Annotated in this window: 39 protein-coding genes and 1 tRNA gene (1 of these 40 cut by a window edge); 22 read left to right on the top strand and 18 right to left on the bottom strand. The window is 42.3% G+C overall.

The genetic code is table 11. From position 1 onward, the window contains the following. Positions 1-393 precede the first annotated feature (393 nt). The 7 genes from P2W82_RS13510 (at position 394) to tamL (ending at position 14,594) form a co-directional block, all read left to right on the top strand. Positions 394-780, top strand: a complete 387-nt coding sequence (locus P2W82_RS13510; RefSeq protein ID WP_336516425.1) for a response regulator — start codon at positions 394-396, stop codon at positions 778-780. Between the two features lie 216 nt (positions 781-996). Further along, positions 997-3,816 (top strand): PAS domain S-box protein, encoded by a 2,820-nt coding sequence (locus P2W82_RS13505; RefSeq protein WP_336516424.1) that lies wholly within the window; start codon positions 997-999, stop codon positions 3,814-3,816. Positions 3,817-3,877: 61 nt separating this feature from the next. After that, entirely contained in the window at positions 3,878-5,320 is a 1,443-nt protein-coding gene (locus P2W82_RS13500; RefSeq protein WP_336516423.1) for a hybrid sensor histidine kinase/response regulator, read from the top strand. A 16-nt stretch (positions 5,321-5,336) separates the two neighbouring features. Further along, positions 5,337-5,966, top strand: coding sequence for a response regulator transcription factor (locus P2W82_RS13495; RefSeq protein WP_336516422.1), 630 nt, complete (start codon positions 5,337-5,339; stop codon positions 5,964-5,966). Between the two features lie 374 nt (positions 5,967-6,340). Next, the gene (locus P2W82_RS13490) at positions 6,341-6,715 is read left to right on the top strand and encodes a hypothetical protein (protein WP_336516421.1); all 375 of its coding nucleotides are present in this window, start codon (positions 6,341-6,343) and stop codon (positions 6,713-6,715) included. Positions 6,716-7,293: 578 nt separating this feature from the next. After that, positions 7,294-12,291 carry a translocation/assembly module TamB domain-containing protein gene (locus tag P2W82_RS13485; RefSeq protein ID WP_336516420.1) on the top strand — a complete coding sequence of 1,666 codons (4,998 nt, stop codon included), beginning with the start codon at positions 7,294-7,296 and terminating at the stop codon, positions 12,289-12,291. Beyond that, the gene (tamL, locus tag P2W82_RS13480; RefSeq protein WP_336516419.1) at positions 12,288-14,594 is read left to right on the top strand and encodes a translocation and assembly module lipoprotein TamL; all 2,307 of its coding nucleotides are present in this window, start codon (positions 12,288-12,290) and stop codon (positions 14,592-14,594) included. The genes P2W82_RS13485 and tamL overlap by 4 nt, the downstream gene beginning before the upstream one ends. Positions 14,595-14,690: 96 nt before the next feature. Here the strand turns inward: tamL and P2W82_RS13475 are convergent, their stop codons facing one another. Then, positions 14,691-15,023, bottom strand: a complete 333-nt coding sequence (locus tag P2W82_RS13475; RefSeq protein WP_336516418.1) for a hypothetical protein — start codon at positions 15,021-15,023, stop codon at positions 14,691-14,693. 344 nt (positions 15,024-15,367) lie between these two features. On the opposite strand from P2W82_RS13475, the gene P2W82_RS13470 reads away from it, so the two are divergent. From P2W82_RS13470 to P2W82_RS13455, 4 genes are all read left to right on the top strand, one after another. After that, positions 15,368-15,817 (top strand): hypothetical protein, encoded by a 450-nt coding sequence (locus P2W82_RS13470; RefSeq protein ID WP_336516417.1) that lies wholly within the window; start codon positions 15,368-15,370, stop codon positions 15,815-15,817. Positions 15,818-16,554: 737 nt separating this feature from the next. Next, complete coding sequence (locus P2W82_RS13465; protein WP_336516416.1) at positions 16,555-17,913, top strand: glycosyltransferase; 1,359 nt, start codon at positions 16,555-16,557, stop codon at positions 17,911-17,913. A 475-nt stretch (positions 17,914-18,388) separates the two neighbouring features. Next, positions 18,389-18,952, top strand: a complete 564-nt coding sequence (locus P2W82_RS13460; RefSeq protein WP_336516415.1) for an ORF6N domain-containing protein — start codon at positions 18,389-18,391, stop codon at positions 18,950-18,952. Positions 18,953-19,035: 83 nt separating this feature from the next. Then, positions 19,036-19,299, top strand: coding sequence for a DUF4342 domain-containing protein (locus P2W82_RS13455; protein WP_336516414.1), 264 nt, complete (start codon positions 19,036-19,038; stop codon positions 19,297-19,299). 513 nt (positions 19,300-19,812) lie between these two features. On the opposite strand, the gene P2W82_RS13450 is transcribed toward P2W82_RS13455, so the two are convergent. After that, positions 19,813-21,825, bottom strand: coding sequence for a beta-L-arabinofuranosidase domain-containing protein (locus P2W82_RS13450; RefSeq protein ID WP_336516413.1), 2,013 nt, complete (start codon positions 21,823-21,825; stop codon positions 19,813-19,815). A gap of 53 nt (positions 21,826-21,878) precedes the next feature. Then, positions 21,879-22,130 carry a hypothetical protein gene (locus P2W82_RS13445; protein ID WP_336516412.1) on the bottom strand — a complete coding sequence of 84 codons (252 nt, stop codon included), beginning with the start codon at positions 22,128-22,130 and terminating at the stop codon, positions 21,879-21,881. 178 nt (positions 22,131-22,308) lie between these two features. On the opposite strand from P2W82_RS13445, the gene P2W82_RS13440 reads away from it, so the two are divergent. Next, entirely contained in the window at positions 22,309-23,796 is a 1,488-nt protein-coding gene (locus tag P2W82_RS13440; protein ID WP_336516411.1) for a DUF1254 domain-containing protein, read from the top strand. Positions 23,797-23,875: 79 nt separating this feature from the next. Then, positions 23,876-25,327, top strand: coding sequence for a DUF1254 domain-containing protein (locus P2W82_RS13435; protein ID WP_336516410.1), 1,452 nt, complete (start codon positions 23,876-23,878; stop codon positions 25,325-25,327). 82 nt (positions 25,328-25,409) lie between these two features. Here the strand turns inward: P2W82_RS13435 and P2W82_RS13430 are convergent, their stop codons facing one another. Both P2W82_RS13430 and P2W82_RS13425 read right to left on the bottom strand, forming a co-directional pair. Then, positions 25,410-25,712, bottom strand: coding sequence for a polyhydroxyalkanoic acid system family protein (locus P2W82_RS13430; RefSeq protein ID WP_336516409.1), 303 nt, complete (start codon positions 25,710-25,712; stop codon positions 25,410-25,412). Positions 25,713-25,768: 56 nt separating this feature from the next. Then, complete coding sequence (locus P2W82_RS13425; protein WP_336516408.1) at positions 25,769-26,512, bottom strand: YoaK family protein; 744 nt, start codon at positions 26,510-26,512, stop codon at positions 25,769-25,771. A 33-nt stretch (positions 26,513-26,545) separates the two neighbouring features. Here P2W82_RS13425 and P2W82_RS13420 point away from each other — a divergent pair, with 33 nt between their 5' ends. Both P2W82_RS13420 and chrA read left to right on the top strand, forming a co-directional pair. After that, the gene (locus P2W82_RS13420; protein ID WP_336516407.1) at positions 26,546-26,758 is read left to right on the top strand and encodes a hypothetical protein; all 213 of its coding nucleotides are present in this window, start codon (positions 26,546-26,548) and stop codon (positions 26,756-26,758) included. A gap of 329 nt (positions 26,759-27,087) precedes the next feature. Continuing rightward, positions 27,088-28,233, top strand: coding sequence for a chromate efflux transporter (gene chrA / locus P2W82_RS13415; RefSeq protein ID WP_336516406.1), 1,146 nt, complete (start codon positions 27,088-27,090; stop codon positions 28,231-28,233). A 223-nt stretch (positions 28,234-28,456) separates the two neighbouring features. Here the strand turns inward: chrA and P2W82_RS13410 are convergent. After that, positions 28,457-28,530, bottom strand: a tRNA-Pro gene (locus P2W82_RS13410). Between the two features lie 67 nt (positions 28,531-28,597). Beyond that, positions 28,598-30,151 (bottom strand): M20/M25/M40 family metallo-hydrolase, encoded by a 1,554-nt coding sequence (locus P2W82_RS13405; protein WP_336516405.1) that lies wholly within the window; start codon positions 30,149-30,151, stop codon positions 28,598-28,600. Between the two features lie 123 nt (positions 30,152-30,274). Here P2W82_RS13405 and P2W82_RS13400 point away from each other — a divergent pair, with 123 nt between their 5' ends. The 5 genes from P2W82_RS13400 to P2W82_RS13380 all read left to right on the top strand — a co-directional run bounded on the left by P2W82_RS13400 (position 30,275) and on the right by P2W82_RS13380 (position 34,251). Then, positions 30,275-31,729, top strand: coding sequence for a sensor histidine kinase (locus P2W82_RS13400; RefSeq protein WP_336516404.1), 1,455 nt, complete (start codon positions 30,275-30,277; stop codon positions 31,727-31,729). Then, a complete protein-coding gene (locus tag P2W82_RS13395) occupies positions 31,726-32,421 on the top strand; it encodes a response regulator transcription factor (protein WP_336516403.1) in 696 nt (231 codons plus the stop codon). Before P2W82_RS13400 ends, P2W82_RS13395 begins: the two co-directional genes overlap by 4 nt. Positions 32,422-32,875: 454 nt before the next feature. After that, complete coding sequence (locus tag P2W82_RS13390) at positions 32,876-33,259, top strand: hypothetical protein (protein ID WP_336516402.1); 384 nt, start codon at positions 32,876-32,878, stop codon at positions 33,257-33,259. Positions 33,260-33,361: 102 nt separating this feature from the next. Continuing rightward, complete coding sequence (locus P2W82_RS13385) at positions 33,362-33,652, top strand: Rdx family protein (protein ID WP_336516401.1); 291 nt, start codon at positions 33,362-33,364, stop codon at positions 33,650-33,652. A gap of 14 nt (positions 33,653-33,666) precedes the next feature. Beyond that, positions 33,667-34,251 carry a molybdenum cofactor guanylyltransferase gene (locus tag P2W82_RS13380; RefSeq protein WP_336516400.1) on the top strand — a complete coding sequence of 195 codons (585 nt, stop codon included), beginning with the start codon at positions 33,667-33,669 and terminating at the stop codon, positions 34,249-34,251. Here P2W82_RS13380 and P2W82_RS13375 read toward each other — a convergent pair. The 7 genes from P2W82_RS13375 to nirB form a co-directional block, all read right to left on the bottom strand. Then, the gene (locus P2W82_RS13375; RefSeq protein WP_336516399.1) at positions 34,237-35,730 is read right to left on the bottom strand and encodes a rubredoxin; all 1,494 of its coding nucleotides are present in this window, start codon (positions 35,728-35,730) and stop codon (positions 34,237-34,239) included. The two genes, P2W82_RS13380 and P2W82_RS13375, sit on opposite strands and share 15 nt — an antisense overlap. Further along, positions 35,720-36,262 carry a nitrate reductase associated protein gene (locus tag P2W82_RS13370; RefSeq protein ID WP_336516398.1) on the bottom strand — a complete coding sequence of 181 codons (543 nt, stop codon included), beginning with the start codon at positions 36,260-36,262 and terminating at the stop codon, positions 35,720-35,722. The genes P2W82_RS13375 and P2W82_RS13370 overlap by 11 nt, the downstream gene beginning before the upstream one ends. Positions 36,263-36,298: 36 nt before the next feature. Further along, on the bottom strand, positions 36,299-39,841 hold the full coding sequence (locus P2W82_RS13365) for a molybdopterin-dependent oxidoreductase (RefSeq protein ID WP_336516397.1): 3,543 nt from the start codon (positions 39,839-39,841) through the stop codon (positions 36,299-36,301). A gap of 42 nt (positions 39,842-39,883) precedes the next feature. Next, positions 39,884-41,215 (bottom strand): NarK family nitrate/nitrite MFS transporter, encoded by a 1,332-nt coding sequence (locus P2W82_RS13360; protein WP_336516396.1) that lies wholly within the window; start codon positions 41,213-41,215, stop codon positions 39,884-39,886. Between the two features lie 30 nt (positions 41,216-41,245). Next, positions 41,246-41,653 carry a hypothetical protein gene (locus P2W82_RS13355; RefSeq protein WP_336516395.1) on the bottom strand — a complete coding sequence of 136 codons (408 nt, stop codon included), beginning with the start codon at positions 41,651-41,653 and terminating at the stop codon, positions 41,246-41,248. Positions 41,654-41,750: 97 nt separating this feature from the next. Beyond that, positions 41,751-42,107 carry a nitrite reductase small subunit NirD gene (nirD, locus tag P2W82_RS13350; RefSeq protein ID WP_336516394.1) on the bottom strand — a complete coding sequence of 119 codons (357 nt, stop codon included), beginning with the start codon at positions 42,105-42,107 and terminating at the stop codon, positions 41,751-41,753. 158 nt (positions 42,108-42,265) lie between these two features. Further along, positions 42,266-44,797: a nitrite reductase large subunit NirB gene (gene nirB, locus P2W82_RS13345; protein WP_336516393.1), complete on the bottom strand. Its 2,532-nt coding sequence runs from the start codon at positions 44,795-44,797 to the stop codon at positions 42,266-42,268. Positions 44,798-44,981: 184 nt separating this feature from the next. Here nirB and cobA point away from each other — a divergent pair, with 184 nt between their 5' ends. Both cobA and P2W82_RS13335 read left to right on the top strand, forming a co-directional pair. Further along, positions 44,982-45,755 carry a uroporphyrinogen-III C-methyltransferase gene (gene cobA / locus P2W82_RS13340; RefSeq protein ID WP_336516392.1) on the top strand — a complete coding sequence of 258 codons (774 nt, stop codon included), beginning with the start codon at positions 44,982-44,984 and terminating at the stop codon, positions 45,753-45,755. A gap of 42 nt (positions 45,756-45,797) precedes the next feature. Then, complete coding sequence (locus tag P2W82_RS13335; protein WP_336516391.1) at positions 45,798-46,487, top strand: Crp/Fnr family transcriptional regulator; 690 nt, start codon at positions 45,798-45,800, stop codon at positions 46,485-46,487. Positions 46,488-46,554: 67 nt separating this feature from the next. On the opposite strand, the gene P2W82_RS13330 is transcribed toward P2W82_RS13335, so the two are convergent. From P2W82_RS13330 to P2W82_RS13315, 4 genes are all read right to left on the bottom strand, one after another. Then, positions 46,555-48,057, bottom strand: coding sequence for a DUF4394 domain-containing protein (locus P2W82_RS13330; protein ID WP_336516390.1), 1,503 nt, complete (start codon positions 48,055-48,057; stop codon positions 46,555-46,557). A gap of 151 nt (positions 48,058-48,208) precedes the next feature. Beyond that, positions 48,209-49,189, bottom strand: coding sequence for a glycoside hydrolase family 43 protein (locus P2W82_RS13325; RefSeq protein ID WP_336516389.1), 981 nt, complete (start codon positions 49,187-49,189; stop codon positions 48,209-48,211). Positions 49,190-49,538: 349 nt separating this feature from the next. Continuing rightward, on the bottom strand, positions 49,539-50,822 hold the full coding sequence (locus tag P2W82_RS13320) for an amidohydrolase family protein (RefSeq protein ID WP_336516388.1): 1,284 nt from the start codon (positions 50,820-50,822) through the stop codon (positions 49,539-49,541). A 53-nt stretch (positions 50,823-50,875) separates the two neighbouring features. Next, positions 50,876-51,340: the 3' portion of a hypothetical protein gene (locus tag P2W82_RS13315; protein ID WP_336516387.1), read on the bottom strand. The gene runs 123 nt beyond the window's last position; 465 of the gene's 588 nt are visible here — the last part of the coding sequence; its start codon lies off the right edge, out of view — the gene reads right to left on this strand; the stop codon is at positions 50,876-50,878.

Here is a 51,340-nt window from a genome sequence, read left to right as displayed (position 1 = left end):
TCATCGAAATCCTTGATGGGTAATTGAAAAAACTTATACGCCAACCTAAAAAAATAAAAAGAGGCCGACTCATTGTTTTGAGACGGCCTCTTTTTTTTGTGCGCTGCATGTTGCAGGGGTTTAATCAGAACCTAAGCCTAATACGGTTAATGCCTTATAAAAATTGTAAATGAATTCTAAGCAGTTGGTTTTGCGCTAAATTAAAGCGCGCTGGTGCTTATCGCAATAGATAGCGGTACAATTTCACTGTAACATTTCTGCCGGCACAATGTAGCAATCTTACTACAATTCTGTATGTAACTATTAGCGCAAGTTTCTTGTCCTATTTTCAACTACAAAAAACTAAAAAGGCTGACTACATACAGCCTGCAAGTCCGAAAATAAATTTGCTGAATGCTCCCCAGAGAATTCAGTGTAATCCTTATTGACGAATCGGAAGTAATTGGATCAAGACTGAATTCAATGTTCGCGGGACTTTCAGGTTACCGGCTTGCTGCACATGCACATACTATCAGCGAAGGATACCTGCTTTGCAAAAAATTCAATCCCGATGTCGTTTTACTGGATTCATGGTTGCCTGATGGTACCGGGATGAGTATGCTCAAAGAACTGAAAGAAAAATTTCCTTCCCAAAAGATCATTATACTTTCTAATTCCGGGAACCAGTATTACAAAGAAAAATGCCTGGAACTTGGCGCTGATTGGGTCATGGACAAAAGCACTGAACTTCCGGAACTGGTCGAAATTTTCTCCAATTTAACCGGCAAGACGGAACGATAATCTGTTAATTACAGGATTAAAAAGTTACTCTTAAAACGAATAATGCCTTACATTTAATGCTCGTTGCTTTTTTTGGGTCATTCGCTCTGATTATCGCCCTTCCCGACCTTATTGAAAGATTACCAAAACCCAATCCCGGAAAGGTCATTTTAATTTTACCGTTATTCTGATTGATTCATAAACCGGAATAGTATCCGGGATAATGAAAATTCCAATATGCCTGTTGCAGAACAACTGCTTTACCAGCAAAATCTGAAACGTTGGTCCCGGTATCTCATCGGAACCATCATACTTATCTGCGCAATCGTACTTTCAGGATGGCTACTCGACTTCCCCGTTAAATTTTCGCCGGAACTGATGATTTTGCCGATGAACCCGCTCTCGGCAATCTGCTTTTTACTGGCTGCTGTATCGCTGACGCTTTGCAGTCGTGAAGTCAAGACCAGGCTTTGTTTTATTACAATCAATACAACTGCTTTTTTTGTCTTGATCATCGGGCTTCTTCGTTTATCCGACACCGTTTTCGAAGATTCATTTAATGTAGACGCATTATTATTGAAGGATCATCCTGCAATTGAAAAGTTGCCGAATTCACGGGGAAGAATGACGCCCAATACTGCTTTGAATTTCGTGCTCGCTGGTTTTGCATTGCTGTTGTTTGACCCCAGGAGGAAGAAACTGGCAATGCTCTACAGTTATACAGCGATTATAATTGGGCTGATGACTCTTTTTTTCCTGGTGGCTTATTTCTATAATATCCGCCAGATCAACGCCAACCTAAGTTTTCTGCCGATGTCATTGTCGACCGCTTTATGTTTTATTCTACTGGCTATCGCACTTCTTTTTGCACAGCCGGATAATGCATTGATTCGCACCTTCAGCAGCAGAACTCCCGGGGGATCGTTCGCAAGAATGATCATTCCGTTAACGCTGGTCATTCCCGTAATACTGGGCTACTTCCTCCTGTTATTTTCAGAAAAATATGCCATCAATCCAGGCTTTGAAATCACGCTTTTTGTAGTTAGCATGATAGTGTTTTTTTTCTTTCTTTATTGGTACAGCTCTGGTATTCTTAACAGGATTGATCACGCCAAACTGCAGGATGAATTACGCATTAAACAATTGAATGAAGAGCTGGAGAAGAAAGTACAGGAACGCACAGCCGAGCTGTCGGATTATAAATACGCAATCGATGCATCAGCCATTATTGTGATCACCGATGCGAATGGAATTATTCAACACGTAAACGATAATTACACACGCATTTCAGGTTTCGAAAAAGATGAAGTACTGGGCAAAGGTCATAGTCTTGTAAACCCGGCCATACACCCGGTAGCAGTTATAGATGATTTGTGGAATACGCTTGCGCGGGGCAAGGTATGGCGCGGCGAACTACGGCATTTTAACCGAAATGGAGAACCTTATTGGGAAGAAACGACGATCGTCCCCTTCCTGGATGAAAATCATAAGCCGTTTCAGTACCTGCACATCAATACGGATATTACAGAAAAGAAAAAAGCAAGCGAAGAGATCATTCTGCTTAATGAACACCTGCTTCAAAAGGAAAAAAAATTAAACGGGCTGATAGAAAACTCTAATGAACTCATCAGTATTGTCGATGAGCAATTCAGCATTATATATCGCAGTCCGAATTATGAAAGGATTACGGGTTATAAAAGAGAAGACTCACAGCTGGATATCGCAATGGCTATGATTCATCCTGATGATCTTCCGGACATGCGTGACCTCGCTTCAACGCTGATACAGAATCCTGGCGTTTCTATCCCGCTGAATCTGCGTATGCGACATAAGGACGGTTATTTTATGTGGATGGAGGGAACCGCGCAGAATTTTTTACAGGATGAGGCAATCAAAGGAATGGTGTTTAACATCCGTGATATTTCTGAACGGAAAGCAGCAGAAGAAAGGATCATGCGCAGCGAAAAAATATACCGGACGATCGCGGCAAATATTCCAAAAACGACGATCATCATATTCAGTGAAACCCGGCACTATCTTTTGATCGAGGGAAATTTTGCCCATCAACTGGGTTATCACAGGGAAAATATGATCGGCAAATATTATGGTGATGTGCTGGAAGGAGTTCATTATACAAGAGTGAAAACCGATCTCGACAGGGTATTCAATGATGAAAAATTCAGTCGCGAAATAGGTTTTGGCAGGGATCATTTTGTTGCGAGCTATGTACCGTTGAAAGATGAAGCGGGGCATATTTACGCAGCCATGACCGTAATTTCCGATGTCACAGAAATTGCAACCGCACAAAAAGAAGTGGCAGATGTGAATGCAGCATTGGAGAAAAGGGTCGAGGAACGGACTCAACAGCTGGAGCAGATCAACAAAGAACTGGAAGCATTTACTTATTCAGTATCACATGATCTCCGATCTCCAATCAGAATCATCGATGGATTTGCGGATTTTCTTGGACAGGATTATGGTGAAAAATTTGATGAATCCGCAAAACGCAAGCTTTTTGCGATTCAACGAAATGCAAAAAAAATGAACGGATTGATCGATGATCTGCTCAAATTGTCTGGAATTGGTAAAAAAACGATCCGGTTAGAACATACCGATATGAATATATTGATAAAGACAGTGCTCGAAGATTATCCTGATCATATTCAGCAGTTGGTAAAAATCGACCTGAATGGGCTGAATTTCATCATTTGCGATACTAATCTCATACAACAGGTATGGCAAAACCTGATTTCAAATGCTATAAAATACACATCAAAAAAAGACGCACCTGAAATCATCATCGGGGCCGAAGAAAAGGAGGGCAAAATTATATACAGTATTCAGGATAATGGCGCGGGATTTGATCCCGCTTATGCTGGTAAACTATTCACTGTATTCCAGAGATTGCATAATGCTTCCGAATTTGAAGGTACAGGAATAGGTCTCGCTCTTGTTCAACGGATAATCAGCAGGCATAGTGGTCAGGTTTGGGCAGATGGTCAGATTGATCAGGGTGCGACATTTTATTTTACATTAAATCAACCGATTCACCAATAAGTGACCTGGAAAACACCGGATGAATTAAATTTATCGCTGCTGTAAAATGGTAAAAAGTCGCTTGCACATATTAGTCCTGGAAGATGAACCGGATGATGTTGAGTTGCTGAAGTATACACTCGAAAGAAACGGCATGCAACCGGAATATGAAGTGGTGTCTGATAAAGCTGCTTATGAAAAAGCAATATCAGCAAACAGTTATGACGTGGTGCTGGCGGACAATTCTGTACCTATGTTTAACAGCATGGACGCGCTCCTGATGCTGCGTGCAAGAAAACTGAATACTCCATTTATACTCGTTACAGGCGCTGTATCAGAAGAATACGCAGTAGATATACTACAACATGGTGCGGATGATTACATACTGAAAGGAAGTCTGAAAAGATTACCTGCATCGATTCATCGTGTGCTCGAAAAAAGAGAGGCGCTGGAAGAAAGAGAAAAAGCACTGGAAGCATTGCGCAGAAGCGAGCTTAGGTTCAGAGCATTGATTGAATACAATGCCGATGCAATTCTTATCCGCGACAAGGATTTCAGGATCACTTATGCAAGTCCTTCTGCAAAAAAATTGCTTGGATTTGATCCCGAAGATGATATTAATCCTGATTTTGATCCCAGCTACCACCCGGACGACCGGCCGATGGTAGAGAGAAAGAAAATTGAAATCCTGGCAAACCCCGGTAAACCCGTGCCCATCACTTTCAGGAAACTGAATAAGCAGGGGCAATATGTGTGGGTTGATGGTGTGATGACAAACATGTTGCACAGTGAAAGTGTACAAGGCATTGTATCTAACTTCAGGGATATATCTAAACGAATTCAGGCAGAAATAGAACTGCAGCAGGCCAACCAGGAATTGCATCATCTGTCAAATCACCTTCAGCATATCAGGGAAGAAGAACGCATGCAGATCGCACGTGATATACACGATGAACTGGGTCAGCAACTGACCGGTTTAAAAATGGATGCATCCTGGCTGAGTAAGATACTGCCTGGCGAAAATGAAAAAGTGCGCACGAAGATTGAAGATATGATCAAGCTGATCGATGAAGCTGTCCGATCTGTCAGAAGAATTTCATCAGACTTACGCCCGAGCATGCTCGATGACCTCGGTTTGATCGCAGCATTGGAGTGGCATAGCCTCGAAACTGAAAAACGATATGGCATTCCTGTTCATTTTGAAACCACCTGTAATGATACAAGACTCAATGTAGAAAAGTCTACAGGTGTATTCAGGATTTACCAGGAAGCGATCAATAATATTATCAAACATGCAAATGCGGGATCAATCAATAGTTGTTTGAAAAGAGAAGGAAACAGGTTGATTCTTGAAATCAAAGATGATGGTGTTGGTATCCAGGAAGATGAAATCCGTTCAAAGAAAACGTTCGGTCTGCTTGGAATCAGGGAACGTGTATTTATTTTAGGAGGAAAATATAATATTGAAAGTGCGCCTGGAAAAGGAACTTCAGTGCAGATAGATATTCCGGAAACGGCAAGTTGAACAAATAGCAGTACTAATGAAGATTTTAATTACCGACGATCATGCCGTTATCCGACGAGGACTAAAGCAGATTTTGCTTGAAGAATTTCCTTCTGCTGCAATTGAAGAAGCAACAGACGCGGAAACTGCAATTAAAAAATCGCTGTCGGAAAACTACGATGTAATCATTTCTGATTTATCGATGCCTGGTCGAAGTGGACTCGACCTTCTTTCGCATATCAGGCAACATTCATCAAGAACGCCGGTGCTTATATTGAGTATGCACCCGGAAGAACAATATGCAATTCGTGCATTAAAAGCCGGCGCAGCTGGTTATCTCAGCAAAGAATCAGCACCGGAAGAATTGGTAAAAGCAGTTAACAGGGTTTTGCAGGGAAGAAAATATATTTCTACATCCATCGCGGATAAATTATTCGATGAACTGGATCAGCCAAATAATGACAAGCCGGCACATGAACAACTCTCTCATCGTGAATTCGATGTCTTTAAACTTATCGCCGGCGGAAAATCGGTATCAGAAATTTCCGAGCAACTCACGTTGAGCATTTCAACGGTGAGCACATATCGTGCGAGGATACTTACGAAGATGAGGATGAAATCAAATGCCGAACTGACGAGGTATGCGTTGGAGTATAAATTGATTTAGTTCATAGTTCATAGTTCTGAAATTCAAACTGCGTTGATCAATAGTTGTCAGATTTTGATTATTCATTTTATTAGCCGGGTCTTTTGCAGAGGCAACGCATACGTGGTCTTTACCATCGGCAGATATAATTCAAGATGATTTCCTCTCCTGTATCCTGTATTCCGTATCCTGTATCCTGCCAATTCCCCACTTTTTAATCAGATACAGTTCTTAAAAAAACCTATACAATTACGTTCACACAAAAGCCCTGCAGTTCAACCTTAGCTAATGACCTTCGTACTTGTTCTTGTAGTCGTGCAACTACAAAGAATTAGAATGAAATTCTATTTTTCAAAAATGCAGTTCGGCATTTCTTTGTGTCGATAAAGATTCAAATGAACCACAGACAACCTAAAATAATTTTACTGGACGCTGTAAAGTCGTTCGATAATTATGTAAAGATTTTAGGTGATGCCGAGCAGGTAGTTCAATTGTTTAGTCGAAATGCTTTGCAGGTAGCTATCCAGCGTTTCAGTTTTATTCACCTTGAATCAGCACCTCCTGTACCAGTTCCCGAAACCGGGATGAATTCCCCCTTTAGAGTCCGCTACCCTAACGATACCCTTCCTAAGAAAGTGATCATGATGACGCATGAAACCGATGGACAGACCGGTGATCGCTTTTCGCTTCTTGGCGGCAAATATTTTCTTGAAAAACTCAGGCCATCATTACAAAGCACCGAATATGTTTATGGTTTTTATCTGAACTGAATAATTGCAAACCAACTGCAACTACTGACTGACACCTGACCCCTACCAACCAACGACCCTACCTTTTGAAAGAACAACGTTACCCTTTCGCACCCTATGAAACAGTCCATGCCCTGTATCCTCAGCGATTGCAAGCCATTATACCGTTTCGCAGCAAAACCAACTGCCCCTTTTGAAATTCCCTAATGCCTCAGGGCAATTTATGCCGTCTGTATTCGACAAATGTAGGTGTTGAATGCAGGCGGCTTTTTTATCAGTGAGGAGGCAGGAGCCCGCCTGCCGGCAGGCAGGTTGAGAGGCAGGAGTTAACAGCCAATCCTGGAAGTTGTTGTTCGTCAGATGTCAGAAAAGTCGCAATTAAGCTGATTGATATAGTGCCTTCATTATTATCTGACCTGACAGCCACATAGTTTGATTTCTTTCCGTTTTTCAGTTTTCAGTTTTCGGCTTCAGCTTTCCTTAAAACGACATTCCATTTTGCAAACCACATTGCATCGATCTGCTGCCTGTTGCCCTGCCTCTCCGGCAGGCAGGCCGCTGCCTGCTGCCTATTTTTCCCTAATTTCATCCCCGGTGCTATGGGGCGGTTTTCCGGTTCAATTGTAAAGAAAGTCATTACCTGGACATTGGGAGTGATAGGATCCGTCCTGTTACTGATCCTGATTTTGATGTTGCTCCTGCAAACTCCATGGGGACAGAACATCGTTCGTGTACAAGCAGTGAAGTACCTCGAAAAAAAGCTTCAGACCAAAGTTGAAATTGCCAAAGTCCGCATCCGATGGCTCACCCATTTTCACGCTGAAGGCATTTTCCTGGAGGATCAGCAACAACGAAAGTTGCTCCACATCGGTCAACTCGACGTTTCCTATTCCCTTATCGATCTGTTTGCAAGCAAGCTTAGCATCCCGGATATTAACATCAATAAAATAGAAATTCAGCTTCTCAGATCAGCAAAGGATTCTGTTTTCAATTTCCATTTTATCCCGTTAGCCTTTGCCGGAAGTCCGGAAGCTGCAAAAACGAAAGTTTCCAAACCATTCATAATTGACCCTGGCAAAATCACCATTTCAGGCCTTAAGTTTCTGATGGATGATCGATACGGTGGAAGCCTTTACAATGCAAGCTGGAACAATCTCAGTACAGAGATCCACGACTTCAATCCTGATTCGCTTCATTTTAAGGTGTCTTATCTGCTCACTGATTCAATCGATTGTAAAATCAATTTACATGCAGGCACCAACGTAAAAAACGAACCAGTTGAAGAGGACACAGGTGCATCACATCTCAGGATTGAAGCAGATAGTTTTCAACTGTCAAATACCGTTTTTCTGCTTGAGAATACACAAACAAAAATGAAAATCTCCAGCATTGCTGCGCTTCTTGGTGGAAGTAATATCAGGTATGATCAATCTGCATTCGATATAAAAGCAAAATTCCTTACGCTTCAACAACACAAAACCGAAGTCGAACTGCAAACCAAAAAATCTTCTGAAGAAAAAACTTCAAAAACGAACAGTAGGTATACAGATAAACCATTCACCTGGGAGGCAGAACAGCTGTTTCTTGACAATAACCAGGTTGTATTTAACGATGACGCCCACCCGAAAATGAAAAGAAACGACGTCGACTTTCGTCACCTGGACATTTCGCACCTGGCTATGACCGCATCGAATGCTAAATATGATGGGTTAAAATATGAAGCAGATATTCATCAGCTGCAGTTTCGGGAGAAATCGGGTTTTGAATTGCTTCGCCTGCAAACATCAGTCCGGTACAGTGACACGGGTGTTTCATTACAGAATCTACATGCAGAAACAAATGAAAACCTTGTTCGAGGACACATTACCGTGAAGTATAATTCTACTGCTGATATCACTGCGTATCCACAGTTCACAACAATCGATGCTGAGTTATCAGACACGCGGATCAGATTAAGAGAGCTTCTGTATTTCAGCCCGTCCCTCGCGAATAACAAGTCCTTCCGACCTTTGACGAATAAAACATTCTTCATCAACACCACTGTTCACGGCACATTAAACAATCTGAAAATCCCCACCCTTTCAGTAAAAGAAAACAAGACAAGTTTTGTCGCAAGTGCAGAAGTACTCCACCTACCAGACACAAAAAAAATGATCATCAATCTGCAGCTTAAAAGTTTCAGCAGTACAAGGGCAGATTTGCTAAGTTTTCTGCCTCCAAATGCTATTCCTGATTCATTACTTCATTACATACCAGCGACTTTTTCAGTGAATGGCACCTACAAGGGTACTATGAAAAACATGTACACCAATCTCTACCTGAAAACTTCGTCCGGAAATCTTGCTTTCAAAGGCACGCTTCAAAACATCAGTGACAAAACAAAGGCGGTTTACGATATGGCCGTATCTGCCGGCAGTTTGCAGCTTGGTAAAATTCTTAGAGACTCCAGCTTTGGAAATGCAACTGCAACTGTAAAAATAAAAGGCCGCGGACTTGATCTCCATAAAGCTGCCGCGAAAGTCTTTGCCACAGTAGATTCGTTTACATATAAAGGTTACACTTACTCTGCCATTCAATTGACAGGTAGTTTAGAAAATGAATTACTGGAAGCTCATGTTACCAGTAAAGACCCGGAGATGCAACTGACGGCGGATACCTGGTACAGCCTGGAAAAAAATCACGGAAAAATAAAGACTGACACAAAAATTGAATACCTCAATTTATATAAGCTTCGGTTGTATGATGATACTTTGATTATCAAAGGAACTAATATCGTTGCAGATATTCCGCAATTTGACTCAGCTGCAATTAACGGACAGGCACTAGTAACCACTATTAATATTCAATATAAAGACCAGCATATTTCATTGGATACTATTCTGCTTGATGCAAAATATGATAGCCTGCAGCACATGAATTTACACATGCCTGTTGGCGATATTTCGGTGGTAGGGAAATATGCACTATCGGCGATTGTGCCAGCAACAAAAACAATACTTAACAGGTACTTTTATACGCAAAGCGTGGATACCGCATTCACTAAATCCCTTACGGCAGATATCCGCGCCGACATTGATATTCCGGATAGCCTGGGTTTTCTTGTTCCAGGTTTTAAATCAATGTCTCCACTCAGTTTACGAGCAAAGGTTAACACGGATAGTTCCATTGTTGAAATCAATGCCAGCATAGCGAAGCTGGTTTTTGGTGATTATGATATCGATTCTCTTAAAATACTTGCTTTAAATAAAATTGATCGTGATCAGACAAGGACGTTGGCATATGAACTCTCTGTCGGCCGTGTAGACGGGCCAACGATAAAATTGTTTCCAAGCAGTTTAAAAGGCACAGCGAGACAAGGCATAGTCGATGGAGTAGTGAGTCTTTACGACGACAACAAAGACCCAAGATATATTTTGCCGTTCCATATTGTGAACGATCCAAATCTGCCATTTCTGCAACTCAGAGACTCTCTTGTTATTGACCGGAAGAATTGGTCAGTTAATAAAGACAACCTGATTTATTTCAGTAAGAATGCATTGAAAGGAAGTAACCTTCGTCTCAGCCGTAACGATGAAATGATTTCTATTCTATCAGACAGCAGTGATATCACCGGGTTGCCTCTTACTTTCAGTCTGAAAAATTTTAAAATTGAACATATCATTCATATCCTTACCCGGGATACTGCTCTGATCGCAGGAAATGCCAATGGTGAAATTTTAATTCATAACCTGGGGCCATTTGTCGCGACGGGTAACCTGCAAATAGATGAATTGAAATTAAAAGAAGTGAATACCGGAACACTCACAGTGCATGTAACGGAGGCCTCGGAAGAGCAATTGGTGGCGGCTGCAGAACTTAAAGGTGACAACAATCAGGTTGTATTGGATGGAAAATTCAATCCGCAAACCGGCGACATCGCTGCTCACCTGGATATGAAAAAGTTTGATCTGCGTAACGCTGAAATGTTTACAGAGAAATGGCTCGGAATGTTACAGGGTACGTTGAAAGGAAATATTGATTTCGGAGGCACATTGAAAGAACCGAAAATCAATGGCAATATTCATGCAGACAGTATTAAAACCATTTATCGTGAATATGGCACTGAATTAAATATTCCCGTAGCAGATTTCGTTGTTGATGGCGAGGGAATAAAGTTCAAAGAAATTGTTTTCACGGATAGTTCAGGAAATAAGGGCAGGATCACAGGTAATTTCAGTACTTCGAATTTTATCAACTACGCCTATAACGCAAATATTACCACTAATAATTTTCTCGTGATCGGGCCGCGTCGATATCCTAATCAAACAATTTACGGGCCTACTTCGGCTAACGCTAATATCAATATAAAAGGAACGGAAAAGATGATGGATCTCGGCGGCTCAGTAACTGTTGCTGAAAAGTCTCAGTTCACTTATGTCTATATTCCACAGGATAAAATATCGCGTGGCGATGGATTGATTGAATTCTTTGATCCGAATGCAAAACCGGACTCTGCGGCTGAATTAGCACTGTTAAAACAGATTCAGCAGAAAATGGAAATTTCGATGAATGTATATGTTACCGTTACTCCATCTTCCACTGTTACAATTGTTCTCGATGAATTATCCGGCGATCATCTGAAAATTGCGGGCACAGCGGGATTGAATTATACGATGAGACCGGGTGGAGAAATGAGTCTTGTAGGAAACTATACTGTCGAAAGCGGTGATTATGATCTCTCGATAGCTTCAGTTATCCGGAAAAAATTCTCCATAGAAAAAGGCAGTACAATAACATGGAACGGGGATCCGCTGAAGGGGAATATGAATATCACTGCGTTGTACACAACAAAAACAACGGCAAGGGAACTGGTACAGGACATACAATCTGTACCTGGCATTGATAAACAACAGTTCAATATCCAGGTTTACCTCATCCTCACAAAAGAATTGCTCAATCCGGATATTCAGTTCCGGCTTGATATGGCGGAGAATGAACAAAACGCTTTTGATGGAATTGTGTATAGTCGTTTGAAGCAGGTGAATACCATTCCTTCGGAACTCAATAAACAGGTTATGGGGCTGCTGGCTATTAATCATTTTATTGCTGATAATCCATTCAACAGTTTGACCGCAGGCGGAGGACCGAGTTTTGAGACGCAGGCATTCACCACTGCCGGAAGATTGCTTACTGACCAGCTGAATCAATTGCTCGGCAAAGCAATAAAAGGTGTCGATATCAATTTCGAGCTTGATGTGAACGAAGATTATACTTCCGGCCAGGCACAGAGAAATACAAACCTGAAAATCGGACTGACACAATCGCTGGCTAATAATCGGTTGTCCGTTTACGTGGGGAATTTCTTTGCACTCGAAGGTCAGAATCAATATGAAAATGTATTGTCAGGCCTGGCCGGTGATATTAAGCTGGAATACTTACTATCCAGGGATGGCCGCTATCGGATCAAAGGCTATCGTCTCACGGAAAATGAACTAACCTTCCAGGGTTCAATTATCAAAACGGGTGTCACTTTCGAAATTGTGCTTGAATTTAACAAGCTGAAAAATGCATTCCGGAAAAGAGGAAGGAGAACCCAAACTGCTGCACCTGCTCCATGAATGCACTGATTAAAAATATAAGCAGGATTTCGGTGCAGGCAGTGATTCTTGCCATAACAATTACATTTTCTTCATGTAAGCTTACGCGTTATGTGCCTGCTGGCGATAAACTTTTCACTGGTTCTGAATTTGTTTCAGATAGTATCAAACTGAATAAAAAATTCAGGCAGGAACTTGAAAAAATTGCACGACCCAAACCCAATGCAAGTTTCCTGGGCATCCGCTATCGCCTGATGCTTTACAATGCGATCAAGCCGCCAAAAAAGCAGAAAGGCCTTTTGTATAAGATGAAATACAAATGGGGCGAGGCACCTGTTTTACTGAGCCAGACGAGACCGAGGCTTACTGAACAACGATCCGGCGATTATCTTTTCAGTATCGGTTATCTTCGCCCTGAAGTAACCGGACAGGTAATCGAAAAGGACTCGCTGCATGCATCACTCAGGTTTAAAGTCAATCCGGGTGTTCGTTACACCATCCGTAATATTGTTTATCCCGAAGATTCCACCGGTGTTCATGCGTGGCTGAAAAGATCCAAAGCGAAATCATTATTACGCCCAGGACAGTTCATGGTCCTGAATAATCTCAGCCAGGAACGTGAACGTATAGACGATCTTTTGAAAAATAACGGCTACTATTTTTTCACACCGGATATGTTGCTGTTCAGGGTAGATAGTCTGCATGATGGCAAAGCGGATCTTTACCTGACGGTCAAAAACACTGCACCCAGACAGGCATTAAAACCCTGGTGGCTGGGTGAGATAACGATCTACGGCAATTACCGCCAACGCAGGGATTCTGTGATACAGCAGCAGCAAGGGAAAAAAGGCAGATACTACACCGTTGTTGATGCGCAGGAGCGATATCGTACTTCGGTTTTTGAAGACGCAATCGTCATCAAGGAAAATCAGATTTACAGGAAAGACCTGCATACGCTCACCATCGAGCGGCTGATGAATCTGCAGACATTTAGTTTTGTGCGGACGGGTTATTTTCCTGTTGATGACAGCATCAAGCCAAAGCTGAACACGAGATTGTATATTACTCCGGCGCGAAAACAAAGTCTCCGTTTCGAGATTGCGGGAAATACTAAATCAAATAATTTCATAGGTTCGGAACTTACAGTCAATTACAAAAATGTCAACCTCCTGAAAGGTGCGGAGATACTGGAAGCACGTATTTCCGGTGGCTTCGATGTACAGGTGGGCGGAAAAGATCAGCTCTCATCCACTGCATATACAGTGACCGGCGAGATAAAATATTCGGTCCCGCGTTTTATACCGAGACTCGGATTTAAAACCGGCCGTAATCCCTATTTGCCAAGAACTGTTTTTAATCCTCTGATAAATTATATAAAAAGGCCTGATCTGTATACCCTTCGTTCCCTTGGATTTTCCGCAGGCTATAACTGGAAGCAGGGCAAGATGATAGAACATACGTTACGCCTGATCAATCTTAATTCGATATATCCGACTGACATCACTCCTAAATTTGACAGCATGCTGCAGGAGGACGTCACATTGAAAGCAGCATTTGAGAAACAACTGATCATCGGCTCCCGTTATTTGTTTCAGTATAATAATACCTTCCTTGCCAATCGAAAATTTACTTATGCCGCTGATGTCAATTTCAGTTCGTCGGGAAACCTGGCCAACCTTTTTATCAGGGCAAATCCGGATACTCCGCAGGCAAAAAAAATCGCAAACATTCCCGTCTCGCAATTTTTGCGAATGCAGGTTGATTTGCGGGGGTATTGGAAACTGAGTTCTCTGTTTCTATGGGCTAACCGGGTGATCGGCGGTTATGCATGGGCGTATGGGAACAGCATCACCGTCCCCTATTCCGAACAGTTTTTTATAGGCGGCAGTAGTAGTATCCGTGCCTTCCGTACAAGAACGCTCGGGCCCGGAAGCTATCATACGGATCAAACCGTTTACCAGGCCAATGAATCCGGCGAGATAAAGTTTGAGATGAATTCCGAATTACGATATAACATGAGTAAGTATCTCAAAATTGCTTTTTTTGTTGATGCGGGAAACATCTGGTTACGGAAAGATGCGCCTGATAAACCTGGAAGCGGACTCAATGCCGGCGACTTTTTCACTGAGTTTGCTGTAGGCTCCGGAATCGGTTTCCGTATCGACGCTTCTGTACTTGTATTGCGTTTCGATTTTGCAATGCCATTGCGAAAACCATGGTATCCCGAAGGAAACAGGTGGGTATTTAAGGAAATTAATTTCGGAAGTAAAGAATGGCGGAAGGAGAATTTGTTGCTGAATATTGGGATAGGTTACCCATTTTGAAGTAGCAGTAAGGAGGCAGTAGGCAGAAGTTTTAGTAGTTAGAAATTAGTGACCGGCATCAAGCGCCAGCTTGATATTTTTTTCCTGACAGTTATCTTACTTCTTAGTCTCCTTTATCATTGCTGTTTTCTCTTTCCGTCCCTGCATTACTCGTTTTCCGCTTTCAGTTTTCACTTTTTCTTCTTTCAAATTGTTGGAAATAGTCACTTTTTGCCCGTGATCAACAGAAATCATTTCCTCAGTTTGCTTTTTCTTCCGTGTGAAAATTTGCACAATCGATTTGATTATAAAAAAACTCAGGAAAGGAACGATCAGTAGTAAATCAACCCTTATGACATCCGATCCCGATGACCAGGGCCTCATCAGGAAATATTCATACAAAAAATAGATAATCAATAAGATCACGGTCGCCTTCTGCGTGCGGGTCATGGTGTGTGTTTTGGCGTAATCAGTATTATCCAGGGCCGAAGATAATATTTTACGATCACTGGTAACGTTAGGAAAAAACAAAAAAGCAACCAGATTCAGGGTGATCAAAACTACCCTGGCAAATCCGGCGCAGAGTATGAACCGGATGAAGTCAATTTCGATAAAAATTTTATACACAGCACTTGAATAATTGAAATTTTCTGGTGTAAGGAATTCATTTACATTTATCGCCGGAAATAATTCTGCAGATACCGTAATGGCATGAATTCAAATCTCCCTCAACTTAAATCCCTGAATGGATCAGCACTGATCACCCATTCCTATTATTTTCAAAAAAATGCACCATGAAAAAATTGATTGTGACTTTTATTGTTTTTGCAGGACTGTTCATTATTAATACGGACCTGCATGCGCAGGTTATCAATGTACCTTCAAAAGCCCAGAAAGATTTTAACCAAAGATATCCTGAAGCAAAAAATGCTGTATGGAGCAATAACGTGGCGAATTACACAGCGAAATTTGATATCGGTGAAAACAACTACAAGGCCTTTTATACCATGAATGGCAAATGGGATTATACAGAACAATATTCTGATATCACGAAATTTCCGGAAGCTGTACAAACCTCCTACAAGAACAGCAGGATTGCCGACTGGACCTACGAATCAGCTACAATAATAACCAATAAAAAAGGACAGGAACTGTATCGTATTGAAGCCAAAAAAAGCATTGAAAAAATCTATCTCTTTTTTGATAAAAACGGGAAAGAGATAAAATCAGCTCCGAGTCTTTAAAAGTACCTGAATAATATTTGTATAAAGCGATCCGATGAAATATTCAGATCGCTTTTTATTTTCAGGTTGTCCATGGAATGTAATGGTTTGGCGACGACAGGCGGCGTTTTTCGCCTGCCTGCCCTGCCTACCGGACAGGCAGGCGGCAAAGGCAGGTTTTTCGTTCATCGTTGTTCGTTGGGCTGTGATTTGCAGAAATGCAGAATTGAGAATCCGGGGTATATACCTGATGTAAATGCCAACCAGATGCAAATGTTTTCAAGCTTTGACTTTTACATCCATGCATACAGTGGCATCAGCATTCTTTCGTATTCCAATATCTACCAGGATTTGCACAACAATGAGTGACTTTGCCTGGATATGGGTAATTTAGTTTTCCAGTTGTACTTTACTCATCCTGAACCTGGAGAGTTCGACAAAAAATTAAACGGATTCTTTCCGCGCAACATTCTGTAACAGAAATATCAGCCGAAGATAAAAGACTCATTTCTTATCCCCTGCCCAGCAGTATTCAATAAAAGGCTGACATTTCCCGCGTAAAGGCTTTGCAATATAGAACTACCAAGTACACAGAGAGTTTCTCAATAAATCCGTCACAGTTCACTCATTAACCCGTTATATCAACACAGGTTTGGTCACGAGGTCACCAGATTCGGTGAGTCTTTACTGTTTGCAGGATGATCAAATTTGTAATATCGTTTAAGCACAGCCTTTTTTCTAATAAAAAGAACATTACCATGTACACTTCACTCAAAAGCAAAAAAATCCTTTTTGCCAATGTCGCTGCTGACGGACATTTTTATCCGCTGACCGGCCTTGCCGCTTACCTGAAAGAACTGGGATGTGATGTCAGGTGGTACACTTCCAAACACTATAAACCCAAACTCGATGCGCTTGGAATTCATAATTATCCGCTGGTGAAAGCCATGGATTTTAATGAAGGAAGTCCATCTGAAATATTTCCCGAAAGAGATAACATAAAATCACCGATAGGTAAACTCAAATTTGATCTGATCAATGCTTTCATTTTAAGAGCGCCGGAATATTATGAAGATATTTTGGCCATCAGGAAAGAATTTGCTTTCGAACTTTTTGTTTCGGATTGCATGTATCTGGGTTCGCCGTTTGTAAAGGAACTGATGCATGTTCCTGTGATAAGTATCGGAGTAGTTCCAATGCTTGAAAATTCAAAAGATACTGCGCCTCCGGGTATGGGTAAAGAACCTTCACATCATATTTTTGGAAAGCTTCGTCAACGTATCATGCGTTTAGTCGCTGACAAATTTATTTTCTCCGGACCAAACAAAGTGCTGTACAAAGTTTTTGATGAATATGGCATTCCCTACAAAAGAGAAACTTTATTTGATCTGATGGTGCACAAACCCGACTTATACCTGCAAAGCGGAACACCGGGTTTTGAATATCAAAGAAGTGACTTAAGTCATAATGTAAAATTTATTGGAAGTCTTTTACCACAGGCTACATCCAAAGCTGCCCCATGGTATGATCCGCGTCTAAAGAAATTCAGCAAGGTTATCCTCGTGACCCAGGGCACAGTGGAAAAGGATATCAAAAAACTCATCATCCCGACATTGGAAGCATTTAAAGGAACGGAGGTACTGGTGATTGTCACTACCGGCGGATCAGAAACGGAGATGCTTCGTAATAAATACAGCCATGAGAATATCATCATCGAAGATTATATTTCATTTTATGATGTGATGCCTTACGCAGATGTGTATGTAACCAATGGCGGTTATGGTGGAGTAATGCTCGGCATTGAACATCAGTTGCCGATGGTTGTGGCCGGTGTACACGAGGGCAAAAATGAAATTGCTGCACGGATTGGATATTTCAAACTGGGAGTTAATCTGAACACCGAAACGCCAAAACCTTCAGATATTAAAAAGGCAGTCGATAAAGTGTTTACTGATCCGGTATATTTTGATAGCGTGCGGGTTTTGTCCCAGGAGTTCAAACAGTACAATCCGAAAACGTTGTTTGCGGCCTATGCGCTGGAGTTGCTGAACAAAGCTGAGCAGGTGCCCGGTACCGTTACTGGGAAGGAACATTTTGAACACCGGAAGTCGGCGTGAGGTATTAATATATCGGGCTAAAGCCCGCTTTTCGTTGGTGGCATGTTCCCTCCAGCTGAAGCTGGAGGGAACCGGACATCAAGAGTGTTGATGGATATTCGTATGTAACAGGCTTTATAATTTCTGCGTTGATGACTCAATTCCTTTGATGAGGTTTTTCTTCAGCGGAAGGTCGAACTGAAACCAGAGGGAATTGAACATATCGGTTTTGAAGAATACTCAATTGCAACTGACTTCGAAATTCCTGTTTGATGACCTATGTGATGTTATAAAGTCTTGTCTTCGGCTGAAGTGTGAGGAAATTGAATGTCATCTGCTTTCTTGACTATTCAATTGCCCTGGCTTCCGCGAGGGGTAAGCAGACAGATTTGAAGGCCGGTTTAAGCCAGATTATTTTTCAAAAGATTTTTCCCTTCCGAATCCCGTGTTTTTCACCTGATTTTCTATGGTCTGCATTTTATTTTTGCGACTATCTATGCGCATCATCACAAGTATACAAAACCGGATATATGAAGTCAGGGGATTGAGGGTTATGCTGGACCGGGACCTTGCCTGGCTCTATGAATCTGAAACCAAAGTACTTAATCTCGCTGTAAAAAGAAATATCAGGCGCTTCCCTCCCGATTTTATGTTTCAGCTTTCGAAGGAAGAATATGAGTCTTTAAGGTTTCAATTTGAAACCTTAGAGGAACAGGATAGCCTAAGTCCGAAAACTTTGAATACCAGGGGCGGTCGCGGACAACACAGTAAATACATGCCATATGTTTTTACCGAACATGGAATAGCCATGCTGAGCGGAGTATTGAACAGCGAAAAGGCTATTGCAATGAACATTGAAATTATCAGGACTTTTATTGAATTGCGACAATTGGCTTCGCTTCAAAACGATTGGAAAAAGCAGATCTCTGAAATCAAACAAAGCATTGTCCATCACGATGCACAGTTGAACCAGATTTATGAAGCACTGGAAAACCTGCTGGATGAAACAGCAGCGCAACGAAGATGGAATGAAAGAGAGAGAATTGGTTTCAGAAAATAACCCATGTAATCTGATCTGGCACTTGCGGAGCAAGCCTCAATGGGAAAACGATTTGTATTTTTGTATCAAACGAAAATAAAATCATGGCAAATTTCACGAAAGAATCGTTCAACCTTGATGGTGAAAGTCTATTGAAAAAAGTAAAAGAACTGATCAATGAAGGCAACATCAGAAAAATCACCATACACGACAAAGAGGGAAAAGAGCTGATGAGTTTTCCCTTAACTCTTGGTGTAGTAGGCGCCGTATTTGCACCTGTATTTGCAGCGGTTGGCGCATTGGCAGCGTTGATCGGTGAATGTACGATTACGGTGGAAAGAGAAGAGGAAGAAAAGGAGAAAGAGTAACAATAGCAGGATACAGGATACAGGAAGAAAAATCTTTTGGTTGCGATGTTGGTGTTCCCCGGGACCTATCAGCAGAGAATGAATTAAATGAATCCAAAGGAACACCAACAACAGGGCGATTGTTCTGAATATTATTGTTCCTTGCCTATTATGGGTTTACAGAATACTTAGTACACAGTACAGGAAGAAAAGGGCATTCTTTCGTTGTTTGTGTTCCGCGGGACTTATCTGATGAAAATACATTGCAATCGTTCCAGGCAAGACCAACAACATGGCTGTCAAGATGATTTGCTGTGTTTCCCGGGACATACAATGAGACTAGAATTAGAAGGAATCCAGGGAACACCAACAACCTCTGCGGCCACCAAGCTTTGTTGATGCTCGCCTTCTCTATCGATTTTTATGAAGCCATTCGAAGTCGGGCGAAACGCAATTAAAGAATAACGATTTTCAGCTGGTGTTCACCGAATGCCCCGCCCCTCTTTCGCGATACGATAGAGCGAAGGAGATGGCCTATTTTCTCACTTCCGGAAATTGTGAAATCCTCAATCGTGTACAACCATAAGGTACCAACACAATATCTTCGGTTGCAGAGTTCAATTCAAGATCATAAGAAACACTGAACGGAATAGGACCCGCCATTTCATTATACAATTGCCAGGAAGGAATTTTTTTGCCTTTTGTTCTGATGACGACCGGGGCATTCATAACATTCCAGGGATAATTCGCAACAAAAGATGTTGGCTTTTCAACTTTGAAATTTTTTTCCACCTCATCCTCTTTCATCAATGGCAATCCATAATTCCATGCGGTAGTTGGTCGTATCTCATAAAACTCGTTTCCAAAATCAACAGGATCTGATTCATTCTTCACTTTGGAATAGGCTTCTCCGATTTTTAATGCGTAGACAATCGGACCGCGTTCGATTGATTTTGAGTTTTCATACCAGTTGTTTCTGAATATATGCATTGGTAGCTCTAACTCAACAACATCACCATTTTTCCAATCACGATCGATTTTCACTACCTGGTTTCCATCCACTTTCTTCCACAATTGTCCGTTGATTTTTATATCCGCTTTCTTACACCATGCTGGTATGCGCAAATGAAATGGAAAGTGCACGACCTTTTTTTTCTGATCGATAGTCAATATAAATCTGATCTTCTCCTCAAACGGATAAGCCGTCTGTTCCTTCACTGCTATCTGAACATTTCCTGCTACAAGTGCCTTCATTTCATTTGGTGCATATAGCAAAGCAGCGATTCCGCTGTCTGCGCTATTGTACCATAAATTCTGTGTGAACTTCGGCCAGCCCTGGTGCATATTCGATGTACAACAAGGATACCCGGTCAGCAATCCATAACAGAGGTCAGTGCCTTTGTGATTGATATCGAAATTCCTGATGTGCCGTGTGATCATCACCTGGTTAGCCTGTTGGAAATACTGACGCGTCAGGTAATCTTCTGTAGTTTGTGTCGGAAGCGCGTTGAATGCTATTCTCTCTGTGTGATCTGCAAAACCTACATCACCCGTAATTTCCAGCATGCTTTCTAATGAAAACATGAGTTCTACAGCTGAACAAAGTTCGGCACCCTGTGTAGGATTGTTTCCGTGCAAAGCTTCATCGGCACCATACATTCCATTGGCAGTTCCATTATATTTCATCAGGTCTTTCAACCCCTGCTTCACTGCATTTATATATTTCTGAGCAGGATGGCTTTGATAATATATAATTGGTGCTTTAAAACCCTGCGCAAGATTTACTCCGTGAATACTTGCTGTTGTTGACAATAATCCTGTATTCAGAAATGCATCTGTGTAATCAAATGTTTGTTGGTGAATGATTTCACCAAGTTCAAGTAAAAAACTATCGTGTGTAATATTATACAACCAGTAAACGACCATCAGGTTATCGGCGCCACGATAGCGTGCCCAGAAAGTCCAGTTATCCAATGGCGTTTTCGGCAGCTCTTTCAACTGGTACTGAAAATATTTTGTCATGAGGGCGATCACCCGTTGATCTTTCGTTGCCATGTAGTATTGCTTCAATACTTTCAACATTACCATTTTGGGCCACCAGTCTCTGCTGTTGTCACGTTGTATTCCCGCTTCCTGCGGATAATCTTTCGATGGCCCGAAATATCCATCAGGTTGTTGACTCTGTATTGACCATTCCACCCAGGGTTTTGTTTTTGCGATCAATTCTTTGTCGTCGAGAATGTATGCGAGTGGCAGAAGACCATCCAGCCAGTACGGTCCCCGCTCCCATTGATCACCATCTCCACCGAGCCAGCCATTGCGTTTATTCATCACCAAAGGATATAACTCATCCAGTTTACCTGTGGCACCGTTTTTTTGCCTCACCAGCATCTCCTTTAACCATCCTGAAGGTTTAATGGCACCCAACGGTAATTCTGAATAGGGATTTTTGCGAAGCTGCTGGGGTGTCGATATTTTCAATTGTTCCTGACCGTTAGTGAAAACAGAAACAGAAGACAGAAACAGAAACAGGAGGAAACTTTTCATTTGCAAACAATATCGATTCATCATGGTCGAATTTAATCAAATATAAACTGCTTTTAAGCATCTATATCAGTAAACGTGCGAGTCGTTTTCTGCACAACGATGCGGGGAATTTTTGAAGGGTCTACAGCTGCCGGCAACAGCATGTACATCCATAAATCAACAAAATCTATTACACAGGAATAATAACGATAGATGTACATTTGTTTTGCCTGTTCATCTGATATTATCTTCTGATTAGACGCTCTCTTTATTTTACCAAATTCCTTAAGACAAGGTGCCGGATCCAATACCCTTTGCTTATTCATCCCAACCCAAAGAAAGATTCGCAAGTATAGCTTTGAAATAAAGAGTTCTGAAGTGAAATGTTGGGATTGATTATCGGTATTTATAGTTTCATTATCCCAATCATTTTCCTGAAGTAAACAACAGCAGCAAGGTCTGCATTGGTTCACTCTTTCAATTATCAAAAGTCAAATCTCCAAAATGAAATATTTTCTCATTCTTTCAATTGCGATTTTTTTGCTTGTTGCATGTTCGCAGAACAGGGAAAATGCAGCAGTAGTTGCAGACTCAGCAAAGTCAAATTCTGCTGCAGCACCTGAGGGAACCGTTATACCCGCTGGAGCTGATACAAGTGTTAAAATTACCGAAGCCTATGCCCGCCTCGTAGCAAAAGATGCTTATTTCTGGGCGTGGCCATTGGTGAATATGTACAACAGGAGGATGGCATTTAAAGATGTGAAAGAACTTGCGCTCGCAGGGCCGCTCATCATGGCGCCTCTTAATCGCTTCGCGATGCTTACAGATTATGTAATCCCTACCGAAAGAGCAATTGCCTGTCCGAACCAGGACGTGGTTTATGGGATCGGATGTCTTGCACTTGATCAGACACCAGTAGTAATTCAGGTGCCTGATTTCGGTGACCGATTCTGGGTCTACCAGATCGTTGATCTTCGAACAGATGGCTTTGCACAACTGGGAAAAATGTATGATGCAAAACCAGGATTCTATTTACTTGCAGGTCCCGACTGGAATGGCAATATTCCGCAGGGAATAACCAAAGTCTTTCGATCTTCGACAAATACCGGATTGGTTGGGCCACGGGTATTTATGGATGATACGCCTGAAGATCGCAAAGCCATCCAGGAGGTGCTGAAATCAGTAGTCATGTATCCGCTGGAAGAGTTTGATGGCAAAATGAAAACCATCGCATGGGCGGATATTAAAAAACTTCCTGGAGGAGATGGCGGAAAAGAAGAAGCCGTTTGGGTAAAACCAGAGACATTTTTTGATGAATTACCTACCGTACTCAACGATGCCAGACCTCTGCCTGGTGAAGAAGCGAGATACAGCCAGGTACTTGCTGTGATTTCCGCTGCAAGAAAAAATCCGGATTTGAAAAAGGCTTTGATATCAGCGGCAACAGAAGCTGATCAGCAGGTGATTAAACCATTGATGGAATTCCGTAACTGGGGCATTCAATTGCCACACCATTGGTCTTCAGTAAAAAATGGTGCATCCTGGGGAACGGATTACTTTACCCGCACAGCAGTAGCTAAATCAAATATCCTGGTAAACAATCCGAACGAAACAAGGTATTTCTACCAGGATCTTGATTCATCAGGAAAAAGACTAAATAACGGTAACCGGTACACGTTAACATTTGCGAAAGACGCACTTCCTCCCGTCAACGGTTTCTGGTCATTGACACTTTATAACCAGCATCATTTTTTTGAAATCAATAAACTGAACAGGTACTCGCTCGGTACAAAAAACAAATCAATGAAAAAAAATGACGACGGTTCACTAACCATTTATGTACAGGCCAATCCACCAGCGGAGGAATGGCAGAGCAACTGGCTGCCTGCCGTGGAGAAAGGAGATTTTTCTTTATACCTGCGAACGTATTGGCCTAAAGAAACTGTAGTTAATGGAACATGGTCACCACCCGCTGTTGTCAGGATAAAATAATCATGGTGTATCCTCTAATCAGGTTCCAATTATTCATCAGATATCAATAAGCAAATCCTGTAAATACAAAATAACCAATATGAAAAAGATGATCGGTGTGTTCGCCATTTTTTTTTTAATTAGTTGCACACAAAAACAGCAGGAGTCTTCTGCCAGTTCCGATCTTCCGGCAGCAAGCGTAACCGATAATACATTCAAGCCTGCTAACATCAAAGAACAAATGATATATAACCGCGCAGTCGACGCTGCCATCTGGGGCATCCCCGCGGTGAATTATCAACTCATGTTTGATGCCCTTGCAAAATTAAAAGGCGACTATAACCAGATCGTTATCTGGCCCGGATTATTGGACTGGAAAAACCAGACACTCACACCCAATCCTGATGTAATCTACCTGATGCCTTTTTTCAATACAAAAGATGCTGGCCCTGTTGTACTCGAAATTCCTCCTGCTGACAGCGGTGTTATCAACGGAAGCATCATGACTTACTGGCAAAATGCAATCGAAGATGTGGGACCAGGCGGTGTCGACAAAGGCAAGGGTGGAAAATATCTTTTTCTTCCACCAGGTTATGATAAAAAGAAAGTTCCGGCCGGATATATTCCCATGCCTTCCAATACAATCCGTAGATATGCACTTTTACGTTCGGTATTGAAAAGTGGAAGCGCTGCCGATGTGGCTACTGCGGTAGCCTATGCGAGGAGAATTAAAATATATCCGTTGAGTGAGGCATCAAAAAAACCGGCAATTACTTTCATTGATGCCAGCAACGAAATTTATGACTCCAACATTCCATATGATAATAGCTTTTACCAGGTTCTTGACAGAATAGTACAATCAGAGCCCTGGCTGGAGCGCGATAAAGCTATGATCGATCCCTTGAAAACAATCGGAATCGAGCGCGGAAAACCATTCAATCCTGATGCACGTACCAAAGAGATATTTGACATCGCAGTAAAAGAGGCGAGAAAATGGCTGGAGTATAATTATGATGCGATTGCACCTTTCTATCCCGGTACGCACTGGTTTTTTCCTGCGACGGAAGAAAATATTAAAAGTGTAAAAGGAGATTTTGAAGTACCGGATTCTTACCCAATCGATAACAGGGGTGTTTGTTATATGATTGCATTCTTCAGTGCAAAACACCTGGGTGAATCGCAGTATTACCTGATGGAGACTGTCGACAAAGACGGAAACGCTTTGGATGGTAACACAACATACAAAGTCAAAGTTCCTGCCAATGTACCCGTCAAACAATACTGGTCGATGACAGTGTACAACCGCGATACGCACACATTCATCCGGGATGCAAAATGGGCGGGACGTTCATCGCAAACGCCTGGACTAAAAACAAATGCTGACGGATCTGTCGATCTGTTTTTTGGTCCAACGCCTCCAGCAAGCGGCGAATCCAACTGGGTACCAACAGACCCTAAAGGAAAATTTGAAATACTTGCACGATTTTATGGGCCGACAAAAAATTTATATGATCAAAGCTGGAAACTGACTGACCTGGAGAAAGTCAAATAAAGAACAGAAACAGAAAACAGAAACAGCGAACATCAGATTTGTATTCACACTTTTTACTGTTTCCCCTCACTGTTGCTGCTCACTATCTAAGAAGTTTCTGTGCTTCCTTCGCGATCATCTCTTCAATAGTGCTTTTGAAAAACGATACCGCGAAAGGAAGTTTTGAATTTATCTCAACGTCCTTATCGGACACATTAACGTCACCCGCGAGATCAAAGCCCATAACTGAAAAACTGAAACTACCCTTACTGCCATCCCAGTTTTCTTTAAGGTTATTAATTTTATCCTTTTGTTGCTCCTTCAATCCGGAGAGCATATTCTTTATCCTTTCCAATGCCTCTTCTTTTGAAAGCTCATGCGGAATTTTTACGTTCAGTGTAGACATATTTTTTGTTTAGTTATTATCGTTGTTCGTTATTCGTTGTTCGTTCGTTCTACGTTCTACGTTCTACGTTCTACGTCTGCTGTTCTTAATCTTCTCCTCAGTAAAATAATCTTAAATCGGATATTATCATAAATCAGGCCACCAATCAGCATAATGGCTGCAATCATCAGAACATGCAAACTTATCCTGGAATAAAATACTCCTCCCGCAATTCCTCCTAAAAAAAAGAAACTGATGATTGTAAAACGGAGTTTGATGGCAGCTTTGAGCTTATTTTTCTGTTCGGAAGATTTATAAAAGAACAACTGCGACAATTCAATTCCCAGATCCGTAAACAATCCTGTGAGATGTGTAGTTCTGACGGCAGCATTGGATATTTTAGTAACCAGAGAATTTTGCAATCCCATGGCAAAAAGCAGACTGAAAGAAATTAAATCGGGGTGAGCAATAACAAACTGCATTGCCAGTGCACCAACGATAAACAAAATCAATGATTCCATTAGCACAGGGAAAGTATAGATCAATCGCTCATTTTTCCGCGAAGTAATCTCAATAAGAAAGCTCGAAACAAAAGAACCCAGAAAGAAAAAGAAAATGTAAAGAAAAAACACGATGGCCTGCCAGGTATTCAGCTTAAAAACTTCATCAACAAAAAAAGCAAAATGGCCGGTAACATTTGTCGTGAGGCGTTGTACAGCCAGGAAACCAGCGACGTTTACAATTCCTGCAACAAAAGACAAGAGGGAAGCAATCTTTAAATTGTGACTTAGCGTACGGGTTCTGCCCTGATGTCTGAACATTGCCTTCCATTGATTTGGATGCAAAGGTACCAAATGCGTTTTAAAGCAGCGGGACCAACAGTTGATGTTGCGTTTGAAGACTTCGGTTATTTGATTGTCAGTATCAACCAGACCTTCCAAGGCAAGTGCCCGCTCAGTCGCACGACCAGAAGTATTTTCTCAACAATCGGAAATTATAGCGCTTTGAGCGAAGCGCCGCGTAAATGTAACGGCGGTTCAGCTGCGTTTTTTCTTCTCGATGTATGACGAAATGCACTTATCTCGTTATATCCAGTGAGATTCGCCTTGGACCTTGCCGGATTGAGATTGACATAAAGGTCCACGGTACGATTGTTTAGCAGAGTCTCATAGTTGTTTATCTTTAAAACGATTTTTATGGAAGACAAAAATACAATCCATCCGATGGTACATACGGTCAATGTAAAACATGAATGAAGAGTACTGGTTGATCATCTGCTCAACGATATCGAAAGAGTGGAAGACGTGTCAGCAAAAGCATTATTTGAAGTATCTGCAGAAATTTTAAGCGGCCTGGAAAAGGCCTTCACCGATTACGAGCAAAAGAACGAAACTGCTTGGAGGAAACAAGAAAGAAACACCACGACAAAAGTTCACTCTCAACAATAGCTAAACTGTTTTTGAAGCTGGGCATCATTGGATTTGGCGGACCTGCCGTTCATATCGCATTGATGGAGGAAGAGGTAGTAAGAAAAAGAGCATGGATGAGTGGAGAGCATTTCCTTGACCTGGTCGGGGCAACCAATCTTATTCCCGGACCAAACTCTACGGAAATGACGATGCATATCGGCCATGAGAGAGCTGGTTGGAAGGGACTTGTTGTTGCAGGCTGTTGTTTTATTTTTCCCGCGGTAATCATTACTGGAATTTTTGCATGGTTGTATCAACGATATGGCCAATTGCCCGAAGTGCAGCCCTTCATTTATGGAATCAAACCTGCGATCATCGCTGTAATTATTTCATTGATGATCAGTCTTGGAAGAAAAGCTGTTAAATCAGTTGAATTACTGGTCATCGGAATCCTCGCAGCAGTAGCTGTTTTAGCTGGCATCAACGAAGTAATTGTACTTTTTGCTGGTGGGTTGCTGGGAATCGTCATTTATTTGCTGAGGCATAACAACAAAACCATCCCCGGAATTCTACCTGTAATTTTCCTGCAGATAAAAAGTCCGGAAGTGCACCTTTCGCACTTTACAATCTTCTTCAGCTTTTTAAAAATAGGTTCGATTCTTTATGGTAGCGGTTATGTGTTGTTTGCTTTTTTAGACGCGGAATTTGTCAGCAATGGTTTATTGACCAAACAACAACTGGTTGATGCAATTGCTGTGGGGCAGTTTACACCCGGACCGGTTTTTTCTTCTGCCACTTTTGTAGGCTGGCAACTCGGTGGCGTGCCTGGCGCTATTGCAGCAACGATTGGCATTTTTCTTCCATCGTTCCTGTTTGTCGCTTTACTTAATCCTTTGATTCCTGCACTAAGGAAGTCAAAAATTATGAGTGCATTCCTGGATACGGTGAATATTGTTTCCATCGCCATTATCCTGTCCGTCATAGTTGAGATTGGCCGGGAAACATTGATCGATTGGCGAAGCATCACGATTGCCGTAATCAGCTTGATTGTCACTTTTTATTTTAAGAAACTGAATACGGCATTTATCATTTTTGGCGGAGCAGTGCTGGGATATTTGCTGGCGATGGTGTGAAATCGATGTAGCTAAATCCCTCTAAGGCGAGTCTCTGCGAAAAAGTTAACGGCGAGTCCGCTGCAGATGCATTCTTTGACGATGAATGATTAAATGTTAACTACCTATATTGTGCAGCGAGACTCGCCTCGGGCGTTGTGGATGATTTGTTCTTATCTGGAAAGAAACAAAATGCTATACTATAAAATGGAAAACTCTTTGCGATCGCAAAGAGTTTCTGTTGTCGGGATGACTGGATTCGAACCAGCGGCCTCTTCGTCCCGAACGAAGCGCGCTACCGGGCTGCGCTACATCCCGTGGGAATAAGGCAGCTAAAATAATAAAGGGTTTTTACATACGAAAACCAATGATAAAAATTCGTCAATCACAACCCATCAAACAAAAACCTCTCCTTCACCCATGGCTTCCTCGGCAGCATCTCGTCTCGCATACTGGCCTGGTAAACAAAAGATGCAACTATGATCGCGGCTTGTTTCAGATCTTCAATCGCGAGATGATCATAGTTATCAAGATTGGTATGGTGCGTTCTGCTCTCATCCAACGGGTCCTGTATAAACTGAAATCCCGGAATGCCTGCCCAATCAAATGAAACATGATCTGTTGATCCGGTATTTTTTATCGTTACTGTTTTTGCATCAAGATCATGAAAGGGAACAAACCATTGTTCAAAAATCGGCTTGATCGCCTGGTTATTCTGCGAATAAATCCCGCGGATCTTTCCAGTGCCGTAATCCATATTAAAATAAGCAGAAACTTTTTTCTGTTCTGCATTCGGGGTTCCATCCGCATTCATAAAATGATTTTTTACATAATTGTACGAGCCATACAACCCCTGCTCTTCACCGTCCCACAATGCAATACGAATCGTTCTCTTCGGCTTCAGCCCGAGCGATTTTAATAAACGCATCGCTTCGAGTACTACTGTGCATCCTGCTGCATTGTCTGTCGCGCCGGTCGATGCCTGCCAGGAATCCAGGTGACCACCCAGCATCACCAGCTGGGATTTTAGTTTGGGATCCGATCCCGGAATTTCAGCAACGACATTATATCCTTTTGTATCTGCTGTTGCAAACCTCCCTTTAATATTCAACGCAATTTCAACTGAATGTCCCGATTCAATCAATCTTTTTATTCGCTGTCCATCCTCGTATGACATATTCACTTTCGGAATACCTTCCGGATCTGTTAGCTTGTAACCAGGTCCTGCCTGCACATGCACAATGCCATTGATGTTGTCAGGCGCAGCAGAAATACGACCCAATACTCCTGCCGTTTTTAAAATCAATTCAATTCTTATCCTGGTTCTGGTTCTGGCAATCATCTGCTCCACCATTTCCCGGGTGACTGCATGCTGTTCGTCAATTGTATCCAGGGCGGCAGCATTAAGACGTTCCGCGCCTGGCGCAAAATCCTGTACCGAAAAAAGCGGATTAACGGATACCAGGATGAATTTCCCTGTCAGTTCTGCTTTGTGGTGTAAAAGGTAAACGGTGTCATTCACCTGTGCCGGAGTAAGCAGGATTACCTGCCCCTGCGCCAGACCGTTAGTATTGCCGCACCAGGGCTCGGGAAAGGCAAACAGCGGCTGATAGTAGGGAACTTTCATCGCGATACTGAAATCATCCAGGTTCCATTGCTTACCAAACTCGCCGTAGGGTTCTTTCGCAACATTTACTAATCCCCATTTTTTCATAGCATCGATAGCCCAGTTTACGGCACGACGATAGCCCTCGGATCCGGGAAGTCTTGGACCAGAAACATCAGTAAGATAGTGGGCTATTTCAGGAATATGTGAATCCTCCATCTCCGCCTTCCTGATCTTTTCAAAAACTGCCTTATCTATATTTTCCTGCTGCGCGAGGCAGTTGGTTATTACTATCAGCAAAAGAATAAAAATGCCATATCTCTTTTGTATCATCACCTTGAATTTATAGGACAAACCTATTCTGCATCTTCCTAAACGGGTGTTAAGCACAGTTAAATAGAGTTAAATGCGGCAACAAAATGATTTTAAAAGAAAATTTTTATGCAGTTTCCCGGCATGAAATTCAGAAGGTCAAAATATACGACCCTCATCATCCTGGCTACGCTTCTGCTCAGTTGCAGTATGCAGGTGATCTGGCTTCGCGAGTTATTTTCCTCGCAGCAAAAGCAGTTAAAAGATGATATTGAAAACATGGTCAGCGCGAGCGCACAATCCCATTGGTTCGAAAGCATAGCTTCATTCGAAAAACCTGAGAACCTGGGTCGCGCCCGGCAACTTTTCCTGACACCACAATGGGAACAGCTGCGACAGGCATTTGATAATATGAAGATGAACGGACTCATCTCCAATCTAACCATAGACAGGAGCGATGATAGTTTATCTGTGTCAATGAATTTTAGATTGGCGGATACCCCTTCCACCCGGATCAATAACCATCCCGGAACTGTGAATACCGGAATGACGAATGATCAGCTCCGCGAAATTGATAGTGCATCACTTGCAGGAATAAAAAAAGAAATCAGATCAAGGCTGGAAGAGATGAACATCCATTCTGAAATTTATGAGAACATATTCACCTATAACATGGACAGCCTTTTTGAAACCAGCCTTCCGCCAGGCGTGGTACCGTCATATACAAGCAAAAAATACATTTACGGGATACACAATCATTTTCGTTACCAGTTAAGTCTTGCCGATATCAACAACACCGTCTGGTACAGGATGAGGTACTATGTTGCATCGTCTGTTCTGATGCTGATATTAACCTGTGCTGCATTTTACTTAATTGTAAGACTTTTGCAGAATGTCCGGCTATATGCGGATGCAAAAACCGATTTCACCAGGAACATGACGCATGAGTTGAAAACGCCGATTGCGACCGTATCCGTCGCACTTGAGTCAATAAAAAAATATAATCTGATCAATAAGCCGGAAACGCTTTTGAAATATGTTGATATCAGTCAGCATGAAATGCGGAGGCTTGATCTGATGGTGGAAAAAGCCTTGAATAATGACCCGGAAAAAAATGCCGATGTTCTTTTTCAACCCGGATTGTATGATGTGCAAACAGGCCTGCAAAATGTGATTGACACGATGCAGCTGCAGCTGGATAACACCCATTCAACAATTATATTTCATCCGTCAAAGGAGCCTTGTTTTGTAATGGGAGACGAAGTGCATCTCTCCAATATTTTTTACAATCTTATTGACAATGCGATCAAGTACAAGGGAAAGAACCTGGCGTTAGAAATCAGTTGTGAAAAAGAGGCTGAAGCGATTTCAATTGCTTTCGTAGATAACGGGCCCGGAATTAGAAAGATCTATCATAAAAACATTTTTGAAAGATTCTTTCGCGTTCCTTCAGAAGGGGATACCCATGATGTAAAAGGTTCAGGACTCGGTCTGTACTATGTTAAAAAAATGGTGGAAATGCACAAAGGAACGATTAAGATTAAAAGCGAACAGGGCAAAGGAACCACTTTCATCATCACACTAAAATCTGCATCGTGAAAGTAAAAGTGTTATATGCAGAAGATGAACCATTTCTCGCGGGAATTGTGAGTGACGGGCTGGAAAGCAGCGGCTATACCGTACAGGTAGTTGCGGACGGGAAAGATGTACTGGAAATTTTTAAGCAGTTCAAACCTGATATCTGTATTCTTGATATCATGCTACCATCGAAGGATGGGCATGTACTTGCTACCGAGATCAGGAAAGCACACAGTGAATTACCTATCATTTTCCTGAGCGCAAAATCTCTCACCGCAGATGTAATTAAAGGCTTTAAATCCGGCGGCAACGACTATTTGAAAAAACCATTCTCCATGGATGAGTTACTGGTACGCATAGAGGCCTTGCTGCAGCGATTTAAAAGAAATTCCGGAAGCGAAGCTAATGACACTGCGCAGGTTTATCGTTTTGGAAACTGCCGGCTCTACCCCGTTCAGCAAATATTGAAAACTTCTTCGGGTGAACACCCTCTTTCATTTAAAGAGTCCGCATTGATGGAAATGATGCTGCAGAAAAAAAATGATGTGCTGGAAAGAACCGATGCACTTCTTAAAATCTGGGGCGACGATAGTTACTACAACACCCGTAGCATGGATGTATTCATGACCCATCTCCGAAAACTTCTCAGGGATGAACCAGGTATCCGTATTCTGAATATCCGTGGTATTGGTTTTAAACTTATCGTTGATTGAAAAGTGAATAAGAGGAATTGATAATTCTCTATTGTAAAAAACTTACTAAATCGCCTGCGGCGAGATAAACAGCCGGCACGCGGAGTACGCGGAGGAATAAACTCGGAGTTGCGCGGAGAAAACCAGACAGTTAATAAAGCGATTGATAATTGTTATTATTAAGTAAGTCACTGAAATTATGAAACTTTCTCCGCGGCCTCCGCGTTCTGCATTTAAACTATCGCCGAAGGCGAAGAAAGAAAATCACCTGCGGCGAGTTGAACACCCAGCTCGCAGAGCAGAACTACATGAATGATTTGCTAACCGGAAGATCTTAAAATAACTTTCCATTTCCTGTCACACCAATTCAGATTATCCATCATATATCAGGCATGGCCAAAAACACCATCACTGCCGCTTAAAAGTGAAACATGTATATAAAACTTTGCACGGAATCTTTATTTGTCTCATGATAATGCCAGCTCTTACTTTCAAAGCAAAAAGCCAGGAATTTTCTTCGGACAATACATTTGCCTTATCCTCCAACAAACTCAACAGAAAAGACAGCTGGACTGAATTTCCTTCGAAACAAACCTACCTCACAGTTCCCCCTTCTGTCTCTGCTTCTGCTTCCTCTGAACAGCAGTCAGTAGTAGTCAGGACCAGTTTCACAGCTGTGGATTTTTTAAGTAATGAATCCATCGCAAAACAGCACCTGTATGAGATTTCAGAATCATCTTTCGGAAGCAGGAAATTTTCCACTGACCGAAAAGAAAAACAGCGCTGGTTAAACGTCTGTATCATTAATAACTCGGTGACAACGATCGCGGTTAAAATTTATCGGCATCTTTTTCAATAACATTAAGCGCGGTGGGTTTTTAATGATAACGCTTATATTTCACCGGGCTTTTCATACATTTACTTCAACAGCTGCCGGCCATCAAAATCAGCAGCCCATAACGTGAAATCAACCATAACAATCGAATACTGTCCGCGTTGCCATTGGATGCTACGCGCAACCTACTTCGCACAGGAGTTTCTGACAACATTTGATTCAGAAATAAAAGCAGTAACGCTGATACCCAGCGAAACCAATGGTGCTTTTTTCGTGAGCGTCGACGATAAAAAAATTTTCGATCGTAAGCAGTATGGTGGTTTTCCTGAAATCAAAGAACTCAAACAGACTATACGCGATATTGTAAGTCCCGGCAAAAGTCTTGGACATTCTGACACGCCTGTACATCATTCCTAAATAAATTTTTCCAGATGATCGGGCTTGTTCTTTGTGGCGGCGAAAGCAAAAGAATGGGCAGGGATAAGGGACTGATCTTATCCGGTAAAAAAACCTGGGCAGGAGTAATTGCTGAAAAAATACAATCCGCCGGAATTTCCACATACATTTCAGTAAACGCAGACTCTTCAAAAGCCTACCGCAAGTTTTTTTCGGATGAAGTTTTGATCGTTGACGATCTTTCCATTCCCGTTCGCGGGCCACTGACCGGTATCCTGGCTGCTCACAGACATTTTCCAGACGAAGATATATTGGTGATTGCCTGCGACATGCAGAATATGACGGCAGACATTATTCAAAAGCTTCTTGTAGCATGCCGGGAATTTCCAGGCTATAATGTTTATTTATTTTCCCGGGAGAATGAACCGGAACCGCTATGTGCAGTTTATACATCAGGTTGCCTGTCTGATGTACTAAATAAATTTATCGAGGGAGATCGGCTTCGTTTTTCAATGAAATCTGTATTAGCAGGTTATGAGCTGTTCATTATTCCTATTGAAGCTACAGAATTCGGACACTTCGATAATTTCAATTCACCGGACGATTTAAGCCGGAACTGAAATCATCATTTCTGATTTCACAGAAACGAAATCTTCTTTCGGAGCTTCGCATAAAGAACAGGTGTAGCTTTCGGGGAGATTTTCAAACGATGTGTTTGCAGGAATTCCCTGGTCAGGATCTCCTGTTGAAGGGTTGTATTCAGTAAAGCAATGTGGGCAGTAAAAAAGCTCGTCCTTCTGTTTGGGAGTTTCCTTCTTTTCACGAACCGCAGCAATTACTTCTCTTTTGGATTGCTTATCTGCTTTTGAATGATAGTACAACAATATTGCCCTCCGAAGCTGTTCTCTTAAAACAAAACGCGGATTGTTTCTACTGAATACGAATGCGGTTCTCTCATTCGGATTAAAATCATGTGCACAAAGAATATCATATACATGTAAAAAATTCATCCCAAGAAATGAGAATAGTGGTTTTCTCACAACGAGAATGCTGCTGAACACTTCGGATTTACGCCTGGTTTTAATGCCAATACAAATACCGAAACTCCTGGTATCATCATTGTTCAATTGCCGGACGAGATACTGTTTCAAAGCGAGACCATTAGAGCAATGATCTTCCACCTGAAAATTCAGTTCGTTTGCAGCATGACGCATGTTGATCTGGTGTTTCTCCAAAAGATAATTCCATCGTGCCCTATCTTTTTCCTCTATGCTTTTAACAATGATCGATTTCCAGGGAGTGGAACAGATCTGACCGATCCGCGTCTCAAGGCAGAGACTACATAGATCCTGTAAAAACTCAATATCAAATAACTCATCACGCCTGTAAACGCCGAGCCAGTATTTATCATTATAACGGTTCAATCCTTCGTAATAAGGAAGATTGAATGCCGGAAGCATAGCCGGATTTTCTGTTTCCCGTGTAATAAATTTGTTTAGATTGATCTGGTTCATCAAAGACGCAAACAAGGTTTGATTGCTTTCAGAGTAGTTGTTGCCAGCTTCAAGTATCAATGCTTCCAGAAGTTGTGACAACCTGGCCACATCATTAGTATAGGTTAACCTGTCCCATTGATAAACATGATTTGTTTTTGGCAACCTCACAAACAAATGCCAGAAATGAGGGGAGGAAGCCGAAGCCACCCAGTTGATATTCCCAGTAAGAAGCGGGGTAAAACTCTGGTTACTGTCCGAAAGATTCAATTTCAGTTTCGGAGTGTAATTGAACTCATCAAAAATATCCTTATAAACACCTTCACTCACCCAGGTATTATGGATGAAAATTTCCTCTGCAGGATATGATGACATGATGCATGGAAATTCATCGGTATCTGTTTCGAAAGCGATACCCAATTTTGTAAGCTCTTGCTCCAATTGAGCAATCAAAAGACTACTGACCGGTACATATAATTGTTGTCTCAATCCAAAACTCACCTGGCGGCATCCTGATCTTTTTGCCGCCACCAAAATATTGTACAGTACGCCTGGTGAGATAATTCCGCCTCTGAAATTTATTTTGATGGTAAGTTCAGCAGACATTCACTTTCAATTTATCAGTATAAAAAATCTCAAACTCAGCAAGTGCCCTCGGGAAATTTTTGTTCTCATGCCCTTCTTTCAGCAATTTCAATAAAGCAAATCTTTGTAAGTCTGTTAAACACTGCCATTGATCAATTGACAGATAAAAGCCGAATTCTTCAGCGCGTGAGACCAGGATCGCAGGTATTTGTTGAATATCTTTCCATGCAGGATTGAGCGACACTTCGAGCTGGGTTGCGGGCTTCCCTGTATGTTTCAATATCATTGATTCCAGCATCTTCCTATACTCTAAAATTTCCAGTGAAGTATTGGTACCGCGTAAAGCCAGCATAACTTTTTCTTCTACAGAAAATTTCACCCATTCGGCAAGCTTAAGTTTAATACCCGCAAGATCCATTCTGAACCTTACAATCATCGGGATACATCTCATACCTGCCTCTACAAAGTCTTCTTCGAAAAGAAAATATTCAATACCCTCCAGTGTTGCAAATACTGATGGATCCAGGCGCTCATTTGAACTTATTGCATACATAATCTATAATTTGAAAATTGTATTCATGTTTCACTGTCAAACCGCTACTGCTCTTGTTCCGGGAGCAAGATTCTCTTCCAGTATTTTCTTCACTTCGGGCCGGCAGCTTCCGCAACCCTGTCCGGCGCCTGTCAACTGACAAAGCTGGAGATGATCAACACAACCTTCCTTAATTTTAATCACCAGATTTCCTTCACCCACATTATTACAACTGCAAACCAGTTTCCCGATCAAAGGCTCAGCCGGTCTTCCTGACCTTAACAATTGAAGGCGTTTTTCGCTCAGCTCAATTTTCTTTTCAATCAGGTTTCTGAATTCAAGAAACTCCGTTTTATCTCCGATCAAAATCGCTCCGATAAGACGATCATTGTAAATGATACATTTTTTGTAATAACGTTTTGCCTTATCTATAAAAACCACCTCCTCGTATCCGGGCTCGTCAGGATATTCAACGGTTCCTAATGAGCAAAGCTGAGTACCGTGCATCTTCAGGATATTCATCAACAGCGAGCCAGAATAATATTTTGCAATATCACCGCTTATATAGGAAGCTACAATCGCGGCCTGCTGTTCTGCAGCAGCTGTTATACCATAGAGGAAACCATTGAATTCCGCAATCTCACCAATAGCAAAAATGGATGGATCGCTCGTTTGCAGATACTCATTCACAACAACACCTCTTTTACATTCAAGTCCTGCATTACGTGCCAGTTCGGTATTCGGAACCGTACCAATCGCGATGACAACTGCCTGGCAATTGATCATCAAGCCGCTTTTCAAACGAATCCCACTAATCTGCTGACTGCCGAGAAAGCGATCGATCTCATCATTATAAAATATTTCGATTCCCTTATCAGTAAGTTCTTCATGGAGCAGCTGACTCCCCAACGGATCCAGTTGCCGGTCCATCAATCTTGAGATACGCTGGATAATGACTACTTCAAAGTTTTGTCCGCGTAATGAAGCGGCGAGTTCAATTCCGAGTAATCCGCCACCAACAATGATCACTTTATCTCCATTTGCTTTTACAAAACAGCCGAACGCATCTGCATCAGCCCTGCTGCGCATGGTAAAAATGCCATCCATCGATGGAATATCTTTCAGCAATGCAGGACGGCTGCCGGTCGAAATGATCAACTGATCATAACTGTGTACCTGGCCTCTGCTATCAATGACTGTTTTTGATTCCCGATCGATCTTTTCGATACTAACGCCCCGGTGTAGCCGAATCGAATGATGATACTCGTCTTCGTCGGTCATTTTGACGAGGTTTTTCCATTGCAATTGCCCGGTGATATAATCAGGCAGCAGAACACGGTTATAGAATGGATAATCTTCCTTACTGAAAATTTCAATCTGATCGGTCAGATTCAGTTCCCTGTATGACTTTACAAATCCGCAAGCACCGGCACCGGCGCCAATTACAATTATCTTCTGATTCTGTTTTTTGTATGACGATACCTGGACAGCGGTAAATTTGAAATCAGGCTCCTTACTCAGCGGATCGACCCGGTTTACGGTAAGACGGTTGGTCTGGTTCAAATCACTTCCCAATATCTTTCCCCAATGCATCGGAATAAACACAACACCCGGTTTGATATCTTCACTCCACTTTGTTTTCAACCGGATGGCTCCGTTACTACTGGATACAATAGCCAGTTCTCCATCAGCCAATCCCCGGGCACCGGCATCTTCAGGATGAATTTCAAGATAAGATTCGCTGATGTGTTGTTTCAGCTTATTGACTTTTCCGGATCTTGTCATCGTGTGCCACTGATCACGGATACGTCCTGTAGTCAGGATCAATGGAAAATCCGGGCTGGTAGTTTCTGAAGTGTTGCTATCGCTGAATGAATGAATGACGGCCCTACCGGAACTGGTATAAAATTTCCTATCAGTAAAAATTCTTTTTGCGTTTTCTGCAGATGATGACCCGGCTGAATATGGCCACTGAATCGTTTTTTGTTTTTTCAGGATTTCATAGTTCAGTTCACTGATATCGATATGGCTATTCTTCGTCAGTGCTACATGTTCACTATAAATTTCAGCGGGACCTTCAAAATCAAAACCATGAAATCCCATTTTCCGGGCGAAACGACAAATGATTGTTGAATCCGGTAACGCCTCTCCCGGAGCATCTGTAATTTTATGGAGATAACTTATTCTCCGTTCAGCATTTGTCATCGTGCCTTCTTTCTCCGCCCACGTCGCAGCAGGAAAAACAACATCTGCATATGGAATCGTTTCTGCATTCGCACTTATATCCTGCACAACAACAAACTTTGCTTTTTTCAAGGCTGAATCAACCAGTTTTGCGTCAGGCATACTTACGCATGGATTTGTGCCGATGATCCATACCGCCTTGAGCTTACCGTTGTTCAGTTCTTCAAAAATCTCTGTTGCAGAATAACCAGGTTTTGCATTGATTGTTCCTGGTTCTATTTTCCAAAATTGTTCGACTTCTGCACGATGTATTGGATTTGATAAGTCTCTGTGTGCGGGAAGAAGATTGGCCATTCCCCCCGTCTCCCGACCGCCCATAGCGTTCGGCTGACCTGTAAGTGAAAACGGTCCCGCACCAGGTTTACCAATCTGCCCGGTGATCAGGTGGAGATTAATCAGCGAAAGATTTTTCTGAACACCAACAACACTTTGGTTAAGCCCCATCGTCCACATACTCACAAATTTCTCCGACGCACCAATCAAATGAGCTGCTGTTCTGATATCACTAGGACTTACGCCGCAAATCACAGCGGCTTCCTCTATGGTTTTTTCAAAAACAACAGCGCGGAATGTCTCAAATCCTTCCGTATGTTCTTTAATAAAAGTTGCATCCACTTTATCTTCCTCAATTAAAGTACGGGAGATAGCAAAATGAAGTGTGATATCAGTTCCCGGGTTCAGCTGAAGATGAAGATCAGCAATCGAACAGGTTTGTGTTTTCCGCGGATCACTGACAATAATTTTTAATGAAGGATTTTTCTCTTTTGCCGATTCGATTCTTCTCCACAACACGGGATGACACCAGGCGGGGTTAGCACCAGCCACAAAAATGCAATCAGCCATTTCAATATCATCATAACTCAACGGAACAATATCTTCACCAAGACTCATCTTATAAGCAACAACGGCACTGCTCATGCAAAGTCTGCTATTGGTATCGAGGTTATTGGTTTTTAAAAATCCCTTTACCAGTTTGTTGATCACATAATACTCTTCGGTAAGACATTGCCCTGACGCGTAAAATGCAACGGAGTCCGGACCATATTTTTCAATAAGTGTTTTGAAAACAGCAACGGTTCTGTCCATTGCTTCATCCCAGCTTACTCTTTGTTTTTCCTGGTAGCGATTCATTCGCATCGTGGGAAAGAGTAAGCGATCCGATTTTTCATTGACTGTATAATGAAGATTCATTCCTTTACTGCATAGCATTCCTTTGTTAACAGGATGAGCAGGATCGCCTGTGACCGAGATCCTGCCCTGGCGATCCTTGCTAACAAGTATACCACAGCCTACGCCGCAATAGCAACAGGTTGTGCTAACTGCTTCACCTGAGGTTCCTGGTTTGATATGGGTCATAATTTCGGTCAATACTTAATTTTTCCAAAGGCCAGATACCTACTACTTGCCGCCAGTAAATGCCAGCGATGATTCCAATACCTCCGTTTCTCTTTCTGTTGCTGCTTCTGTTTCTTCTTCTCTCCTGAATCTCGTAAACAATATTGCCACCGCTGCAATCACCACCACCAGACCGATGTAATAGAATGCCTCGCGATAGCTGATATTGCTGCTTTTGAACAGAAAACCAAACAGCATTCCGCCGATATTTCCGCCTGCACCAACAATCCCGCTGACAAGGCCGACATTTTTTTCATTGATAAAAGGAGTTATCGCATAGGTGGCACCGTTAGCCATTTTAAGAAACAACGCGAAGCTTATCATCGAAACGATTGCTAATCCGAATGACCCTGCACTGGCGAAAGCCATCAACCCAAAACCTTCCAATAGTAACATGAGTGAAAGCAATAGACCTTTTCCGCGGATGCCGTAACGTTTACCAACCTTATCTGCGCTAATTCCGCCCAATGCCCTGGCAAAAATGTTCATGAAACCAAAAACGCCTGCCCAGAAACCAGCAGACTGCTGGCTCAGTTTGAATTCCTGTACAAAATGCAAAGCAGCGATATTATCAAATGTGATTTCCATTCCGAAACAAACACCATATGCCAGTGCCAGTGCCCAGATGCGCCAGTCTTTCAATATGGAGTAGTCTGTTTTTTTGGAAGGCTGTTCATCACGGTGTATCTCATCAAAATTTCCCTGTGGAGTGTCCTTCGTAAATCTGTAGTAAACAAAAGCCATGACCAGCATCAGCGCTCCGGGTATAATCATTGCGTAACGCCAGGCTGCTGCTTTTGTAAAACCCGCGATGGTAATTGCCGTGAAGATTAGTGGCATTACCATATTTGTAATACCTCCTCCCAGATTTCCCCAGCCACCGGCAACTGCATTTGCTGTTCCTTTGATATTCGGTTTGAACATCATCGAAACATGAAACTGTGTGATCACAAAAGAAGCGCCGATAACACTGATGGCTAAACGGAAAAGAAGAAAGGAAGTATAATCTTTCGCAAGACCTACGCACATGACAGGAATAGCTCCGATCAATAATAGGCCAGTATATGTTTTCCGCGGCCCCCAGGTGTCGCAGAGTCTTCCAATCACCAACCTGGCAATAATAGTTCCGGATACTGACGCAATAACTATATTCCCGATCTGTGATTTGCTGAGGGAAAGATCTTCTTTGATCGTAGGCATTAGCGGGGCAAGGCCAAACCATCCGAAAAAACAAACAAAGAATGTAAACCAGCTGATATGAAAAGTGCGCATCTGAATACCTTTAAAAGAAAAGATATTCAGAGAGGAAAGTTGTTGTGTATTTTGATTTGACATGATGTTCCGTTTTACTTAGTGAATAATTTTTCAGAAGCGGAATCCCAATCCAACACCGGGATGCCATTTGCCATTGGATGTGGCAGTTTTTGCATTGTAGTAAAATGGAACCTGTAAAACCAAATGCTTGTAAGCGAAGGTGAACCCAAATCCCGCTGTAGGTGTTATGGCTGAATTCTTTGTCGCTTCCTTTGCCACTTTGTCCTGCTTGATACGCATGGTAGGAAGAATGCCGAAACCGAAACTCCAGGGCTTGCTTACAAACTTTATTGTAGGCCCACCGAAATTGACAAATGCTCCTTCGTTCACATATCCGCCCACAACCATTCCTTCCCAGAAGTTTACAGACACTTTCTTCACCGCTTCCTGGCTATGTACGGAAGAAGCAGTGACCAGAATAAAAAAGACGCATACTGAAGCTTTAAAAAAGTTCTTCATAATTTTGTTTTGGTTTTAAGTAGTTAAACATTTAAGATCACCCCGGCGCGAGCTTCCATTTCGACCGGGGTTTATTTTTATCTGATGGTCATCAGAATTATTCATCTTCATCATCGATCCCGATATAGACCCAACCATTCTCCACTTTTACAGGATATGTTTTCAATGAACATTCATCTCCACTCAGGCACTCACCTGTAGCCAGCGAAAATGTTTTCTTGTGAAAAGGACAGGCGACTTTAGGAACATCACCACTAGTACCTATCATACCACGACTCAATGCCATTTGCCTACGATGAGGGCATTCGTTCTGAGTCGCATACCATTCATTTCTTCTTGTAAAATGAAATAATGCGATCTGGCTATCGCCGTATCTTACACAGGCTCCCCCGTTTTCGGGCATATCTTTCACAAGGCACGCAGGGAACCATGTGATTGTTTTTGTTTCAATCATATTGTTTCGGTTTCGAAAAAATGAATCAGTGGCAGCTATCGTTGAGATAACAGCAAGCAATAGCCGATGCAGGAGTTAAGTTGGGGGGGGGAAAACAAACAATCGTTGGTCAGCAGTTCAACAGACGGATTATATGTCTGGGTCTATGGCAAATTCTTTTATTTCCACTCCTGCGCTTTCTTCTGATCGCGCAGTTGCTCAAACTTCACAGTAGGATCTTTTTCTTCCGGTGCATTGATAAAGTGACTGAATCTTTTCCTGATTTCAGGATTTTCGATGGCCTCTTTCCATTCACAGGCATAACTATCGACGAGTACCTGCATCTCCATCTCCCACTGTTCAGCCATTCCGAGACTGTCATTCACCACCACATTCCGCAGGTAATCGATACCGCCTTCCATTTTATTCAGCCAGGTTGCCGTTCTTGTCAATGGATCAGCAGTTTTTATATAGAACATTAAAAACCGGTCAATATATTTTATACAGGTTTCCGAATCGAGATCCTGTGCAAGTAATAATGCATGCTGTGGTTTGCTCCCGCCGTTTCCGCAGACATATAAGTTCCATCCTTTCTCTGTGGCGATGATGCCGAAATCTTTGCTCTGTGCTTCTGCACATTCGCGAATACATCCGGACACTGCAGATTTTATTTTGTGCGGAGCTCTCAGGCCGCGATATCTTTCTTCGATTCTAATTGCATAACTCACGCTGTCATGTAAACCAAAGCGGCACCAGGTACTTCCTACGCAACTCTTCACGGTGCGCAATGCTTTTCCATATGCATGACCGCTTTCAAAGCCGGCAGCAATCAGTCTTCCCCATATCTCCGGAAGATCATTCAGATGCGCGCCAAACATATCGATGCGTTGACCACCGGTAATTTTTGTGTACAGGCTAAAATCTTTCGCGATCTGGCCGATGACAATCAATTTGTCGGGTGTGATTTCACCTCCCGGGATGCGTGGTACAACCGAATAAGTTCCTCCCTTCTGAATATTGGCAAGAAACCGGTCATTGCTATCCTGTGCAGTGGAATTTCCTTTTTTAAGGATCATCTCATTCCATAAACTGGCAAGTATAGACGAAACAACGGGCTTGCATATTTCGCATCCATCACCTTTTCCAAAACGATCGAGTACTTCGTCATAAGATTTCAGGGAATGAATTTTCACCAGGTCGAACATTTCCTGCCTGCTGTAATCAAAATGTTCACAAATGATATTGCGGATATATCTTCCCTGTGATTGCATTGTGTACTGAAGCAGATCTTTGATCATCGGTACACAACCACCACATCCTGTTCCGGCCTTTGTACATTTTTTTATCGCGTCTATCGATTCGCATTGCTGTTGAGTAACTGCATTGCAGATGCCGGCTTTAGAAACGTTTTCACAACTGCAGATCATGGCATCCTCAGGCAGGCCTGCAAGCCCTGCTGCACTTTGTTCGGCACCACCTCGCGCACCAAGAATCAGATCGCACGGATCGGCAGGCAAAACCAGTTTGTTCTTGCAGGTCTGCAATAACATATTGTACTGAGTTGCATCGCCAACAAGTATTCCCCCGAGCAATTGTTTTCCATCAGCACTCAGGTTGATTCTTTTGTACACACCTTTTATTGCATCCTCATATTGTATCACTTTAATTCCATTTCCGGAAATAAACGGATCTCCGAAACTGGCTACATCGACACCAATCAGTTTCAATTTTGTGCTCATGTCGAAACCAGTAAATGAAGCAGGAGCAGAAAACAACTTTTCTTCACCGTCCATTTTTGCCACCAGGTTCTTTACCAATACATCCGCCATTTCATATCCGGGAGCAATCAAACCGTAGATCATTCCTTCATGCAATGCGCATTCACCGATTGCATAAATATCGGGATCCGAAGTTTGCATCTGGTTATTCACAACAATACCTCCACGTTGACCGGTCGCTAGTCCAGCTGCTTTTGCAAGCTCATCCCTGGGTTTAATTCCTGCAGAGATCACCAGCATATCAATAGAGATGGCAGAACCGTCAGAAAAACTCAAACCGTCTACCTCACGTTCACCGGTAATCGCTGTTGTATTTTTTGAAGTGTGGATCTCAAGACCGAGTGCCTCCAGTTTCGACTGTAATAAAAAAGAACCAGGTTGATCAATCTGCCTCGGCATAAGTCGCGGCGCAAATTCAACCACATACGTTTTTTCAATCCCGAGATCCAGCATTGCCTTTGCAGCTTCCAATCCAAGAAGTCCGCCGCCGATCACTGCGGCTTTCCTGCTTCTCCTGGCCCATGAGCTGATCATTTCCAGATCTTCAATAGTTCTGTAAATGAAAACTCCTTCCTTTTCTATGCCGGGAACTGATGGAATAAATGCAGAAGAGCCGGTAGCAATGATGAGCTGATCGTAGCTGGTTTGCTCACCCCGGTGGGTGCTTACCGTTTTATTTAACGGATCGACATAACTGATGGATTCGCTGAGATGGAGTGTGATGCCGTTGGCTGAATACCATTCCATATCTGCCATCAGAAGGTCGTCGGCTGCCCTGCCCTCGAACCACGAGCTCAGGTGAACACGGTCGTATGCAGGCCGCGATTCTTCGCCAAAAACGACGAGTTCAAATTTTCGGTCGGGATCTGCGGCCCGTAGCTTTTCGCAAAACTTATAAGAGACCATCCCGTTTCCAATGACCACCAACTTCATACTAAACAATTTCAAGATGAAATAATGGTGGCAAGCAATCGAATATGAAATTTATCTATATAATCTTTTTCACAAAACCAGTTCAGCAAACAGATATTAAATATGATTTATGTAATAAATTTAACGACTTAATTCTACATTTACCAAATATTTAACCATTTCATATTATATATAATTTATTATAATGTTTAATCTGTCAACACTTTTTTTAGTTGGGGCCGGTCCTGGAGATCCGGAACTGATCACACTTAAGGCTATTAAGGTCCTGCAAAAAGCGGATGTGATTTTGTACGATGCGTTGGTAAACGAATCCATTCTTTCATATGCGCAGGAAGGGGCCATCTGCCGATTTGTTGGAAAACGATACGGCTGTCATGCCCTTTCACAGTCGGAAATCAATGACCTGATCATAGAATACGGCCAAAGATTTTCCAATATTGTGAGATTAAAAGGTGGAGACCCTTTTGTTTTTGGCAGGGCCCAGGAAGAAATTGATGCTGCACAGGAAGCAGGGATGAAAGTGCAAATGATACCTGGAATTTCAAGTGCCCTGGCTGTGCCTGCTTCTGAAATGATACCATTGACTGCCCGCGGAACTGCCGAAAGTTTCTGGGTGACTACGGGAACAACTATGAGCGGAGAAATTTCTGCTGACCTCAAACTCGCAGCACAGTCCTCCGCAACAGTCATTATCCTTATGGCTATGAGCAGACTGGAACAAATTATGGAGCTGTTTGCGGAACATGGGAAGAAAGACATTCCGGTTGCTATAATTCAAAATGGTACTGAGCTAAGTCAGAAATCTATAACAGGAACAGTGAAAGATATTGCCTACAGAGCTGCACATGCCGGTCTTTCGAATCCTGCAATCATTGTTGTTGGTAAAGTAGCGACGCTCAACCAAAGGAAAATTGCAAAACAAATGGAGATTTCCAGTCTGAATAAGAAGAGTTCATAAACATTTTATCATGTATTCGGTTTAATATTGCCCTGCTGTAATATGAAACTGAATAAGAAAAGTTGCGATCTGCAGAGTTGTGTGATGTGCAGGCTCTGTCAGAAAGAATGGCTTCCGGCAATCAACGCCAATCGAAAAACATATCAATACGCGAAAGGAGAAAAGGTCTTCGAGGAAGACGAAGAAGTAAAGGGAATGTTCTTTATTACTTCCGGCCTGGTGAAAGTGCATAAACATTGGGGAGAGGAAAAAGAGCTGATCCTGCGTATTGCCAGTAACGGGGATATATTGGGTCACCGCGGATTGGGCTCGGACACGATTTACCCCGCATCAGCCACGGCACTAACATCTACGGATATCTGTTTTGTTGATCTCGAATTTTTTACTTCAACTTTAAAAGTCAATACCGGATTTCTATATCAGCTGATGATGTTTTTTGCAGGTGAGCTTAAAGAATCGGAAAAGAGAATGCGCAACCTGGCGCATATGCCTGCGAAAGGCCGTATTGCAAATGCGCTGATTTCACTTCAGAATAAATTTGGCACGAGCCCATCGGGCGCGATCAATGTGATTCTTTCGCGACAGGACTTTGCTTCATACACAGGTACTACATATGAAACCTTTTTCAGGCTGTTGAATGAACTGAGTGAAGAGGGAGCAATAACAACAGAAAATAAGGAAATCAAAATAAAGGATCTGGAAAAATTACTTGTCTATATGGTTGTTGGATGAAAACAATGAGGCTTTAGCAAACAGACCATCCGGGAATATCGGACGGTCTGTTTGTTAAGCTGATGTTTTAAAAGCCCAATCCAATGGCAAGTGTATTTCCAATACCAGGAAAGTCAGCCAATTTTGAGGCAGCACCCGTGTTTGCATTTACTTTATACATCCCTGTGTTTCCGTTGACTTTAAATAAACCATAGGCCATATTTGAACGACCGCCAATATCCATACCACCGCTTCCTTCAATATTAATTCCCAGGTTGCCTATCTCAGTTAGTATACCATCGTTTGGTGGATCCTGTTTATACAACTTATCAGTGGCTATGTCTGCATCGAATAGAACAGTGGATGTTGTTCCTGCAAAATTGTTGGTGTAGGCAGCGGCTGTAACCATTGGTGTTCCCGGTTTCAACATTCCATCAACAAATGCAACTGCACCAGTTTCAGGATGTACACGCAGATTTTGCCCGCTATTTGAAACTATCCTGATTCTGTCTGCAACGGGATTAAAATCGAAACCAAATACATCACCTGACAAGGCAGTTGCAAACTGGGAACCCACCACTGTAGCAGCACCGTTTGCCATATTGATTGTGTAAATTCTTGAAGAGCTACCGAGCGCGTATAACTGACCAGTAGCCGGGCGCATATCCAACCCATGAATTATTTCTCCTGGTTGCAGGCCCTGTATTGTTTTAGATACAGGATTAACGGGCTTCTCAAAATTGAAGATCCAGAGGTTATTGCTATTGTCCGTTGTGTACGCTACAGGCGATGTCGGAATAGCAAGTCCGATCAGCTCTTTGTTCAGCTTTGTAAGTTCGGTGGCTCTACCAGTACCGAGATTGACCTGGTACAGATAGGGTCGACCTCGTACTACAAGCGAGGCCAATGCAATTTTATTATCCGGGGTGATATCGAAACCTCCGCCCCCACTTAAATTGATTTTTAATGAACCAATCTCTCTCAGTTTCCCGTCATTGGGCGGATCCTGTTTAAATAGTGTGCCGGTTGCTGCATCGATGACAAACAGCTCTGTTGTCGCAGCTCCAGCTGTATTATTCGTGTATGCGGCGCCGATAGCCATCGGAGATCCCGGATTCAGGCTGCCATCTGTTGCGGCAACCATTCCGGTTTCCGGATGAAGCCGCAGATTCTGACCCGTGTTGGTTATCAAACGGATCCGATCAACAGTAGGATTAAAATCAAACCCGGCTATAGTGCCGTTAATTGCCGGAGAAAAGGCAGAAAGGCCAACAGGCCGCGTCATTCCATTGTCAGGATTGATGGTGTACAACCGGCTGTTGTTGCCCAGGCCATATAATTGACCTGTAGCAGGACGGAAGTCAATGGCAATAATTTTCTCCCCGGATTCCAAACCTGATAAATTCACCTTCGATAGTGGAAGACCGTTGGACCCGGAATTGTACATGCCAAGTTCATTATCAGCAGTCAATCCATAAAAAACGGCTTCTGGTTTATCCCAGTCCTTGTAATCATCTTTCCTGCAGGCAACTGCGATGATGAGCCAGATAGTTGAGCAAAACAATAGCATTCGTGTTGATGTATATCTCATAAAGTAGAGTTTTATAAACTTTACTTACGAGCACAATCACACGACGGATTTGATTTTTGAAAATTAAATATGAAGGGCGATCACATCTATTAACGTATTAAAACGGAATTAAAATGATGTGAGAAATAAGGTAGCACAGGTGAGCAGCTGCCTAATGTTCATCTGCGGTTACTCCCGCGAAAGTAATTTTCACCGGCAGGATTTTCCCTTCCGGATCAAAATACATTCTTTCAATGCAGGTTGCCCTGTGATTACCATCTGTTTCACCCAGTGGTCGGCGATGGTAGACAATGTACCATTTATCTGATTTGGGAGAATGAATAACGGAATGATGCCCCGCGCCGGTGGCAACTGTGGAATCCTGCTGCAATATCTTTCCGATTCTTTTAAAAGGTCCGAATGGAGAATCGCCAATCGCATATGCAACAGAATAGTCAGGTCCTGTCCATCCACCTTCGCTCCACATGAAATAATATTTTTTGTTGTGTACGAACATGAACGGGCCTTCGACATAACTCTCCGGTGTTATTTCTCTGAATATTTTCCCGTCTTCGAAAGGAATAAAACCTGTGAAATCATCTTTCAACCTGGCGATATTGCAATGTCTCCAACCACCGTAAATGAGATAATATTTTCCATCGACATCTTTGAATACGAATTGATCGATCGGTTGAGCGCCATTATGAAATTTATCAACCAGTGGTTTGCCAAGATAATCTTTGAACGGACCTTCGGGTTTGTCAGCCACTGCAACACCGATCCCCCCATATTCCTGGTCGCTTTGAATATCATTGGCTCCAAAGAATAAGAAATACTTTCCGTCTTTCAGAACAATCGCAGGTGCCCATAAGGCCTTTTTGGCCCATTTCACACTGGACGAGTCCAGTACACGTGAATGCCTTTTCCAACGTACAAGGTCAGGCGAAGAGAAAGCATCCAGGAAAACCTGCTCCTCATATTTTGCGGAATACGTGGGATATATCCAGAATTGTTTTCCAAAAACAACAGCTTCGGGGTCGGCATACCAACCGGGAAAAATCGGATTGCCTGAGGTTTTTCCGGTTGATTTTTTTTGCGCATATGCTTCCGACACTAAGAGTACCAAGGAAAGGATACAGAAAATCTTTTTCATATCACAACAAGTCTTGATTGAGCAAATTACTTATCACCTCTTAATAAAACAACAAATAAAATAAGTGTGGATTCTTCTGGCACACTCCTATAACAAATTCAATGTTGGTTGTTTCACTATTGGCACACTTAAGTCAAACCGCAAAGGGCCCAAAGAAACAGCACGCAAAGAAAATACAAAGATTAGTTGAATTAGGTTCAGGTTTTGAACCACATAATTTGCTGTCGTTATTTAAAAGTCATTCAAAAAATTTCGCAGATACGCGGATTGAAGAACCCTGTTGTTATATCTGCGCCGATCTGCGTGTATTAAATCAGCGGAAATCTGCGGGAAAACCCTGAGCCAGGAATTATTTTCTGTTTACTTTTTTACCGCCAATATAAACCGCATCTATCTGCTTTACATTTTTAATATCCGTAAGCGGATCGGCATTAAGAATTAAAAAATCTGCCCAGTGTCCCGCCGATAAAGTACCGAGGTTTTTCAAACCCAGTTTCTCAGCTGCATTTTTTGTAGCCGAAACGATGATCTGCATCGGTGTCAATCCCGCCTGTTGCATCATATCCATTTCCACATGTTCGAAATAACCGATAAAACGTGTGGGCACTCCGCTGTCCGTGCCAAATACAATGGCGATATTGTTATCCTGCATGGTTTTCAGATTAGCCATGGCGACAGGCAATTGTTTCTTATAGGTTTGCCCGGCAACATTTTTTTTCATCGCATCCTGTTTGGCAGGATCGAGTAAAGGTTTAATGATTGCACTATCGTATTCCATTCTAAAAAATGGATCAGAAAAAAATGATGGTGTGTCTTCATAAATAAAAGTGGAAATCTCCCTTGTCAGCGTCGGACAGTACCCTACTCCTCTTTCTTTTACTTCTTTTATCAGCAGAGAATCTACAGGTAGATCACGCACACTGTGAGCCAGCAGATCGGTTCCGGCTTCTGTAAGTTTTTTTGCATCTTCGAGATAATACATATGCGATGCCACCTTATAACCCAGTTCGTGTGACCTGGTAATGACATCCCTGTAAATTTCTTCCGGCATTTTTGTCCCTGTACCCAGTTGATCGTCGATTCTGATCTTTATGATATCTACTCCCATTTTTGCATTGCTATCAATCACCGCAAATGCTTCCTGCACAGTTTTGCCATTGATAATTGCACCAGCAACGAACAGCCTTGACCTGTCGGCTGGCAATGAATCTTTTATACTCCGAAAGGCTTCAGCTTCTTTCTTATCATTACCCAGACTTACTACCGTAGTTATTCCATAACGTGCATATATCGAAAGATTGTCAACAACATTTTCTGCAGAATAATGACCGCCTTCAATTCCTTTAACATCGCCAACATGACCGTGGCCGTTAATAATTCCAGGGATAATAGTTTTACCACTCAGATTTATTTGTTCAGCATTTTCAGGAATTTCAACATCATCTTTACTTCCAACAGCCAATACCATTCCGCCGCTTACGACCATCACAGCGTCTTTAACAGGTTCTCCCCCGCTCCCGTCAATAATTGTCGCACCTGTGAATACGATCACAGGATTTTTTGAGGGTTTTTCTTTGCTTTTACAACCGAACAAACAAATCAAACTAACGAGTGCAAAAATTCGTGAAGTCATATGCCAGGTATAAAATGAACTATAAAAATCCGCGTAAGTTAAAAAAGGAAATTTCAGGTTTTGAGATTCTCAACAAGTCTGATCAGTCCTTTTCCATATAGCCGGCCGACCCTGATCATTGTCGACATCGGCACTTCCTTATATTCAATGTCTGTTTTACGCACAACAATCATGTCCTCTGCGGACCCATGCGGTGCCTTGATAAATGCGATTGACACCCATTGATCATTTTCTTCGGTTACATATGCAGGTGCATATTCATTATCCCGCAATACCAGCACGGACCTCCATGTCGCTTTTTCACTATCCCTCTCAAATTTTTCCTTCATCAGCAGTTTCAACTGGTTAAGAGATGGGATCAAACGAAGCATCCAATCCTCAAATACATCTTTGAGTTTAGATATTACCGGAATGTACATCAATACGCCCAGAAAGAATATAAAGATCAAAAGGATAATACAGGCGAGTATGGTCAGGGTAACTTCTCCGAAGATGCGGTTGATATGTAATCTTTCAGC

Source organism: Pollutibacter soli (genome assembly GCA_029269725.1).
Classification (GTDB): domain Bacteria; phylum Bacteroidota; class Bacteroidia; order Chitinophagales; family Chitinophagaceae; genus Pollutibacter; species Pollutibacter soli.
The sequence above is the reverse complement of the archived record's forward strand: the minus strand, read 5'-3'. Positions and strand labels throughout refer to the sequence as shown.

Excerpts from the sequence above, each read along its gene's own strand:
- nirB (WP_336516393.1), bottom strand. The coding sequence starts at position 44,797 with ATGAAGTTGGTGGTCATTGGAAACGGGATGGTCTCTTATAAGTTTTGC.
- P2W82_RS13325 (WP_336516389.1), bottom strand. The coding sequence starts at position 49,189 with ATGAAAAAGATTTTCTGTATCCTTTCCTTGGTACTCTTAGTGTCGGAA.
- P2W82_RS13450 (WP_336516413.1), bottom strand. The coding sequence starts at position 21,825 with ATGAAAAGTTTCCTCCTGTTTCTGTTTCTGTCTTCTGTTTCTGTTTTC.
- P2W82_RS13435 (WP_336516410.1), top strand. The coding sequence starts at position 23,876 with ATGAAAAAGATGATCGGTGTGTTCGCCATTTTTTTTTTAATTAGTTGC.
- P2W82_RS13400 (WP_336516404.1), top strand. The coding sequence starts at position 30,275 with ATGAAATTCAGAAGGTCAAAATATACGACCCTCATCATCCTGGCTACG.
- P2W82_RS13470 (WP_336516417.1), top strand. The coding sequence starts at position 15,368 with ATGAAAAAATTGATTGTGACTTTTATTGTTTTTGCAGGACTGTTCATT.
- P2W82_RS13485 (WP_336516420.1), top strand. The coding sequence starts at position 7,294 with ATGGGGCGGTTTTCCGGTTCAATTGTAAAGAAAGTCATTACCTGGACA.
- P2W82_RS13360 (WP_336516396.1), bottom strand. The coding sequence starts at position 41,215 with ATGTCAAATCAAAATACACAACAACTTTCCTCTCTGAATATCTTTTCT.
- P2W82_RS13335 (WP_336516391.1), top strand. The coding sequence starts at position 45,798 with ATGAAACTGAATAAGAAAAGTTGCGATCTGCAGAGTTGTGTGATGTGC.
- P2W82_RS13370 (WP_336516398.1), bottom strand. The coding sequence starts at position 36,262 with ATGTATGCAATAAGTTCAAATGAGCGCCTGGATCCATCAGTATTTGCA.
- P2W82_RS13510 (WP_336516425.1), top strand. The coding sequence starts at position 394 with ATGCTCCCCAGAGAATTCAGTGTAATCCTTATTGACGAATCGGAAGTA.
- P2W82_RS13455 (WP_336516414.1), top strand. The coding sequence starts at position 19,036 with ATGGCAAATTTCACGAAAGAATCGTTCAACCTTGATGGTGAAAGTCTA.
- P2W82_RS13465 (WP_336516416.1), top strand. The coding sequence starts at position 16,555 with ATGTACACTTCACTCAAAAGCAAAAAAATCCTTTTTGCCAATGTCGCT.
- P2W82_RS13355 (WP_336516395.1), bottom strand. The coding sequence starts at position 41,653 with ATGAAGAACTTTTTTAAAGCTTCAGTATGCGTCTTTTTTATTCTGGTC.
- P2W82_RS13505 (WP_336516424.1), top strand. The coding sequence starts at position 997 with ATGCCTGTTGCAGAACAACTGCTTTACCAGCAAAATCTGAAACGTTGG.
- P2W82_RS13330 (WP_336516390.1), bottom strand. The coding sequence starts at position 48,057 with ATGAGATATACATCAACACGAATGCTATTGTTTTGCTCAACTATCTGG.
- P2W82_RS13320 (WP_336516388.1), bottom strand. The coding sequence starts at position 50,822 with ATGACTTCACGAATTTTTGCACTCGTTAGTTTGATTTGTTTGTTCGGT.
- tamL (WP_336516419.1), top strand. The coding sequence starts at position 12,288 with ATGAATGCACTGATTAAAAATATAAGCAGGATTTCGGTGCAGGCAGTG.
- P2W82_RS13475 (WP_336516418.1), bottom strand. The coding sequence starts at position 15,023 with ATGACCCGCACGCAGAAGGCGACCGTGATCTTATTGATTATCTATTTT.
- P2W82_RS13430 (WP_336516409.1), bottom strand. The coding sequence starts at position 25,712 with ATGTCTACACTGAACGTAAAAATTCCGCATGAGCTTTCAAAAGAAGAG.
- P2W82_RS13390 (WP_336516402.1), top strand. The coding sequence starts at position 32,876 with ATGCCAGCTCTTACTTTCAAAGCAAAAAGCCAGGAATTTTCTTCGGAC.
- P2W82_RS13495 (WP_336516422.1), top strand. The coding sequence starts at position 5,337 with ATGAAGATTTTAATTACCGACGATCATGCCGTTATCCGACGAGGACTA.
- P2W82_RS13375 (WP_336516399.1), bottom strand. The coding sequence starts at position 35,730 with ATGTCTGCTGAACTTACCATCAAAATAAATTTCAGAGGCGGAATTATC.
- P2W82_RS13365 (WP_336516397.1), bottom strand. The coding sequence starts at position 39,841 with ATGACCCATATCAAACCAGGAACCTCAGGTGAAGCAGTTAGCACAACC.
- P2W82_RS13440 (WP_336516411.1), top strand. The coding sequence starts at position 22,309 with ATGAAATATTTTCTCATTCTTTCAATTGCGATTTTTTTGCTTGTTGCA.
- P2W82_RS13425 (WP_336516408.1), bottom strand. The coding sequence starts at position 26,512 with ATGTTCAGACATCAGGGCAGAACCCGTACGCTAAGTCACAATTTAAAG.
- P2W82_RS13405 (WP_336516405.1), bottom strand. The coding sequence starts at position 30,151 with ATGATACAAAAGAGATATGGCATTTTTATTCTTTTGCTGATAGTAATA.
- cobA (WP_336516392.1), top strand. The coding sequence starts at position 44,982 with ATGTTTAATCTGTCAACACTTTTTTTAGTTGGGGCCGGTCCTGGAGAT.
- P2W82_RS13460 (WP_336516415.1), top strand. The coding sequence starts at position 18,389 with ATGCGCATCATCACAAGTATACAAAACCGGATATATGAAGTCAGGGGA.
- P2W82_RS13380 (WP_336516400.1), top strand. The coding sequence starts at position 33,667 with ATGATCGGGCTTGTTCTTTGTGGCGGCGAAAGCAAAAGAATGGGCAGG.
- P2W82_RS13490 (WP_336516421.1), top strand. The coding sequence starts at position 6,341 with ATGAACCACAGACAACCTAAAATAATTTTACTGGACGCTGTAAAGTCG.
- P2W82_RS13420 (WP_336516407.1), top strand. The coding sequence starts at position 26,546 with ATGCGTTTTAAAGCAGCGGGACCAACAGTTGATGTTGCGTTTGAAGAC.
- P2W82_RS13445 (WP_336516412.1), bottom strand. The coding sequence starts at position 22,130 with ATGAATAAGCAAAGGGTATTGGATCCGGCACCTTGTCTTAAGGAATTT.
- nirD (WP_336516394.1), bottom strand. The coding sequence starts at position 42,107 with ATGATTGAAACAAAAACAATCACATGGTTCCCTGCGTGCCTTGTGAAA.